Genomic DNA, 41,091 nt, shown 5'->3' on the forward strand with positions numbered 1-41,091 from the left:
ATTAGATTCTATTTTAGCCGAATCTAATTCTATTTCAAAAGAAATAGGCATGTTGTTTAAAACTGGAGAGGTTGAAAAAGCAAATGCTTTAAAAGAAAAAACTACCAATTTAAAAAACAGCTCTAAAGAATTAAGTGATAAACTTAATGATACGGCCAATACATTAAATCAGTTGTTATACACAATACCAAATGTTCCCAATGAATTAGTTCCTAATGGAAATTCTGAAGATGATAATGAAACGGTTTTTCAAGAAGGGACTATCCCGCAATTACATAATGACGCACTTCCTCATTGGGAATTGGCTAAAAAGTACGACATTATAGATTTTGAATTAGGCAACAAAATTACGGGAGCTGGATTTCCAGTTTACAAGGGCAAAGGTGCCAGATTACAGCGGGCTTTAATTGCTTATTTTCTAGATAAGAATACAGCAGCTGGTTACACAGAATATCAATTACCACATTTGGTAAATGAAGCTTCTGGTTTTGGAACAGGTCAGTTACCAGATAAGGAAGGGCAAATGTATCACGTTTCTGAAGACAATCTATATCTTATCCCGACTGCTGAAGTTCCTGGAACCAACATATTTAGAGATGTTATTTTAAACGAAAACGAGTTGCCAATTGGCATTACAGGTTACACACCATGTTTCCGTCGTGAAGCAGGTAGTTATGGCGCACATGTTCGTGGCTTAAATCGCTTACACCAATTTGATAAAGTTGAGATTTTACGTGTTGAGCATCCCGAAAAATCTTATGAGGCTCTAGACAATATGGTGGAACATGTTAAAACCATTCTACAAGAATTACAATTACCTTATAGAATTCTTAGATTGTGTGGAGGCGATTTAGGATTTACATCGGCTTTAACTTACGATTTTGAGGTGTTCTCTACTGCTCAAGACCGTTGGCTAGAGATCTCTTCTGTTTCAAATTTTGAAACCTATCAGGCTAACCGATTAAAATTACGCTTTAAAAATTCTGAAGGAAAAAAAGAATTGGCACACACTTTAAATGGTAGTTCTTTGGCGTTACCAAGAGTATTGGCAGGTATTATTGAAAATTACCAAACTCCTGATGGTATTAAAATTCCAGAAGTTTTAATCCCTTACACAGGCTTTTCAATAATCAATTAGCTGTTAGGTTTTTTCTTACTTTTCGATTCAATTTTATTTGCTTTTATCGATTAAATACAAATAACGCATGCCGTTTAACGAAAAAACAGTGATTTTTTTTGTTTTTTTAAAAAATAGTTTGAAGTTAGTAGTCCCAAAAACCAAAACCTACTAACCATGAAAAATTTATTACGAGTTTTTCTTTTAATAGCATTGGCTTTTTTAGCCAACAAAGTACTACTAACAGACTTTGAATTCACACCAGAACAAACAACAAAACATACTGCTGCTTTAACTTCGGCAGAATAAACTTAAATGCCCCAATCGAGTAATTGAATCATGTTAAAGTAACAATGGTTAATAGCACTATTATTTTGGTTGGTAAATGCCTGATGTTAAATCAGGCATTTTTTTTATAAAAACATTCACAAATACTACAAGTTACATTTGCTATATTTACACAAATGTCTGTTATGCGCCTTTTAGTTTTAGCCTTTTTTCTAATCCCCTTTTTGAGTCTATCTCAAGATGACATTCTTGCTAAAGAATATTTTAAAAATGGAGAGTTCGAAAAAGCATTGACATACTATCAATCTATTTATAATAAAACCCCAAACAACAACACTTATTTAGTAGGGTTGGTTAAAACACATCAACAACTGGAACAGTTTAATGAAGCCGAAACATTATTATTGAATCAAATAGACCGTATAGTATATCCCGCTTTATATGTAGAACTAGGCTACAATTATTATTTAAAAGGTGAAGTAGACCAAGCCAATTCTAATTACAACAAAGCTATATCGTATATTGATGATAACGTTAATTACGCTTTTACTATTGGTAAATATTTTGAAGACCGTTCACTTTTAGACCAAGCAGTTATCACGTACGAAAAAGCTATGCTGTTAAAGCCTAGCCTAAATTTCAATTCACACCTTGCCCGAATTTATGGAGAACAGGGCAATGTTGAAAAAATGTTTGAAAGCTATTTAAACTTTGTTGGACACAACGAAACGTACATTAATACCATAAAGAGAGCTTTTAATGAGTTTATATCTGAAGATAGTGATAGCGAATACAACCAAATGCTCAAAAAAATTCTATTGAAAAAAATTCAACAGAATCCTGACATCATGTGGAATGAGCTATTAAGTTGGTTGTTTGTTCAGCAAAAAGAATATAAAAAAGCTTTCTTACAGGAAAAAGCAATTTTTAAACGACAACCTGAAAGTTTAGACCGCATCTACGAATTGGCGTTTATTGCAACTAACGACGAAGATTATGAAATTGCTACAGAAATTTTCACCTATTTATCAGAAACTGCTCAAGATATTGACACAAAAATTGATGCTTACTATAACTTATTGCAAATAGATCTTAAAACACAATCGGATATTAAAGTAATTGAAGACAAATACACCAATCTGTTCAATTTATATGGCAAGCAAACCCAAACCATAAACCTCCAAATATCCTATGCCCACTTTTTAGCATTTTACAAAAATGATTCTGACAGAGGTATCAAAATTTTAAAAGAAAGCTTGGACTTACCACTATCAACCCTCCAAATGGGAGAGGTTAAATTAGAACTTGGAGATATATTGGTTTCGCAAGAAAAGTTTAATGAAGCATTAATTAATTACACTCAAATTCAACGTAATTTGAAGAACAGTACTATATCGCAGGAAGCTAGATATAAAGTTGCCAGAACAAGTTTTTTTAAAGGTGATTTTGATTGGGCCGAGTCTCAACTCAAGGTGTTAAAATCATCTACTTCACAGCTTATAGCCAATGATGCTTTGGATCTTATGTTACTTATTCGCGACAACAAATATGAAGACTCAACCCAAACTGCTCTAAAATTATATGCCAAAGCAGATTTGTTGGCTTTTCAGAATAAAACAGATGAGGCCATTGTGATTTTAAATGATATTTTGGCAAACCACAAAGGTGAGTCAATTGAAGATCAGGCCTTATTTAAACAGGGTAAATTATATGAAACCAAACAGCTTTATGAAAAAGCTGAAGAAAATTACAATCTTATTATTACAAATTTTAAAGATGATATTTTAGCTGACGATGCCTATTTTGCTTTAGCTGAAATTTATCAATACAAATTAGATCAACCTCAACAAGCTAAAACCTACTACGAAAAAATACTGTTTAATCATGAAGATAGTATTTACTTTGTTGAAGCTAGAAAGCGTTATCGATTACTACGCGGTGATGCTATAAATTAAACCCTTATGATTATTGCCGAAACCAAAAGGCTTATAATATCTGAATTCTCGCCAGAAGATGCAGCATTCTATTTAGAACTTTTAAATACTCCAAAATGGATAACCTATATTGGCGATAGGCATTTAAAAACCATTAGCGATGCCCAAAATTACCTGCAAGAAAAAACCATCCCAATGTATGCAAAGCAAGGTTTTGGTTTCTATAAGTTAACCGAGAAAGAAAACAATAAGCCAATTGGAACTTCTGGATTAATTAAAAGGGATACATTAGATTATCCAGATATTGGATTTGCGCTTCTTCCAGAATATGAAGGAAAAGGATACGGCTACGAAGCTTCACTTAAAATACTGGAGTTGGCCAAAACAACATTTAAAATAAGTAAAGTTTTAGGAATAACCTTGGAACACAATACTAATTCCATTAAATTACTTGAAAAACTAGGGTTGTCTTTTGAAAAAAAGACAAAACCCTTTGAAGACGACGAAGAACTCCTGTTATTTGCAAAAAACTTAAATTAATTGGTTATTCCTGTAACTTTTCTACCAAACTAAACTTTAAGTAAAACAGGAATCCATTATCTTTAATATTATGATAATATATAACGTAACAGTAAACATTGACGATAGTGTTCATGACCAATGGTTAGAATGGATGAAAACCGAGCATATTCCCCAAGTACTGGCTACTGGTAAATTTAAGGAAGCACGCTTAACAAAAGTTTTGGTTGAAGAAGAACAAGGCGGAACCACCTATTCTACACAATTTAGAGCGTTTTCTCGTGAAGCACTAGACGACTACTATAATAATTATGCAGACGCTTTACGAAATGAAAGCTTGAAAAAGTTTGCCGATAAAATGCTAGCTTTTAGAACAGAACTGGAAATTATTGATGAATTTACTGTAAATTTTAAGTAATCAACTATGTCTGTAAAAGCAAAAAAGCACCTAGGACAACACTTTTTAAAAGACGAAAATATTGCTCAAAAAATAGCAGATACGTTGTCTTACAAAGGTTACAGCCATGTTTTGGAGATTGGACCAGGAATGGGTGTGCTTACTAAATATTTGCTTGAAAAAGACATTACAACTCATGTTATTGAAATCGATACAGAATCGGTTGACTATTTAAAGGCTAACTATCTTAATCTAGCCAACAGAATTATTGAACAAGATTTTTTAAAGTACGATTTAAAAATTGTTTTTAACGATGAACCTTTTGCCATCATTGGAAATTTTCCCTATAATATTTCTTCACAAATAGTTTTTAAGCTACTGGAAATACGAAACCAAGTCCCTGAATTTTCAGGCATGTTCCAAAAAGAGGTTGCTATGCGCATTTGCTCAAAAGAAGGGAGTAAAGTTTATGGAATTCTTTCGGTACTTACACAAGCTTTTTATAATGCCGAATATCTATTTACCGTACCTCCTTCGGTTTTCAACCCACCACCAAAAGTAGATTCTGGTGTGTTGTTATTAAAACGAAAGGATAATTTTACATTACCTTGTAGTGAAACCTTATTTTTTAAAGTCGTAAAAACCAGTTTTCAACAACGTCGCAAAACCCTTCGTAACAGTTTAAAAACATTCAATTTGTCAGATAATTTAAAAGCAAATGTTATATTTGACAAAAGACCAGAACAATTAAGTGTTGCAGAATTCATAGAGCTGACTTCACGAATTGAAAACGACTAAATCCTTTGGTAGAAGAAAACGAAAACATACAATTTCAATTAACCGAAGAACTCATTGAAAAGGTTGAAACCCTTATTGAACAACAAGATGATAAGGAATTAAAAAGCCTCTTTAAAGAGTTTCACTATGCCGATATTGCCGAAATTCTTGATGAACTTAATCAAGATGAATCGGTCTATGTCATTAAGTTACTAGATTCCGAAACCACTTCGGATGTTTTGATGGAGTTGGATGAAGACATTCGGGAAAAAGTTCTAAAAAACCTTTCAGCAAAAGAAATTGCCGAAGAAATTGAAGAACTCGATACCGATGATGCTGCCGACATGATTTCGGAACTTCCCGAAGAGCGTCAGGAAGAAGTTATTTCCAACATTGAAGACGAAGAGCATAAAGCCGAAATTGAAGAACTTTTAGCTTATGATGAAGATACAGCTGGTGGTCTCATGGCCAAGGAATTGGTAAAAGTTTACGAAACCTGGACCGTTGCAGGTTGTATGCGTCGTATTCGTGGCCAAGCCAAAGATGTCACACGTGTGCATTCCATTTACGTGGTCGATAAAGAAGATAAACTTATTGGAAGACTCTCTTTAAAAGACCTCATCACTGCAAAAAGCGACCAAAAAATTGCTGAAATATCCAACTCCAATGTGGATTATGTTTACGTTGATGAAGATGTTGAAGATGTTGCCAAAATCATGCAAAAATATGATTTGGAAGCCATTCCTGTTTTAGACAAAAACAACACGCTTGTTGGCCGCATTACTATTGATGATATTGTAGATGTTATTCGAGAGGAAGCCGATAAAGATTATCAGTTAGCAGCAGGTATCTCACAAGATGTTGAGGCCGATGATAGTATACTTGAACTTACTAAAGCACGATTGCCTTGGTTAGTTTTAGGTTTATTTGGTGGTCTTGGTAGTGTGTTTATTATGAAAGACTATGAGCATATCATGTCTACAGTACCTTCATTATTTTTTTACACACCATTAATTGCTGCTATGGCAGGAAATGTAGGTGTGCAATCTAGTGCCATTATTGTCCAAGGTTTGGCAAATGACAATGTAAAAGGTAGTTTACTGAACAGGCTTTTAAAAGAAATTGGCTTGAGCTTGATTAATGGTTTAGCATTGGCCGTATTGGTTATGCTGTTCGGGTTTATTATTGATCAAGATACCACGGAAAGTTTCGCCATTGCCGTGTCTATGATGTCCGTAATTGTAGTCGCAGCTCTCGTAGGAACATTTGTTCCTATTGTTTTAGACAAACGAGGTATAGATCCAGCTATAGCAACAGGCCCTTTTATTACAACTAGTAATGATATACTGGGTATCTACCTATTCTTTGTTTTAGCAGGCTTAATTATTGGATTTTAAATATACAAGGCTTTCGTACCTTTACATTATGAAAGCAATTAATATTCAAGATAAATTTTCAAAATTTTCGAAAAACTGGCATCCACACCAAATTGCAGTTGTAGATAATATGCAAGTTATTTTAGCTAAACTAAAAGGTGAATTTGTTTGGCATAAACACGAAGATGAAGACGAACTCTTTCAAGTAGTAAAAGGCACCTTATTCATGCAATTTCGTGACCGAACTGAAGTTGTTTGCGAAGGTGAAATTATAGTCGTCCCAAAAGGAGTTGAACATAATCCCATGACCAAAAATGGTGAAGAAGTCCATGTGCTTCTTTTTGAAAAATTATCAACTGCCCATACGGGTAATGTACAACACGAAAAAACCCAAACACATTATCCTAAAATTTAACCATGAAAATCCTTCATCTAGATAGCAATCATCCATTACTCTTAAACCAACTTAATGAACTAGGCTTCATTAATCATGAAGATTACACCTCTTCCAAAGAAACTATTGAAGCGAAAATTCATGAGTACTATGGTATTGTTATTAGAAGCCGTTTTACTGTTGATAAACAGTTTTTAGATGCTGCAACAAATTTAAAATTTATAGCTCGTGTTGGTGCTGGTCTAGAGAACATTGATTGTGAGTACGCTGAAAAAAATGGTATTTATTTAATTTCAGCTCCAGAAGGCAATCGTAATGCAGTTGGCGAACACACATTGGGCATGCTGCTGTCACTTTTCAATAAACTCAACAAGGCCGATAAAGAAGTGCGTCAAGGCAAATGGTTACGTGAGGAAAATCGCGGTGTCGAATTAGATGGAAAAACCGTTGGATTAATTGGTTATGGCAATATGGGAAAAGCCTTTGCTAAAAAATTATTAGGCTTTAATGTGGAGGTTATTTGTTATGACATTCAAGATGATGTTGGTGACGAAAATGCCAAACAAGTCTCCTTAAAAGAATTTCAGGAGCGTGTTGATGTGCTTAGTTTGCATACACCTCAAACACCATTAACTTTAAACATGATTAATGAAACATTTATCAATTCCTTTGCAAAACCGTTTTGGTTCATTAATACCGCTAGAGGTAAAAGTGTGGTGACAAGTGATCTTGTTTCGGCTTTAAAATCTGGTAAAGTTCTAGGTGCTGGATTGGATGTTTTAGAATATGAAAAAGCATCATTTGAGAATTTATTCAAAATTTCTAATGTCTCCTCGAGCGAAGTCGAGAGGTCTCAATTAGGTCTCGACTCCACTCGACCTGACGAACAGCATAATTTACCAGAAGCGTTTAAGTATTTAATCAAAGCAGAAAACGTTTTACTTACACCTCATGTTGCAGGCTGGACTATAGAAAGCAAAGAAAAATTAGCACAAACTATAGTAGATAAAATTAAAGCAAAATTTTGCTAACTTTCAGTAATGAAAAAAACAGTTCTTGTTTTTGGTTTGCTTATAATAGCGTTACTTATCTTATTTCAATTAAGTAAATTTTCTGTGCTTTCTGGCGATTTAAAAATTGAAACAATTATTACCATAATAGCATTGGTATTCTTTTTTATTGGTGTATTTATTCACAAAAAAAGTATATATAATAAACCTTCACCCATACATTCAATAGATAAACACAAGATTGAAGAATTAGAGATTACCACTCGAGAATATGAAGTTTTAAAGCATATTTCAGAAGGCTTATCCAATAAAGAAATCGGCGAAAAATTATTTGTTTCCGAAAGTACCATAAAAACACATGTATCTAGTCTTTTAGTAAAGTTGAACGCCAAACGACGGACAGAAGCCGTAAAAATTGCCAAACAGCTTCAAATTATTTAAATTCTTTACTTTTAGACTAAAGTATGAGGTGTTTGGTACTTTAGTATGAACCCTTTTTCCTATCACTACCCTACTTTTGAATCGTAATTAAAACCAATTGAACTATGATATTAGGTGCTTTTTCAATAAGCTTAAGTGTAAAAAACTTAACAACTTCAAAACTATTTTATGAAAAATTAGGCTTTCAGGTATTTGCTGGAGATATGGACAAAAACTATCTCATTATGAAAAATGGCAATGCTTTAATAGGCTTGTTTCAAGGGATGTTTGAAAACAACATCTTAACCTTTAACCCAGGTTGGGATGAAAATGCAAACACGCTTGAAAATTTTACAGATGTTAGAGATATTCAAAAACATCTAAAAAATAATGCTGTAAGTTTTCATTCCGAAGCAGATGAAAACACCAAGGGACCGGCTAGCTTTGTAATAAGCGATCCTGATGGAAACACCATTTTAGTTGACCAGCATGTTTAATAACTAACTATTTAAATATTATGAAAAAAACAGTTTTAAAGTATGGAAGCTATGGCTTTCTAGCAGGTATTATATTTTTTGGGCTAGCCTTTTTACTTGGCGACAACCTATCCTACTCCGTTCAAGAAATTATTGGGTACACCTCTATGGTTGTATCGCTTTCATTTATCTTTTTTGGCATAAAACATTATCGTGACAAAGTAAATCAGGGGACCGTTACTTTGGGAAAAGCCCTTGTAATTGGATTGTTAATTTCAATATTTGTTGGAATTGGTGTGGCTATTATTGATTACATATACACTACCGTAATCAATCCAGATTTTGCTACCGAATATTTAGATAAAACTCTAGCAACCATGAAAGAAACATTACCTGCTGAAGAATACGAAATTGAAAAAGTTAAACTATCTGAACAGATGCAAGCTTATGGTGGTTCTGGATTTATGGCCTTTATCATGTTTGCAACTGTTGTAATGATAGGATTTGTTATATCTTTAATTTCCGGATTAATTTTACAACGTAAAAACTAATACTATGCAATACGAAGCTACATCACCAGAGGACTACATAAGTCAAGTGCCTGAAGACCGACAGGAAGCCTTAAAAAAATTACGAAAAACCATTAAAGACAATTTGCCAAAAGGGTTTGAAGAAGGCATTCAATACAAAATGATTGGGTATTATGTGCCTCATTCAGTATATCCTGATGGTTATCATTGTGACCCTAAAACTCCATTACCTTTTATGAGTTTTGCCTCGCAGAAAAATTCGGTGAACCTTTACCATAGTGGTATCTATGCCAAAAAAGAATTGTATGATTGGTTTGTAAACGAATATCCGAAGCATTGTAAACGGAAATTGGATATGGGTAAAAGTTGCATAAGATTTAAAAAAATGGATGAAATTCCTTTTGAACTCATTGGCCAACTTACACAAAAAATGACTTGTGACGAATGGATTGATATTTACGAAACAGCTTTAAAAAAGAAATGATGAAAAAACGTGTAACGGGAATTGGTGGTTTATTTTTTAAAACCAAAGACCCAAAAACAACTAAAGATTGGTATAAAAAGCATTTAGGTTTCAATACCGATGATTATGGCTGTACATTTTGGTGGCAAGATAAAGATGGAAACGATTGCTCCACGCAATGGAGTCCGTTTGCAGAAGACACCAAATACTATGAGCCGTCAAAAAAAGATTTTATGTTCAATTACCGTGTTGAAAATTTAGCAGAATTGCTAGAAACTCTCAAACAAGAAGACGTAACAGTTGTTGGTGAAATGGAGGAGTATAGCTACGGAAAATTTGGCTGGATTTTAGATAATGATGGCAATAAAATTGAGCTTTGGGAACCTGTTGATAGTGCTTTTCAATAAGTTTAAAGCTCTATATCTGCTCCATTGGATCATAATCCAATGGTAAATTATCTCCAACACGTTGCATACCTATTTCGCCAGTAAAAGTTACAGCTTCTATTGGTGAGTAATTACCTTTTAAATTAAGATAAAAATACTCATTGTTTGGTATTATGGTAGACTGTCGTGAAACCGTTAAATCGTAGACTATTGTCAATGGTTTAAACACCTTTACTTTATAAATTGTTGGGTCATTAGTTACGTATTTACTAATGAAATTTTCGGCAGGCACAACTTTTTCTTCATAAAGTAACGTGAACTTGTTGTCCTCTAATTTATCGTACAATAACGAGCGCATAAAGTGCAACATGGAACCGTAATAAGCTTTTTGTCTTCTCTTTATTGTTTTACGATTTGCCTTGTTAGACTTATAGAATGTTGTTCCTGAATAAAAAACCGAAGAAACCGTATTAATTTTTAAAGACCCAGAAGATATTTCATATTGAATTTCAAAGTCTTGTAAATCATATTCAATATCATATCCAAGGTTTGAATTGCGTATTCTAATAGGCCTTTTTGCGTTGGCCACCAACAAATTATCATCTTCTAAATATCGCAATGTTATATCATCTTCATTTAGAATTTTACAGGATAAACTATTACTTGAAAACCCTAAAAATTGTAGCTTGAATTGCTCTAATTTTTTCTCTCTCGACCAAGAATCTTTAGAGCCAATAACAACTTCATTTAAGGTATTTAAATTTTCCTTTAGTTCTATCTTAAGAGCAACATCTTTATTATAATTTGAGATAACCTGTTTTTTATATCCTAAAAAGGAGATAACCAATGGTGTATTAATAGATTCGTCAAACGGAATTGTAAACGCTCCATCAGAATTAGAAATTACGCCTATAGTAGTATTGTCAAAATAGACTGATGCGCCTTCAATTGGTTGCTTTGAGTTATTATCAATAATAACACCCGATATTTCTTGGGCAAACAGATTTGCAACACAGAAAAGAAAAATAAACAGACCTAACTTAATCTTCATTTTGTTCAGATATTTTTCGCTCCAACTCGGCTTGAAACTCTTCCATAACTGGTTTTACAGTACTTTCAGGAAGGTCAGCAATTTTAATATACATCAAACCATCAACCGAATTGTTAAACAATGGGTCTACATTAAAGGCTACCAATTTGGCATTTTGTTTTATATATTTCTTCAAAAGAACAGGTAGTCTTAAAGCTCCTGGCTCAACCTCATCAATAATCTTGTCAAACTTATTAAGGTCTGCTTCGGCTTCATCAAAAACGAAATCTTTATCGGCATCTTTAAGCTTGACCTTAAAAGCTTTTTTAGGATGCACATATTGCGCCACATAAGGATCGTAATAATGTGACATCATAAACTCAATCATCAACGACTTTGAAAAGTTTGAAAACTGGTTGCTTATACTTACGCCACCTATTAAATATTTATGTTCGGGGAAACGTAGTGTTGTATGAACAATGCCTTTCCATAGCAAAAATAAAGGCATAGGCTTTTGTTGATAATCTTTTATAATAAACGCACGACCCATCTCGATAGATTGACTCATCATTTTATACAACTCGGGTTCAAATCGAAATAAATCTTGCAGATAAAATCCATCTATTCCATATCGTTGGAATATTTCGGAACCCAATCCCATTCTATAAGCCCCAGCTATAAGTTTTTCATCACCATCCCATAAAAACATGTGATGGTAATACGTATCAAAGGCATCTAAATCTATGGCTTCATTAGTCCCTTCGCCAACTTCTCTAAAAGTAATTTCACGTAATCGACCTATTTCTTGAAGTATATTAGGTATTTTTTTTGCTGGAGCAAGAAAAACCTCATAGTTCTTACTCTGTAGTAGCCTAAAGTTTTCTTCTCGCAACATTTCAACCTCTTCAACCATTAAGGCTTTATCTACTTGGCCAACTATTCGCTTTGGAGGCTTTGGAACTTTTAAGGTTGTAGAAATGTTACTCAACAATTTATCCTTATCGTCAAAAGAATTAGACAGCATATAGGTCTTTCTCCTCAAAAATTCAGAAAACGACTCTAGCGATTCGTGCTCCTTTTGATCGTTAACAGAAATCGGTTTCCCAATTCTAACCTTTATAGTTCTACGCTTTTGGGTTAAAAGTTCAGAAGGTAGTTTTGCTGTCCTAAACGTATCATTAATTTTAGAAAGCTTATAGAATAGCTTACTATTCTTCGCATGAAAATATATAGGCACTACAGGTACTTCTGCTTTTTTTACCAATTTCATGGCGGCTTCTTCCCAAGGTCTGTCAACTACTAGCCTTCCATCTCTATACGTTGAAACCTCTCCTGCAGGAAAAACACCAAGAGGGTGCCCTTCACGCAGGTGCATAATGGCATTTTTGAATCCTGCAATACTGGATTTTACATCTTTTCTATCTTCAAAAGGGTTTACAGGTAAAATGTAGGGTTTTAAGGGTTCTATCCTATGCAATAAAAAATTGGCAATTATCTTAAAATCCTTTCGTTGCTCCAACATAAGTTTAAGCAGTAATATCCCATCAATACCTCCTAATGGGTGATTAGAAACTGTTATATAACTTCCATCTTTTGGCAGCCTTTTTAAGTCTTCTTCTGGAATTTCAAATTTTATTTGAAATTCATCTAAAATGGCATCCAAAAATTCTAAATCAGACAAATGCTTATTACGATTGTAAATTGCGTTTAAAGTAGATATTTTCAAGACCTTCATGAGCATCCAGCCTATAAAAGTGCCTACAAAACCATACTTATCTAATTGTATGGCCGAAGCTACTTCTTTAGCCGAAACCAATCCTTTGTCTTGAGCTTTTGTCATATATACAAATGTAATTAAATAGTTGGTTTTGTAACCATTTGCATGGTTTCTTGTGTTAACTGCTTTAATAACACCGTTTTATTTTTTTCAATCTGTTCAATCGCTTGTTTATCATAATGCCTAATAGTGTATAAAGCTACATTTTCATGACAAGTTACTTTAAATTTCGCTTTTAAATGCTGTAATAATTTTTCTAGATTATTATAAATATTATCTACACAAACTGAAAAACTAATAGCTGAATTCTGAATAACATCTACCTTCATTTTATAAAGATGAAGCAAATTAAAAATTTCACTAATATTCTCTTCAACTATATACGAAAAGTCTAAAGATGATAAGGATATTAATACTTGGTTTCTTTTAAGGATAAAGCACGGAATATTGGGTTCAATTCCAATACCTTTTGAAACCTTTGTACCATCGCCATCTGGGTTTAAAAACGATTTTACAAATAATGGTATTTCTTTACGCTGTAAAGGCTGCAGTGTTTTAGGGTGAATAACCGATGCGCCGTAGAAGGCCAACTCAATTGCCTCGCGGTACGAAATATTATGAAGTAATTGTGCGTTTTCAAAATAACGAGGATCCGCATTAAGAACACCCAAAACGTCTTTCCAAATCGTTACGCTTTCTGCATTCAAACAATAGGCAAAAATAGCCGCTGTATAATCACTCCCTTCACGCCCTAGAGTAGTGGTGAAATTATTAGAGTCACTACCCAAAAATCCTTGTGTAATATTGAGTGTATTACGCTGAAAGTTTTCAGTGATATTTTTTTGTGTTAACTCCCAATCAACATTTGCTCTACGATAATAATTATCTGTTTTTATATAATTTCTAACATCAACCCAATTGTTCTTGATGTTTACTTCGTTTAAATACTCACTAACAATTGTTGTAGAAACCAATTCGCCATAACCAATTACTTGATCGTAAATAAAATTGTAATCCGGTGACTTGTTGATTTTAAAAAACCCATCCAGTTCATCAAACAAATCAGATACTTTTTTAAAAACGGGATGCCTCTCGTTTTCAAATAAATCTAATAAAATAGCATTGTGATATTTTTTCACATCCTGAAAAGAACTCAACAATTCAGATTTTTTATTTAGGTAATTATCAATTACACCTTCTAATGCATTGGTGGTTTTACCCATGGCAGACACAACAATTAATGTATTGTCATAGCCTACTGCATTTAAAACTTCAATTAAATTTTTAACTCCTTCGGCATCTTTAACGGATGCTCCTCCAAATTTAAATACTCGCATTACATTTTTAATAAATAGTTTTGTATTCCTTGTTCGTCTAATTGAACAACATCCCAATCCCGTAATATGGTTGCTCCTTTTTGTTCATAAAATGTTATGGCTGGTTCGTTCCAATCTAAAACTTCCCAACTTATTCGTTTTACACCTAAACTGTGGCCATATTTTACAACCTCATCTAGCAATAAGGTTCCAATTCCTCTTCCTCTCATGGCTTCATCTACAATCAAATCTTCTAAATGTAAAACTTTACCTTTCCAAGTTGAATAGCGCTGATACACCAATGCAATTCCAACCACATCCTCTCCTACTTCAGCAACAAAACATTTAAAAGCTGGATTTTCACCAAAACCATCCTGTTTTAAATTTTCTAATGTAACTTCTACGGCTTCTGGTTCTTTCTCAAAAACAGCAAGTTGTTTTATCAGTTTTAAAACCGAAGACATATCTTCTATAGTAGCTTGTCTTATTTTAATATCCATAAACTGAATTTGCCTTCAAATATAGTTTATTCTAACCGATTAATATTTCGCGAAAACGTTGTAGTTTATTAAAAAATCCGATATTTGTACAAACAACAACATCCAGCATATTTATGTCTCAAAAAAATCAAACTTTAGGTGAATTTATTATTGAAAACCAATCTTCTTTTAAATACACTTCAGGTGAATTATCCAGGCTCATAAACTCTATTCGTTTAGCTGCAAAAGTAGTTAATCATGAAGTGAACAAAGCTGGATTAGTTGATATAATTGGCGCTGCTGGAGACACCAATATTCAAGGGGAAGATCAACAAAAGCTTGACGTTTATGCCAATGAGAAGTTCATTCAAACACTTACCAACAGAAATATTGTTTGCGGTATAGCAAGTGAGGAAGAAGACGATTTTATTTCCATAAATAGTCAAGATGAAAACAACAATAATAAATATGTTGTTTTAATAGATCCTTTAGATGGTTCTTCAAATATTGATGTTAACGTTTCAGTAGGCACGATATTTTCGGTTTATCGTCGTGTAACTCCAGTTGGAACGCCTGTTACCCTTGAGGATTTTCTTCAAAAGGGCAGTCAACAAGTGGCAGCAGGTTATGTAGTATATGGTACATCAACTATGTTGGTTTATACAACAGGTGCTGGTGTAAATGGGTTTACGCTCAATCCTGCAATTGGCACGTTTTACTTATCGCATCCGGATATGGAATTCCCTGAAAATGGTAAGATTTATTCTGTAAACGAAGGGAATTACATCCACTTCCCTCAAGGTATAAAGAACTATATAAAATATTGCCAAATGGAGGAAGGTGACAGACCTTATACTTCAAGGTACATTGGTTCATTGGTGTCTGACTTCCATAGGAACATGATAAAAGGTGGTATTTATTTATATCCTAAAAGCTCAAAAAATTCTAATGGAAAACTACGATTACTTTACGAATGTAACCCCATGGCATTTCTTGCAGAACAAGCCAATGGAAAAGCTAGTGATGGTTTTACCCGTATTTTAGATATTGAGCCTACAGAATTGCACCAACGTGTTCCTTTTATTTGCGGCAGTAAAAATATGGTAGTAAAAGCTGAAGAATTTATGCGATTAGCAGAATAAAAAAAAGCGAACTTAAAAAGTTCGCTTTTTTTATTACCTAACAGAACTATTATCTGTTCATATTTTTTATCTCTTCCATAAAAGTGTCTAAATCTACACCGTTACTAACAAGAGTTAATGCCTTATCTACAACATATTTTACATTATCATGCGAGAATCCTAAACCAACAGCAATTTTTCTCAATACCAACTCTTCGTGGTCTCCTTTAATATGGTCAACATAAACCATTCTAGCTAAATCATACAAACGTTCTAAACGTCTATCGTATGAAGTTGGCGGATTTATAGGATGTGATTTATAATCTTTTAATATAGCTTTATACTCACTTTCACTAACATCTAATTTATGAGCCAATCGATCTAAAAATGCTTTCTCCTCATCAGTAATTATACCATCATCCATGGCTACTCTCACTATGGCTGCAAAATGATCTTCGTTGCGTTTTTTAAATCCGCTATCAAATAAATCTAAAAATGACATATGTTTTTCTTTTTTTGGTGCTGCAAAGATAATTTTAATAATAGTTTTAATCAATAAACTGTTAAACAAAATTTTATATTTGCACAAAATAAATTGTCTTGAGTAAATCTTATCTCTCGCAAATCTATGCACAGGCTTTGCAAACGCAAAATCTGCAAACTGCTATTGCCCAAAATCATTCTAAAACACATATAAAAGGACTCGTTGGATCGTCGTTTTCTTTGGTGGTAAGCGAAGCCTTCAAACAGACTGATAAGCCCTTCTTGTTAATTTTTAACGACAAAGAAGAAGCCGCCTTTTATTTAAATGATTTAGAGTTGTTGTTAAATGACAAGGATGTATTGTTTTATCCAGGAAGCTACCGCAGGCCTTATCAAATTGAAGAAACTGACAATGCCAATGTTTTATTGCGAGCTGAAGTTTTAAACCGCATTAACTCTCGGAAAAAACCAGCCGTAATTGTCACCTATCCAGATGCCCTATTTGAAAAAGTGGTTACCAGAAGGGAATTGGAGAAAAACACCTTGAAAATTTCGGTTAATGATAATCTCTCCATCGATTTTGTGAATGAGGTACTATTTGAATATAAATTTAAACGTGTTGATTTTGTAACCGAACCTGGTGAGTTTTCCGTTCGCGGTGGTATTGTAGATGTGTTTTCATTTTCACATGATGAACCCTATCGCATTGAGTTTTTTGGCGATGAAGTTGATAGTATCAGAACATTTGATGTTGAAACTCAACTTTCAACCGATCAAATTAAAAAAATAAGTGTCATCCCAAATGTGGCCAACAAATTTTTGGAAGAAAGCAGACAGAGTTTTTTAAAATATATTGCACAAAAAACGGTTGTTTTTACAAAAAATGCAGATGTCCTGTTTTCAAGAATTGACGATTTTTTTGGTAAAGCAGAAGAAGCTTTCAAAAACCTATCAACCGAAATAAAACATGCCGAACCTAACGAACTTTTTTGTGATTCTAAACTCTTAAAAAAACAGCTTTTAGATTTTAATCTGGTTGAGTTTGGTTCACAAAGTTTATTTTGTCATTCAGAGTATTCCGATTCAATAGGAGTCGAAGAATCTGTTTTAGAAGAGATTGCCACGTCGCAAGCTCCTCGCAATGACAATGTAATCATATTCAATACAACACCACAACCTGCATTTAATAAGCAATTTAATTTGCTGATTGAAAACCTAAATTCCCAACACGCAAAAGGATACACCAATTACATTGCTTGCGTTAGCGAACAACAAGCCAAACGATTTCATGATATTTTTGAAGATGTAGAAGAAGAGGTGCATTATAAAACCATTGTACTATCATTATACCAAGGATTTATTGATCATGACAATAAAATAACCTGCTATACCGATCATCAAATATTTGAACGCTATCATAAATTTCATCTCAAAAATGGTTATGCCAAAAAACAAGCCATAACGCTTAAAGAGTTAACCAATTTAGAGATTGGAGATTATGTAACACACATTGATCATGGAATAGGTAAATTTGGAGGACTTCAAAAAATTGATGTCGAAGGTAAAAAGCAAGAAGCTATTAAACTTATATACGGTGAACGCGATGTCTTGTATTTAAGTATTCATTCGCTCCATAAAATTACCAAGTTCAACGGAAAGGATGGCAAACCGCCTAAAATTTATAAGCTAGGTAGTAAAGCGTGGAAAACGCTAAAACAAAAAACCAAATCACGCGTTAAAGAAATTGCTTTTAATCTTATTAAAGTATATGCCAAACGTAAACTTGAAAAAGGTTATCAGTACAAACCAGACAGTTACATGCAGCATGAGTTGGAAGCGTCTTTTTTATATGAAGACACTCCTGACCAAATAACATCTACTGCCGACATTAAGGCTGACATGGAAAGTGACAGACCAATGGACCGTTTAGTTTGTGGTGACGTTGGATTTGGAAAAACCGAAGTCGCCATTAGAGCTGCATTTAAGGCTGTAGATAACGGGAAACAAGTTGCCGTTTTGGTACCAACAACAATTTTGGCTTATCAACATTCCAGAACGTTTAAAGAACGGCTAAAAGATTTCCCAGTAACTGTAGACTACCTCAATCGCTTCAGAACGGCGAAAGAAAAACGTGAAACTCTTGAAAGTTTAGAAAAAGGTGGTGTTGATATAATAATTGGCACGCACCAATTAGTAAACAAAAATGTGAAATTTAAGGATTTAGGATTACTAATTGTTGATGAAGAACAAAAATTCGGTGTTGCCGTAAAGGAGAAATTAAAAACCTTAAAAGAAAATGTGGATGTTCTTACATTAACAGCCACACCTATTCCTAGAACCTTGCAGTTTAGTTTAATGGCTGCGCGAGATTTATCAGTAATTACAACGCCTCCACCAAACCGTTACCCAATTGAAAGCCATGTTATTCGATTTAATGAGGAAACCATTCGAGATGCCATTAGTTATGAAATTGAACGCGGTGGTCAAATTTTCTTTATCCATAACCGTATTGAAAACATAAAAGAAGTTGCTGGTATGATTCAGCGGTTGGTACCTGATGCCAAAATAGGTATTGGCCACGGACAAATGGAAGGTAAAAAGTTAGAACAGCTTATGCTCTCATTTATCAATGGTGGGTTTGACGTTTTAGTAAGCACAACCATTGTGGAAAGCGGTTTAGATGTCCCAAATGCCAATACCATTTTTATCAATAACGCCAATAATTTTGGATTAAGTGACTTACATCAAATGCGTGGTCGCGTAGGTAGAAGTAACAAAAAGGCCTTTTGTTATTTTATAACACCAGAATATTCAGCTATGACCAACGATGCCAGAAAACGCATTACTGCTTTAGAACAGTTTACCGAACTGGGCAGTGGCTTCAACATTGCCATGAAAGATTTGGAAATTCGTGGTGCTGGTGATTTATTAGGTGGTGAACAAAGTGGCTTTATTAATGAAATAGGTTTCGATACGTATCAAAAAATTCTTAATGAAGCTATTGAAGAACTTAAAGAAAATGAGTTTAAAGATTTATATCAAGATGATGGCAAACCTAAAGAGTATGTAAAGGATATTACAATAGATTCTGATTTTGAATTGTTGTTCCCGGATGATTATATAAATAACATTACAGAACGTTTAAATCTGTACACTCAACTTAACAATGTAAAAACTGAAGAAGATCTTGAGCAGTTTGAAACCGAACTTATAGATCGTTTTGGGGAATTGCCTGTTCAGGTTGTAGACCTACTAAATAGTGTGCGTTTAAAATGGACTGCTACTAAACTTGGTCTAGAAAAAGTAGTTATGAAACACGGTAAACTGGTGGGCTATTTTATAAAGGACCAACAGAGTGCCTTTTATCAGAGTATTGGTTTTACTAAAGTTTTACAGTTTATTCAGAGTAATCCAAAAGCCTGTAAGATGAAAGAAAAACAAACCCGTCAAGGCTTACGTTTGTTGCTGACTTTTGAAAATATTAAAAATGTAGAACAAGCCTTATCGGCTTTAAATCAAATTTTGGCATAGCTATTGAAAACAGTAATAAAACAATATGTCTCGATATGAAAAAATGGCTTTACATTTTCTGTATAATACCTTCGTTGATAATTGCACAACATAAATTAAGCGGCACTTTTTCGCCAGCAAGTGAGTTTACCTATGCATTTTTATATGAAGCTACACCTACAAGTGTTAATTACAATAATCAAGTACAAGTAAAACCAGATGGCACGTTTGAAATTAAGCTTGATGAATCTATAAAAAAGGGCATTTACAAAATTGTATATGCAGTTCCACCTGAAGACAACAATTTTGAAATTTTTTATGAAGGAAATGAAGATGTTGAACTGCAATTCGATTTAGAAAAAGGATTGAGTTTTACATCATCTAAAAGCAACTTACTTTGGACGTCTTATTCTGAAGCTATCTCAAAAATAAATGCTAAAATTAGTGCTTACTACACCAATAATCAGCAAAACGAAGCTCAACTTTTAGAGTTGTTTCAGCAATTAAAAAGCACACAAGATTCTTACGAAAAACAATCAGTAGGCACTATTGCGCATGCTTTTATTACATCAAACCGATTATACATACCTGAAACTGCTGAAGACGTTCAAACCTACTCCCAAAATATTATTAAGCATTATTTTGATAACATAGATTTTAGTAACCGTTGGATTCAAAGTTCAGATTATATTACAGACCGTATTGTTGCTTATGTTTTTGCTATGCCTTCAGATGATGACTATTACAAAAGTGCGATTGATGAAACCGTTGCAGCAATTGGTAATAACCAAATAATAAAACTTACCATTTTACAAGAGCTGTGGCAAAACATGATACAAAACGATTTTTCTGAAGTTGCCCATTATATTAGTGACACCTATTTATTGGAACTTGCCAAACAACAAAACAATGAGCTACTTGTAGAAACCTTAATGAGCTTTAAAAAAACGGCTGTTGGCATTCAAGCGCCTAATTTTAATATTACTACAAAACAATCCTTATACGATTTAAATTCGCATAACAATTATGTGCTTATTTTTTGGAGCAGTAGTTGTGGTCATTGTCTTGATGAATTACCAATTTTAAAATCTATTATTGTAGAATATCCTAATTATAAAGTTATTGCTTTTGGTATTGAAGACGAGACTGAAAATTGGAAAAACGTAATTATAAATTACCCAGAATTTATTCACGTAATTGGTTTAAAAAAGTGGGATAATCCTGTAGTTGAAGATTATGGCATTCAAGGAACACCAAGCTATTTTATTTTGGATATGGATAAAACCATAATGGCTAAACCTGATGATGTTGAAGAGTTAAAGGCGTTTTTGAAAAAAAACTAAAAATGGAAAAAGGCGTTTTCTAGATGCTCAATATTGTAGTTTTTTCCTTCTTTAACTATAGCAATAATATCAAAGCGTACTTCAACGTCTAAATCATTTACGGTAACATATTCATCAACTGCTTTTACCAAATTCTTAATTTGTTTAGGCTTTACAAAATCTTGAGGATCTCCAAAATCTGCTGTTGATCTGGCTTTAACCTCAACAATGGCCAATACATCATTCAGCTGTGCAATAATATCAACTTCTGCCTTATCAAATCGGTAATTGCGTTCTACTATATCATACCCGTTTTCTAAAAGATAATCTACAGCTAATTGCTCTCCTTTTTTGCCAAGTTCATTGTGTTGTGCCATAATCACTTCCCACGAAAGTGGGAATCTTATTTACTCCTCGAAAACCACAGTAGATTGCTCTTTACCAACTTTCATTTCAATAGTTCTTCCCAAAATCATAGCGCGATTATCCTTTTCATGACCAGCAGGCATATTAAACGCAATAGGAAAATCGTATTCCGATAAGGCATCTAAAATCAATTGTTCTATAGAGCTTCCCCAAAGCGTGGTATTTTTACGAAGCTTACTCATATCGCCAACCAAAACACCTGCACATTCATCAAAATAGCCTGCGCGTTTCATGCTTTGCAACATGCGGTCAATATGATACTTATACTCGCCTATCTCTTCAATAAATAGAATTTTTCCAGATGTATCTATACTGGTTTTTGAGCCCAACATGGTATGCAACATCGTTAAATTTCCTCCTACCAATTCACCCGATGCTGTCCCAACTCTATTATATTTTGAACCCTCTAAAGTATATGTCAACGGTTCTCCAAAAATCGCTTTTCTAAAGGTTTCAATAGATTCTGAAATATCGTTCAAATCATCTGTTAAACTGGTACACATTAAGGCGTGTATGCTTTCAAAGCCTTCATTATGAAATTGATTATGTAAAGCTGTAATATCACTATAGCCAATTAACCATTTCGCATTTTCTCTAAAGTTGGTGAAATCTAACTTATCTAAAATTCTAACCGTTCCATAACCGCCTCTAGCGCACCAAATAGCACTGACTGTTGGATTATCCATTGCTTTTTGAAAATCTTCACAGCGTTGGGCATCTGTGCCTGCAAAGTGATTATCCTGACTAAACACATGTTCACCAACAATAGCATGCAAACCCCAATTCTTTAATAAATCAACAGCTTGTTGAACCTCTTTTTGCCTGTTTTTTAAAATGCCCGAAGGTGCAACAATAGCTACTGTATCGCCAGCTTTTAAATATGGTGGTTGTATCAAAGTTTTAGGTTTTATTTTTTTTGATTCATGAACTTGCGGTTGTTCCTTTTCTCCAAAAAAAAGGAGGCAGCACAAGCTAAATAATATGGTGATTTTTGACATATTGTAAATGTACATTTTTTTTCAGAAACGCTCTTAAATTACGTACTTTTGTGGCTTCATAAAATTAATACCATGTCAAAACGATATACCATTACAGCTGCATTACCTTACACCAATGGACCAATTCATATTGGGCATTTAGCTGGTGTTTACGTACCTGCTGATATTTATGCGCGCTATTTACGCTTAACAGGAAACGATGTCGCATTTATGTGTGGTAGTGACGAGCATGGTGTGCCTATTACAATAAAAGCAAAAAAGGAAGGTGTTACGCCTCAAGATATTGTAGATAAATATCATGCTATAATTAAAAAATCGTTTGAAGATTTTGGAATTACCTTTGATAATTACTCAAGAACATCCGCTAAAATTCATCACGATACAGCTCAAGAGTTTTTTAAAACACTTTATAATAAAGGTGAATTTATTGAAGAAGTAACCGAGCAATTATACGACGAAGAAGCCAATCAGTTTTTAGCCGATAGATTTGTCACAGGAACCTGTCCGAAATGTGGAAATGAAGAAGCCTATGGCGATCAATGCGAGAATTGTGGAACCAGCTTAAATGCAACCGATTTAATCATTCCTAAATCGGCCATAACGGGAAACACACCTACTTTAAAGCAAACCAAACATTGGTTTTTACCATTGGACAAACACGAAGATTTTTTAAAAGAATGGATTTTAAAAGGCCATAAAAAAGATTGGAAACCCAACGTTTACGGACAAGTAAAATCTTGGATTGATGACGGTTTGCGTCCAAGAGCTGTAACACGCGATTTAGATTGGGGAATTCCAGTGCCAGTTGAAGGCGCTGATGGCAAAGTACTTTACGTTTGGTTTGATGCGCCAATTGGTTACATTTCTGCAACCAAAGAATGGGCAGAACGCGAAGGAAAAGATTGGGAACCATACTGGAAAGACGAAAATACAAAATTGGTTCACTTCATAGGAAAAGATAATATTGTGTTTCACTGTATCATTTTCCCAAGTATGCTAAAAGCAGAAGGTTCATATATTTTACCAGATAATGTGCCAGCAAACGAATTTTTAAATTTAGAAGGCAATAAACTATCGACTTCAAAAAACTGGGCAGTATGGTTACCTGATTATCTTGAAGATTTTCCTGGTCAACAAGATGTCTTGCGTTATGCCTTAACAGCCAATGCACCAGAAACCAAAGACAACGATTTTACTTGGAAAGATTTTCAAGCTAGAAACAATAACGAGTTAGTGGCCATTTTTGGAAACTTTATAAACCGAGTTGTTGTTTTAACAAGAAAATATTATGAAGGTGTTGTTCCTGAACCTAGTAAATTGAGAGATATTGATGAGAAAACATTAGCAGCATTAAGAGCTTATCCTGAAGTGATAAGTAGTTCTATAGAACGTTATCGTTTTCGTGAAGCAAGTCAGGAATTGATGAATCTAGCGCGATTGGGAAACAAGTATTTAGCTGACGAAGAACCTTGGAAAGTAATCAAAGAAGACGAAGCACGCACCAAAACCATTATGTATATTGCTTTACAAATTGCAGGTGCTTTGGCTATTTTGAGCGAGCCGTTTTTACCGTTTACTTCTAAAAAATTAAAAGAAATACTTGCAATGGAAACACCCGAAATGGCAGGAGGATATATAAGTGATAGGTTTATAAAAGGTGTTAGTTGGAAGAATCTTAAGGATAGAATTTCGCTTGATAATTTTATTAAACCCGGACATTGTATTGAAGAACCTCAATTACTTTTTACAAAAATTGAAGATAAAGACATTCAAGCACAATTAGACAAACTAGAGACAAGTAAAAAGGCCAATGAAGCTGCCAATAAAGTGGCTGAACCACAAAAAGAAGAAATCACTTTTGATGATTTTACAAAGTTAGATTTACGTGTAGGAACGATTATTGAAGCCGAAAAAATGCCGAAAGCCAAAAAACTTTTAGTTTTAAAAGTTGATACAGGTATTGACACAAGAACCATAGTTTCTGGTATTGCTGAAAGCTTTACTGCCGAAGAAGTAATTGGAAAACGCGTTACCGTTTTAGTGAATTTAGCACCAAGAAAATTACGTGGTGTTGAAAGCGAAGGTATGATTTTAATGACCGAAAGCCCTGAAGGTAAGTTGGTGTTTGTAAATCCTGATGCAAACCAAGACGTTGCTAATGGTCTACAAATAAGTTAACAATGAATTTTGAATCGCATTGGAATAAGGCTTTTGAAAAAGAAGATTCTCAATTAGGTTGGTTTGAAGAAAACCCTGCTCAAACTATGCAACTTGTTACATCCTGTAACCTTGAACAGGATTCTAGAATCTTGACGGTAGGTGCTGGTACCACCACATTAATTGACAATTTGTTGGATGCGGGTTTTCAAAATATTTTTGCAAACGATTTAAGCACTGTTGCATTAAATAAACTAAAACTTCGTATTCAAGGTACATATCAGTATGATTTAACATGTATAGCTGACGATTTAACCAACCCAACAAAATTGAAAGAATTAAAACCTGTTGACCTATGGATTGATCGAGCTGTATTGCATTTCTTTTTAAAACCTGAAGAGCAAGAAAGCTATTTTAATTTACTCACGACAAAGGTATCGCAAAATGGTTATGCACTTATAGCCGTTTTTGCCACTAATGGTGCCGAAAAATGTTGCGGGTTACCATTACAGCGTTACAGCCTAGAGATGTTACAAGAAAAATTAGGGAAAGATTTTAAACTTGTAGACAGCTTCAACTATACGTTTATAAATCCTTTTGGTGGTGAACGCCCATATATTTATACATTGTTCAAGAAAGCATAATGCAACTTATTAACTATATAGTATCATCTACCAACTTACCTGAAGTTGGTGTAAAAAACACCATTAACTTGCTTAACGATGCATGTACTGTTCCGTTTATTTCACGTTACAGAAAAGAAGCTACAGGAAATCTGGATGAAGTTCAAATAGGTGATATTGTAAAATACAAAGAACTCTTTGAGGCGCTTGAAAAACGTAAAGCAGCTATTTTAAAGGCACTTGAAGAACAAGATGTTTTAACGTCAGAATTAGAACAAAAAGTAAACGAAACTCAAGATATTACAACACTTGAAGACATTTACTTGCCATACAAAAAAAGCCGAAAAACAAAAGCTGATATTGCTAAAGCTAACGGATTAGAACCTTTAGCTAAAATCATAATGAGTCAAAACGCTCACGATATTGAAAGCATAGCATATAAATATGTAAAAGATGCTGTTGGTTCGGTTGATGATGCTCTAGAAGGTGCACGACATATTATTGCCGAATGGATTAATGAACGTACTGATATCAGAAATAATATTCGTTATCAATTAGAACGTTTTGCAACCATTGCAACTAAAGTTGTTAAAAAGAAAGCCGATGAAGAAGGCGCTCAAAAATTCCGTGATTATTTTGATTGGAGCGAGTCGTTGAGTCGTATTCCTTCACATCGTTTGTTAGCCATTTTACGTACCGAAAACGAAGGATTTATTCGTGTGAAAATTGAAATTGATGATGAACGTGCTTTAGATAAAATTGCGCAACGTATTATAAAATCTGACAATGCGTGTTCTGATCAAATTGAGATCGCTATAAAAGATGCATACAAACGATTGTTGTTGCCATCATTGAGCAATGAAGCATTACAAAATGCAAAAGAAAAAGCCGATGAAGCTGCGATAACTGTTTTTGCCAAAAACCTAAAACAATTGTTGTTGGGCTCACCATTAGGAGAAAAACGTGTTTTGGCTATCGATCCTGGTTTTAGAACCGGTTGTAAAGTAGTGTGTTTAGATGCGCAAGGGCAACTTAAACATAATGAAACCATTTATCCGCATGCGCCTAAAAATGATAGCGCAGGCGCAATAAAAAAAATAAGCACACTTGCTGAAGCTTATAAAATTGAAGCTATTGCTATTGGAAACGGAACCGCTTCGCGTGAAACAGAATCGCTGATTAGACGTATTCGTTTTAAAAATGATATTCAAGTATTTGTGGTAAGTGAAGCAGGAGCTAGTATTTATTCGGCTTCAAAAATTGCTAGAGAAGAATTTCCTAATTATGACGTTACGGTTAGAGGCGCTGTTTCTATTGGTCGTCGTTTGCAAGATCCATTGGCAGAGTTGGTGAAAATTGATGCAAAATCTATTGGTGTTGGGCAATATCAGCATGATGTTGATCAAACCAAGCTAAAAACCGAACTAGATACTGTTGTAGAAAGTTGCGTGAATGCTGTTGGTGTTAATCTAAATACAGCTAGTAAAAGTTTGTTGAGTTATGTATCAGGAATTGGTCCTAAATTAGCCGAAAACATTGTGAATTATCGCGATGAACATGGTGCATTTTCTTCAAGAACCGATTTAAAAAAAGTACCACGTTTAGGTGACAAAGCTTTTGAGCAAGGATCCGCATTCTTAAGAATTAAAGAGGCTAAAAACCCGTTAGATGATTCTGCTGTGCATCCTGAAAGCTATGGTATTGTAAAAGCTATTGCAAAAAATGAAGGAAAACGTGTTTCTGAACTTATAGGAAACTCTGCTGTTTTAAATGGTATTGATTTAAAACCCTATTGTACAGATACAGTTGGTTTGCCAACACTTAAAGACATCATAAAAGAACTTGAAAAACCAGGATTAGATATTAGAGAACAAGCCAAAGTGTTTACTTTTAATCAAAATATAAAAACCATCAATGATTTGCAAGAAGGGCAATTGCTTCCGGGAATTGTCAATAATGTAACCAATTTTGGGGCTTTTGTTGATATTGGAATTAAAGAAAGCGGCTTGATTCATATTTCAAACTTATCAGATGGTTTTGTAAGTGATGTTAGTGCCTATATTAGTTTGCACGAGCAGGTCATTGTAAAAGTATTGGAGGTTGATGTTCCGCGCAAGCGCATTCAATTAAAACTGCACAAATAAATTAGTTAATATTTAGTATTTTTAAAGAAAAAATGAAAACACTTCTCTATTTATTAACTATTGCCTTTTTATCAATTTCTTCTTTTTCTCAAAATTACGATATTATTCTAAAAACAAATGGCGAAGAAATGGTAGGTCATGTAAACAGTATTGATGACAGAACTATAGATTTTAACTATAAAAATGAAACTCTTCATTATAAAGTTGACAAGATCGATATCGCAAAAATAACTTTTGCTTCAGGGCGTGTGCAATTTTTTAATTCAACGCAAGCTAATGGCAGTAATGCAATCGTTGAAAACCATCACAATAAAGTAGCCGTTTTGCCTTTTGCTTATATTAAAGACGAACGTGATGGCTCAAAATCTGTTTCTAATAGAATTCAAGAAGAAACCTATACATTATTTAAAAATCACAATACAAATCTTGAATATCAAGATCCTCGAACTACAAATGCTCTTTTAATTAAAGCAGGAGTAACAAACAATAACATCGCAGGTTATACCATGGGAGAGATTTGCCATATCTTAGGTGTTGAGTATGTTATTCAAGGAACCGTCTCTGTACAAAAGACAAGTAAAAGCACTTATGGCGGTACAGCTTCTACTTCAAAACAATCAGGAAATGCACGTGTAGATAAAAATGGTAATTTGATAGGCAACGTATTTGGCGATGGTAAAAGTAAAACTTACAGCGCCAATACATCCTCTACAATTCAAAATTATGGAACTTCTATGGTTATGAATATTTATAATGATAGAGGTGATAATTTATTTAGTCAAGAGCATGAATCTTTTTGGAATACAGAAGATGCCTATAAAATTACCTTAAAGTATCTTGCAAAAAGAACACCATTTTACAAAAAATGATTATTAAAACCTTACCTAATCTGTATACAATTTCATCTAAAAGAAAAATATTATGTTATCAAAAAAAATAGAAAAAGCGTTAAATGATCAAATTAGAGTTGAAGCCGAATCCTCTCAAATCTATTTAGCAATGGCTTGTTGGGCTGAAGTAAAAGGGCTTGAAGGTGTTGCTGGTTTTATGTACTCACAATCTGATGAAGAACGTGCGCATATGCTTAAATTGGTTAGGTATGTAAACGAACGTGGTGGACATGCTCATGTTTCAGCATTAAAAGCACCAAATGTGACTTTTAAATCGTTTAAGGAAATGTTCGAAAAACTGTTTGAACATGAAGTGTTTGTATCCGAAAGCATTAATGAATTGGTTCATATCGCTTTACAGGAAAAAGACTATTCCACGCATAACTTCTTACAATGGTATGTTGCTGAACAAATTGAGGAAGAAGCTATGGCTCGCACCATTCTTGATAAAATAAATATGATAGGAAACGATAAAGGTGGTTTGTATTTATTCGATAGAGACATTCAGCAAATGACTGTTAGTACAGCGGCTTCTGAAAGCCCTGAATAATTTTAACAATTAAGTTTATTTAGAATTAATAAAAATAATTATTTTTGCCTCACATTCTACAAGTTAGCATACATTGGGCAAGAATAAAAAAGAAAAAAAGCAACAAAAAAAAGCTTTAAAAACCTTACATAAGGCAGGCGTTATTAATGCTGATAAGGTAAAAAGTAAGTGTTGCAAAAAGTATAAAAAAGGTGAAAACAAACGTTGTGGCAAATGCCCATGCTTTGATTTACTTAAAAAGGTAGCCTAGTTATAACTTCTCATATAATTATTGATTACATCTTAGTATGACTAAAATCATGTTTTAAAAACTTTATAGGTCGTAATTTTACTGTATAAATGTAAGATTATGAAAAATTTAGTTATTCTTGGAGCAGGTACTTCTGGAACCATGATGTCTAATCATTTAGTTTCAAAACTTCCAAAAAAGGATTGGAAAATCACCATAATTGATCAATACAAAACACATTATTATCAACCTGGTTTTTTGTTCTTACCCTTCGATATATATACAACCAAACAGGTTAAAAAAAATGGTAAAAAATTTATTCCAAAAGATGTTAATTATATTCAGGAAAAAATTGAATTAATTGAACCTGAAGAGAATAAAGTAAACCTAGCCAATGGGTCTACATTAGAATATGACATACTAATTATCGCTACCGGTGCTAAAATAGCTCCAGATGAAATTGAAGGAATGAATGGTCCAGAATGGTATAAGAGCATTTTCGATTTCTATACCTATGAAGGAGCAAAAGCTTTAAGAAACAAATTGAGAACTTGGGAAGGTGGTAAATTAGTCGTTCATATTACAGAAATGCCTATTAAATGTCCTGTTGCACCTCTTGAATTTGCATTTTTAGCAGACTCTTATTTCAAGAATAAAGGTATGCGTGATAAGGTAGATATTACCTATGTAACGCCTTTAGGTGGCGCATTTACCAAGCCTAAAGCGACCAAGGCTTTACATTACTTATTAGAAGAAAAAAACATTAAAGAAGTTACAGACTTTAATATCGAACGTGTTGATTATGAAAACAACAAAATTATAGATTACGCCGATGTTGAAATAGAATATGATCTTTTGGTTACTGTGCCAACAAATATGGGAGATGCATTAATTGAACGTTCAGGAATGGGAGACGATTTAAATTTTGTTCCTACTCATAAAGCCACACTACAAACAAAGGCCTACGAAAATATTTTTGCTATTGGAGATGCTACAAATTTGCCAGCATCTAAAGCAGGTTCTGTCGCCCATTTTGAAGCCGAAATTCTTACTGAAAACATACTGCGCTTCATTAAAGGTGAACCATTGAAAGAAGAGTTTGATGGCCATGCCAACTGTTTTGTAGAAACTGGGAATGGTAAAGCATTGCTAATTGATTTCAACTATACGCACGAACCTGTTGAAGGCACTTTCCCAATTCCTGGTGTTGGACCTTTAAAACTATTAAAGGAAAGTAGAACAAATCATATGGGTAAAATGGCATTTAGATGGATATATTGGAACATGCTCATTAAAGGAATTCATATTCCATTTGTATCTGCCACAATGAATGAAAAGGGAAAGAAATTTGATAAAATAACAAACTAAATATTAGAAATCATGAAAAAATTTATAGCAAATACAGAAATTGATGTAAACGACGAGGGCTATTTAACCGATTTCACACAATGGAACAAAGACATTGGAAACGAACTGGCCAAAGAGCAAGAAATAGAAATGACTGACAAGCATTGGGAAGTAATAGACTATATACACGATAAATACAAAAAGGAAGAACCGTTGTCTATTAGAGGAATCAAAAAAAGTGGTGTTATCAACATTAAAGAATTCTATGCGCTTTTCCCAGCAGGACCACTAAAAAAAGCAACATTAATTGCTGGAATTCCAAAACCTAAAAGTTGTATTTAAAAATTTGAAATTATGAGTACAAAAGTTAAAAAAATGCTTTTCATTTTATCTAAAGCCACAATTGAAAATGCTTATGCCGCATTTGTAATGGCAAATGGAGCTAGAATGGAAGGTATAGAATCCGAAATATTTTTTACTTTTTTTGGTCTTGAAGCCATTCAAAAGAAAAAACTTGAACACTTAAAGGTAGCAACCGTTGGTAATCCTGGAATGCACATACCAACCATGATTGGTGGACTGCCTGGTATGGAGGCGTTAGCTACAAAAATGATGAAAAAGGAAATGGAGAAATTGGATATGCCTCCTGTTGATGAGTTTTTAGAAATTCTATCAGATTCTGGTTGTAAACTTTGGGCTTGCAAATTAGCCGTCGACATGTTCCACCTTGAACGTGAAGATTTAATTGACGATTTGGATGGCATACTTACCATCGGTGATTTTTATAGTCGCGCAGACCAAGAAGGTTGTCAGCTACTGTTTATATAAAACAAAAATGCGTTAGAAATTTCTAACGCATTTTTTTACACCACCTATTTTCCAGAGAAAATCTCTTTTAATTGTGTTACGATGTTGCCATTACCAGCTACGGTAATTTCACCGATTTTATCGGCAATTTTTTCAACATACTCCATCTCTTTAAGCTTGTACAACATGTCGTTTTCCTCCATTAGTTTTGCTGTGTTAAGCAAACTACGTGTAGAAGCTGTTTCTTCACGACGTGTAATAATGTTGGCTTGAGCTCGTTTTTGCGCAACTAAAACCTGATTCATGATTTCTTTCATTTCACCTGTTAAAATCACATCTCTAATACCGCAGTTCAAAACGTTTACACCCAACTTGGTCGCACTTGCTTTTACGTCTTCAAACACTGCTTCTGCAATATTATCTTTACGCTCTAACAATTCATCCAAAGTGTAAGCTCCAACATAAGCACGCAACGCTAATTGCATGGTAATGTACAATTGCTTTTCGTAGTCTTTGTTTTCCAAAAGTGCTTTTTCAATATCGGTGACTTTATACTGTGTATAAAAGTTGATACGAACTGCAGCTTTATCTTTTGTCAACAATTCCTGACCAGAAATTTCCAATTGCAATTGACGCAAATCGGCTTTAGCGATTTTAATGGTTGTATCGTTTCGCCAGAATCTGTATGTACCTCCATCTAAAGTTTTGGTATATACATCATCAACCAAAAGCACTGCTTTTTCATAAGTTGCAACTTCAAATGCGCGAATGTATTTGCTCAATTCATAATTGCTGAATAGTGACTTGTCAATTTTTTCAGTGATATAAATCTTACTCAAATCGGCACGTACAAACTCACGTTCAATCAAACCCTTCCAGTACACGTAGCGTCCAGCAGTTAAAACCGTTTTGAAGTTACCTTTTTCGTAAACTAAAACTAGTTCACCATCTTTAACCTCAACAATCTCTAACATCGCTTTTAGCGTTTCGTCTGTTAGTAAGAGTTCTAACGCTATTGGAGCCACAAAGGTGTTTGCGAGGTCGTACATCAATACACGTTGATTAAAACCAAGCCAGTGTTTTCCTTGTGTAATTACTCTCAAGTAATCACCATTTTTGAAAACCAAACCTACTTTTCCTGCATTAATTCTTACTCGTTTCATTGTTTCTAATTATTTAAATTAAACATTCTAATTTGCCCACTATGGACGTGGCAAAACCTGTAACGGAAGGGTTGCCTACTTCGTCACCAAATAACGAGTTCATCTGGTTTTGAAGTTTATTTTTAAATTTTCATTTTTTATAGATAAAATAGCAGATTGTAAATCATCTTTTCGGTACGGAAATACTCATAGTAATAACTGAGACTAAACGTGTTGAGCAATGGGATTAAAAATGCGAAATCAAATGCATGACTCTAGTTGATAATCTAACTACAAAACTTAATTTAGCTTTGGTATATTACAAATCAGTATTTCAAGGTACTTTCAAGATTGCCAGTCAAAAACCTTTTGGTTTATTACTTGCCGATTCACAACCTGACTATTTTGTCAATTTTTGATGAGCAGTTTTGACCAACTGCATGGCTATCAGTTTTACAAGATGATAAGCTTCATCCTACATTAAAAGTGTAGTACTCTACCAATTGAGTTACAAGATTCTGAACATCTTGACCGGACTCGAACCGGCAACAAAACAATCTATTGTTCTAGCCAACTGAACTATCTCAAAAAAATTGAGAGTGGGAGTCGAACCCACGACCTATAGAGTCGCGACTATTTTTTGGATAACAGTCCATCCTTCAAGTCTAGTTGAATATGAAACAGTGATACGAAACCGCAACCTTTCATACAATAGTGTTATACCGAAACACCCAACAAGACTAGCTTGATATTTTAATTTAGTACCTCTTACCAGATTCGAACTGGCACTTTCGCTTTCGCGAACAGATTGGCTCTAAATGCGCTTCCCTACTTTCAATCCTGTTAATTTCGGTGCTTCTGCAAATTCTATTCATTAGTGAGCACGTCACTAACAACTTCTTCCAATCACTTCATGGTTACGATCAAAGGTCTTTTACCACAGCTCTTCCCTTTAAGCTAAAGAGGTATTTGTGGAACAGACAGGAATTGAACCTGTATCCTCGCATTTTCAGTGCGCCGCATTGACCAACTTTGCTACTGTTCCTATTTAGATAATCCGAAAGGACTTGAACCTTTACCTCAAGAGTCAAATTCTTGAATGCTACCATTACACCACGGATTACTTTTGTAAACCCAACAGGACTCGAACCTGTACCACAAGGTTCGTAGCCTTGGATGCTTTCCAATTACACCATGAGTTTATTGTACTCTACCTTGGATTCGAACCAAGACTTAACAGGGCTTAAACCTGATGCCTCTTCCAGTTGGGCTAGTAGAGTATTTGTACAGGAAGAGAGATTCGAACTCCCAATTTCTTGATTCTAAATCAAGTGCGTTTGCCGTTTTCGCCATTCCTGCAAATAGTTGAGGTATTAGGACTTGAACCTAAATCACCCGAGTTAAAAGCCCGGTGCTTTAACAATTAAGCTACACCTCAATTATAGTTGAGATATTAGGAATCGAACCTAAACTTTTCGCCTTATGAGAGCGATGCTCTACCAATTAAGCTATATCTCATTTTGTACTCTATAAGGGAATCGAACCCTTGTCTTCTGGGAGAAAACCAGATGCACTAACCACTATGCTAATAGAGCATTATGCGGAGAGCAAAGGAATCGAACCTTCATCACCTTTTGGTAAACTTACTTAGCAGGTAAGCACAACAAACCAATATTTACCTACTCTCCAATATTTTGCAGTACCGACGAGATTCGAACTCGCAACTTCTCGAGAGACAGTCGAGCACTCAACCATTGAGTTACGGTACTATTAGCACGTTTGTAAGGATTTGAACCTCAACCATAAGTTTTGGAGACTTATATGCTACCCATTACACCACAAACGCATTTTGCGATATTGGAAAGATTCGAACTTTCAACCTAGTAGTTAACAGCTACTTGCTCTACCATTGAGCTACATTATCGATTGTGAGACAAGAATGAGATTCGAACTCATATAAAACAGATTTGCAATCTGCTGCCTTAACCATTCAGCCACCTTGTCCATTTGTGGGAATTGTAGGATTCGAACCTACTCAGTTATTAAACAACAGTGTTACAGACTGCTTCAGCTCTCCCACGCTGACGAATTCCCTTAATAATCGGCAAACAAAAAAGTTTGCCGATCATTAAAACCTCCTTTTTTTATAATAAACTATTCAACCTATTCTGAAACCAGTTTGTTTTGGTTTCTTCTTCTACCTTCTTTTGTAAGTTTTCAAGTTTTCGTTCCTTATTTTTTTGGAACTTATGCTTTTTACTTACTCTAGATAATATCTCGTCAGCATAGCTAATGAAATCATTATTCATAGCTAATTGCTTTGCCTCTTTTAGAGTGTTTTCTGCCAAATCAAATTGTTCTTGCACTTCGTACAACAGACCTTGATTCAACATAATACCAGCTTTATCAATACCTTTGACAGTTACAGCAAATTCAATTAAGTTTTGAGCCTCTTCATAGTCTCCATAGTTAATCAACAACCTGATATATTCAGGATATATGAACGGAACTTCCAAACTCACAGACAAAGCTTTTTGGTAATAGCTTTTTGCCAACTCATAGTTTCCCAGCTGTTCTATTTGTATCGTAGCCATGAGAGTTAAAGCTTTAACATTTTCAGGATCATAAGCCAAAGCGTAGTTTAATGCCTCAATAGCTCTTTCAAGTTCCCAAGGGTAAGCTTCTATAGCCCGAAACAAATAGACGTTATGTAAATTATTTTCCATGATTTATTTCTAAAATTTTAATTGTTTAATGCTTCGCATAACATATGCGAATGCAAAAACTGTTTAGATTTAGTTTTCTTGATTTTTTGTGAAATAAAAAATCCGAAACAGTTTGATTTGCTTCGGATTGATTTCTGGAAAGAATTTTACAGAAACGACCGAAGCCCATTTTGCGATTTAAACTCGCAACTCTCATTTTGATACATGTTATGTATTAGCATGGCTTCTTGTTTTTAAAAATTGTTAGCAGATGGATTGTTCAATTCTGCGGTGCAAATATGAAATGGATTTTTATATTATGCAAATAAAATTTTAATTCAACTATTTGATTTTCAGTAATTTAAGTCATAGTTGTTCCTGTCCGAATTACTTCAGATACTCTAGATTCATGCAATAGACTGTCTCTCAATCGCTTAATCTTCAATGCCTTTTATTTTAGTTTTTTAAAATTTTGTTCAAAAAAATTGTTTTTTTTCATAAAAAAAGCGTCCAATTTCTTGGACGCTTACTGTTATTATATATTTAGTTGATTTAATTCACACTTAAATTCGGTTAAAAATAGCAATAAGCGTCCTTTTTGGAAATAGATTTTTCATCTCAATTCCACGATAATCGCACTGACTTAACAGTGACCAAGGTGCTTTATGTACTATTGTTTTTCTCATTTGTGGTACAAATATGGCCAAAAAAATAATTAAACCAAAAAAATGGTAAAATATCTAAACGTATTTACCCTTGAAAATATGGAATGTATATTTCAACTATTTTAGTTAAAATCCTTGAAGTAAAAGCTTAAGAAACAAAAGATAAAAGGACTCCTAATCAAACTATTGATTTTGGAGCCCTTTAGAAAAAAACTACTAAATATTAACCTACTTTACTATTATTTTTTTCGTTAAAACGCTATTATCTGCATATATCTTTACAAAATAGATACCACTTTGAAGTGTACTTACTCTTTTAGTAACCTCTCCGTTTTTAAAATCTGAATATGATATATTAAAAACGCGCTTACCCAAAGAATCGTAAACTTCAATTGGCTTATCTAATTGAATATTTGATGCTATTTTAATAGTTATATCATTCTCTGCTGGAACTGGATAAATTTGAATATCAGATTCTACAAAACTAAAATCTGTTGTGCTTAGCAAGCTACCCATAATTTCATTTGAAAACGTTACTTCAGACTCACCATTTGCATATACTGTTTCTACAGCATATCTGTATAATACATTAGGATCAATATTAGTTCCATCTGCATCTACTAAATCTAATTCTGAAATAGGTGATGAATTTAATTGTGTCCAATTTGACGTATCTGGAAATTCACTAGCTAAACCACGATAAACATTATAAGTAACAGCTTCGTTATTTGTAATTGGTGTTCCGTCGTCTAAAGTATTAACACGCAATAAAAATGAACTTGGCACTCCAATTAAATCTGATAATAATCCTGGTAACTCTCCAGGATAACGAATAACTGCTCCATTAAAAATATTAGCATCAGAGAAATCAACAGATAAGAAGTTTGTTGTTTCCGCATTGTTTTGCCAGTGCACAGCAGCCATAAAAGGTTCATCAACTACAATATTTGGAACATCTATAACTTGAGTTGCATTTTGTAGGATTAAAAATGGCTCACTTGAAGCTATAACTTCATTAGAGTTTAAATCTATTATATCAATCGTTACAAAATCTTCAACACCTTGATAAATTGATGTTTGTATTTCAACACTGGTAATTGTTGTTAATTCTGAAATTAAATAATAATTACCTAACCATACATCTTCGTTTGGTTCGTTTGCATAACCGTTTGACTCCTCATTTAAATCGTATTGTAATTTAACTTTTGAGCTTAACTTTGGACTTTTCCAAGAAACGGTTGGTCCTGAATTTTCATCTACTTGAACATCAAATGGACTAATGAATTCTTCACTTAAAATAATGTTGCCGAAATTGATATCGGTGTCAACAGCTGCAAAAGGTATTATCATTTCATCGTAACCATACATGAATAATTTAATCTCGTAATCTGAACCTCCAAATACTAATGGAAAAGTAAAGCTACCATCACTATTAGAGCTTATAGTTTCTACTACAGCTTCATCTTTCGATAGGGTTACAGTTACAGACTCTAAAGGTGTTGATGGTGCGTTGTCTCCGTAAACAAAACCAGAAACTACAATTTCAGGAAGCTGACTTAAAAAGAAATCTTGTGTTTGAGTTGCCGAATTAAAATCTATTGTTTCAATGTTATCAAGATAACCATCTGCTCCTGCTATTATATTATATAAACCAAATGGTAATGCTGGCAATGTGTAATTACCATTTATATCAGTTTGCGCAGTTATAGAAGATCCTTCGAAAACTATTGTTGCTCCAGGAATAGGGTTGTTTGTTGCTAAGTCATATACTGTTCCAGACACTGTTGCGCTAGATGTAACTGGATCTACTACAAATCTTGTTTGATTATAATTTGTAGTTTCAAAAAATCCTGTTGGTGGATTATCTGGGTCTAAATTAAAAACATCTAAAGCTCCAATAGTTCTTGTTTCACCTCTAGTTTCTACATCTCCAATAAAGCGTAATATTGAAGGTGGCCATTCAGGATCATATTGGTATACTCTAACCACAACATTTTCAATGCCATTTAATAATATTGGCTCATTAAACGGAATGTATAAATCTTTATTAAATCCAGGTAATATTTCAGCTACACCATCATAAACTAAAACTAGCTCTTCGGTTTGACTAAAGCCTCCAGATAAATTTGTATCACTTGTTTGTTTAACCCAAACCTTTAATGGGTATTGAGTTACTTTATCTGCTGGTAAAATATTATCATATTTATAAGCTACACCATAGGCATAACCTGGTGAATTGAACTCTGTATTATAAAACATAGCTTCTGTTAAATCGTCTTCCCCCAATGTTTGAGTACTTCCACCTGGTGAAAATGGTACAAAAAAATATTCTTCCAACTCACCAATTGTATTTATTTCAACAGTATTAGGCACAATACTTACTGTTGCTTCTCTAAATGTATTATTAGACAGGTTTTGGTCGCTGGCATATTCTATTTCAAAATAAAGTCTTTTATTAGAAATCGAAGTAAATGAATAATCAATATTAATAATTGCTTCTTGTAATGAATTAATATTTACACCACTAACAGATGTCAACTCTGTATTAGGAGCTTCCATTAGTTTAATTGTATAATCTGACCCCAAAACATTATTTTGACCTAGGTTCTTTATTCTGCATGGAAAACTTTCAGAAACATTTTGTCGTGCTATAAAATTCATATCTCCATTTACCACTTTTAAATCGTTGCTATATTGATACAATTTAGCATCAGAAGTAAACAAGTCGAATTTTGATAGTCCACTATTATTGGAAGTACTTACAATACCAATATAATTAATACCTGCTGCTGCCGAAATATCAACATCACGTTGTTCCCAAGTATTAAACCCTTGTGAATTATCTATATCTGCAATATAGTTTACTTCCCCTGTAGTTCCATTTTTCCAAACTAATGTATGAACGGCCGATTGTGCAGGACTTGTTTTAATATAGAATCTAAACCGGTCTCCGTTTTCTATATCCAACAACGGTGTATATAAGGTATCTGTTACAACTCCAAAGAAATTTTCGGCTGGTTGTGAAGCATAGTAATAATTACCCTCTACAGGTGTGTCAAAATTAATATCATCTCTAACGCCAAAATTAATACTCCACCCTTCTGGCGGAAAACTTGCTCCTTCAAAACTTTCCCAGAAAACATCTACCGGAATTGTTTGCTCATATTGATCATTACTAGAATCAATATCTCCTAGTGCATTTAAAGTAATTACAACATCATTTAGTCCTGAAGTAAATGCATATTGTCCAAGGTTAACCGTTACAGCTTGTCCTGATGCTAGATTTAGATTATTAGTTGTAAATGGTGTTTGGTCAATACCATTGACTGACCAATTAATTTCTGCTATATCAATAGTATTGACACCAAAATTCTGAACAGAAACCAAAACATCCAAAGTTGTTGGATTGGCAATCATACCGTCTGGTGAAATAGATACGATTCCGCCATCTTTAAATGATGACACTTCATAGGTTGAATTTATTTGGTCATTAGAGGTATCAAAATCTCCCGATAAGTTTACTTGAGCTTCAATATCATAAAATCCTTCTGTTGCGAAATCAAAATTTCCTAAATCAATAGTTGTGCTTTCTCCAGGTTGTAAATTAAGAGCAGAACCGTTGTATGTTGGTTGCGCCGAACCATTTATTCCCCAAGTAATAGTAAAATCGTCAATAACAGTTGTTCCCAAATTTTGCATTACGACTAAAACAGTCTGGGTGCCAGTTGATTCTGAAACACCTACTGGATTATTGACTTGTACTAATGCGGCATCAGAAAAGCTAGTTGGACCAACTGTAACATCATCAACAAACCACTGATGAAATGTTCCCTCATGTCTAAAGGCAACATAAATTGTTTCGCCTTCAAATGCACTTAAATCAATAGTTCGTTGTTCCCAATCTACTGTATTAAGCGTATTAGCTTCATAAATTTCAACATAATCACCATCTGCTGGGTCTGGACTTCCGGTAGAGATTTGGACAGAAGATTTATCGTAAAATGCTATATCCTGATCATCACTAATCTCCCAATACTTTAATTCGTAATTTGCGTTTACAACAGTAATAGCAGAACTTACCAACCAATTATCCATTTGGTTATTTGCAATATTTGAATCTGCAGAATGGTTACCTGTATGAGAAATATTTTCAAAATCTTGTCGCCAACCTCTTGTGCTTTCGCCTTCTAGATATATTTCCCATTCTGTTGGCGGCCATGATTCGAAGCCTTCGTTTAGTGTTGTTTGTGCAAATGCCAGATACGTAATGAATACTGACATGAATAAAAGAATAGTTTTTTTCATAATATATTTATTTAGGATTGCACCATTTAAAATGATGCAATCCATTAAATGTTTACTTCTTAATTACAATAGATGATTTAATATTTCCATCTGCATTAATCTTTAATATGTAATTGCCTGATGGTAAGTTCGCCATATCTAAATTACAGTCAACACTATTCGTTTTATTAATAGAATTAATTAATTGTCCGGTAATTGAGTACACTTTAATGTTAACGTCTTCATAAGTTCTTCCTAATGATATATTAACACTATTAACTACTGGGTTAGGATATACTTTAATACTTAATGGAGTCTCAATTGACGTAACACTTAATGTATTAACTTCAAAACAAGCAGATGTGTCAGATACGCCACAATTGGTATTTGTTATAATAACTGCATAACTACCATTTGTTGTTGCCGTGAACATTTGATTTGTTTCACCATTAATTGGTGCATTTCCATTATTACAGTCTACCCATTGGTATTCAATTCCAACTCCAGATACATTTGCAGTTAACATTTCAGCGTTTTGAGTAACCGAAGAATCTATAGACGCATCTTCAGAGAAAATTGGTAAAAATACATTGCCTGATTGTGCCTCTATTGTGCTACAGTCTACAGTTACTGTTCCAGTTACATCACATGCGCCTGGTCGTGTAAAGGTATAGTTGTATGTTCCAAAGGCTACATTGGCTACTATATTGTCAAACTCTGTTACAGAATAGTTGTATGTGTTGTTGCCATCTGTTAATTCAATATCACCATCTACCCATGCACCTATTATTGGATTACTTGATGTTGATACAAATACATTTGCTGATGTCTGGTCTTCAGAGAAAATTGGTAAAAATACATTGCCTGATTGTGCCTCTATTGTGCTACAGTCTACAGTTACTGTTCCAGTTACATCACATGCGCCTGGTCGTGTAAAGGTATAGTTGTATGTTCCAAAGGCTACATTGGCTACTATATTGTCAAACTCTGTTACAGAAT

At 34.0% G+C, this 41,091-nt stretch carries 36 protein-coding genes and 13 tRNA genes (1 of these 49 running past the window's edge); 25 read left to right on the forward strand and 24 right to left on the reverse strand.

Annotation, left to right across the window (positions count from 1 at the left end):
- The 14 genes from serS to MTX13_RS11925 form a co-directional block, all read left to right on the forward strand.
- A protein-coding gene (serS, locus tag MTX13_RS11865) for a serine--tRNA ligase (protein ID WP_250435581.1) crosses the window boundary here: on the forward strand, positions 1-1,138 show its 3' portion. The gene continues 134 nt to the left of window position 1, outside the view; the window shows 1,138 of its 1,272 coding nt (coding positions 135-1,272); its start codon lies off the left edge, out of view; it ends in the stop codon at positions 1,136-1,138.
- A 156-nt stretch (positions 1,139-1,294) separates the two neighbouring features.
- Positions 1,295-1,426, forward strand: a complete 132-nt coding sequence (locus MTX13_RS14410; RefSeq protein WP_262920484.1) for a hypothetical protein — start codon at positions 1,295-1,297, stop codon at positions 1,424-1,426.
- 164 nt (positions 1,427-1,590) lie between these two features.
- Positions 1,591-3,360 carry a tetratricopeptide repeat protein gene (locus MTX13_RS11870; protein WP_250435583.1) on the forward strand — a complete coding sequence of 590 codons (1,770 nt, stop codon included), beginning with the start codon at positions 1,591-1,593 and terminating at the stop codon, positions 3,358-3,360.
- A gap of 6 nt (positions 3,361-3,366) precedes the next feature.
- A complete protein-coding gene (locus MTX13_RS11875) occupies positions 3,367-3,879 on the forward strand; it encodes a GNAT family N-acetyltransferase (protein ID WP_250435585.1) in 513 nt (170 codons plus the stop codon).
- A gap of 70 nt (positions 3,880-3,949) precedes the next feature.
- Entirely contained in the window at positions 3,950-4,276 is a 327-nt protein-coding gene (locus MTX13_RS11880; RefSeq protein WP_250435587.1) for a DUF4286 family protein, read from the forward strand.
- A gap of 6 nt (positions 4,277-4,282) precedes the next feature.
- Positions 4,283-5,053, forward strand: a complete 771-nt coding sequence (rsmA, locus tag MTX13_RS11885; protein ID WP_250435589.1) for a 16S rRNA (adenine(1518)-N(6)/adenine(1519)-N(6))-dimethyltransferase RsmA — start codon at positions 4,283-4,285, stop codon at positions 5,051-5,053.
- 26 nt (positions 5,054-5,079) lie between these two features.
- On the forward strand, positions 5,080-6,429 hold the full coding sequence (gene mgtE / locus MTX13_RS11890) for a magnesium transporter (RefSeq protein WP_250435747.1): 1,350 nt from the start codon (positions 5,080-5,082) through the stop codon (positions 6,427-6,429).
- Positions 6,430-6,457: 28 nt separating this feature from the next.
- Positions 6,458-6,823 (forward strand): cupin domain-containing protein, encoded by a 366-nt coding sequence (locus MTX13_RS11895; RefSeq protein ID WP_250435591.1) that lies wholly within the window; start codon positions 6,458-6,460, stop codon positions 6,821-6,823.
- Positions 6,824-6,825: 2 nt separating this feature from the next.
- Positions 6,826-7,833 (forward strand): 2-hydroxyacid dehydrogenase, encoded by a 1,008-nt coding sequence (locus MTX13_RS11900; protein WP_250435593.1) that lies wholly within the window; start codon positions 6,826-6,828, stop codon positions 7,831-7,833.
- Positions 7,834-7,842: 9 nt separating this feature from the next.
- Complete coding sequence (locus tag MTX13_RS14440) at positions 7,843-8,253, forward strand: response regulator transcription factor (protein ID WP_317238879.1); 411 nt, start codon at positions 7,843-7,845, stop codon at positions 8,251-8,253.
- A 104-nt stretch (positions 8,254-8,357) separates the two neighbouring features.
- Complete coding sequence (locus MTX13_RS11910; protein ID WP_250435595.1) at positions 8,358-8,729, forward strand: VOC family protein; 372 nt, start codon at positions 8,358-8,360, stop codon at positions 8,727-8,729.
- A gap of 20 nt (positions 8,730-8,749) precedes the next feature.
- Entirely contained in the window at positions 8,750-9,259 is a 510-nt protein-coding gene (locus tag MTX13_RS11915) for a DUF4199 domain-containing protein (protein ID WP_250435596.1), read from the forward strand.
- Positions 9,260-9,263: 4 nt separating this feature from the next.
- Positions 9,264-9,722: a DUF1801 domain-containing protein gene (locus MTX13_RS11920; RefSeq protein WP_250435598.1), complete on the forward strand. Its 459-nt coding sequence runs from the start codon at positions 9,264-9,266 to the stop codon at positions 9,720-9,722.
- A complete protein-coding gene (locus tag MTX13_RS11925; protein WP_250435599.1) occupies positions 9,722-10,108 on the forward strand; it encodes a VOC family protein in 387 nt (128 codons plus the stop codon). Before MTX13_RS11920 ends, MTX13_RS11925 begins: the two co-directional genes overlap by 1 nt.
- 10 nt (positions 10,109-10,118) lie before the next feature.
- On the opposite strand, the gene MTX13_RS11930 is transcribed toward MTX13_RS11925, so the two are convergent.
- From MTX13_RS11930 to MTX13_RS11945, 4 genes are read right to left on the reverse strand one after another with little or no spacing between them, the layout of a single operon-like run.
- On the reverse strand, positions 10,119-11,138 hold the full coding sequence (locus tag MTX13_RS11930; protein ID WP_250435601.1) for a carboxypeptidase-like regulatory domain-containing protein: 1,020 nt from the start codon (positions 11,136-11,138) through the stop codon (positions 10,119-10,121).
- The gene (locus tag MTX13_RS11935) at positions 11,128-12,957 is read right to left on the reverse strand and encodes a GNAT family N-acyltransferase (protein WP_250435607.1); all 1,830 of its coding nucleotides are present in this window, start codon (positions 12,955-12,957) and stop codon (positions 11,128-11,130) included. Before MTX13_RS11935 ends, MTX13_RS11930 begins: the two co-directional genes overlap by 11 nt.
- Positions 12,958-12,971: 14 nt before the next feature.
- Complete coding sequence (locus MTX13_RS11940) at positions 12,972-14,231, reverse strand: aspartate kinase (RefSeq protein WP_250435609.1); 1,260 nt, start codon at positions 14,229-14,231, stop codon at positions 12,972-12,974.
- Positions 14,231-14,710: a GNAT family N-acetyltransferase gene (locus MTX13_RS11945; protein ID WP_250435611.1), complete on the reverse strand. Its 480-nt coding sequence runs from the start codon at positions 14,708-14,710 to the stop codon at positions 14,231-14,233. Before MTX13_RS11945 ends, MTX13_RS11940 begins: the two co-directional genes overlap by 1 nt.
- A gap of 113 nt (positions 14,711-14,823) precedes the next feature.
- Here MTX13_RS11945 and fbp point away from each other — a divergent pair, with 113 nt between their 5' ends.
- Complete coding sequence (gene fbp / locus MTX13_RS11950) at positions 14,824-15,831, forward strand: class 1 fructose-bisphosphatase (protein ID WP_250435613.1); 1,008 nt, start codon at positions 14,824-14,826, stop codon at positions 15,829-15,831.
- A gap of 49 nt (positions 15,832-15,880) precedes the next feature.
- On the opposite strand, the gene MTX13_RS11955 is transcribed toward fbp, so the two are convergent.
- A complete protein-coding gene (locus MTX13_RS11955; RefSeq protein ID WP_250435615.1) occupies positions 15,881-16,312 on the reverse strand; it encodes a TerB family tellurite resistance protein in 432 nt (143 codons plus the stop codon).
- A 98-nt stretch (positions 16,313-16,410) separates the two neighbouring features.
- Here MTX13_RS11955 and mfd point away from each other — a divergent pair, with 98 nt between their 5' ends.
- Together mfd and MTX13_RS11965 are read left to right on the forward strand one after the other, a co-directional pair.
- Positions 16,411-19,824 (forward strand): transcription-repair coupling factor, encoded by a 3,414-nt coding sequence (gene mfd, locus MTX13_RS11960; RefSeq protein ID WP_250435626.1) that lies wholly within the window; start codon positions 16,411-16,413, stop codon positions 19,822-19,824.
- A gap of 35 nt (positions 19,825-19,859) precedes the next feature.
- Positions 19,860-21,146 (forward strand): TlpA family protein disulfide reductase, encoded by a 1,287-nt coding sequence (locus MTX13_RS11965; RefSeq protein WP_250435628.1) that lies wholly within the window; start codon positions 19,860-19,862, stop codon positions 21,144-21,146.
- Here the strand turns inward: MTX13_RS11965 and MTX13_RS11970 are convergent.
- Together MTX13_RS11970 and MTX13_RS11975 are read right to left on the reverse strand one after the other, a co-directional pair.
- Positions 21,143-21,502 carry a YraN family protein gene (locus MTX13_RS11970; protein ID WP_250435638.1) on the reverse strand — a complete coding sequence of 120 codons (360 nt, stop codon included), beginning with the start codon at positions 21,500-21,502 and terminating at the stop codon, positions 21,143-21,145. The two genes, MTX13_RS11965 and MTX13_RS11970, sit on opposite strands and share 4 nt — an antisense overlap.
- A gap of 30 nt (positions 21,503-21,532) precedes the next feature.
- Positions 21,533-22,549, reverse strand: coding sequence for a S66 peptidase family protein (locus MTX13_RS11975; protein WP_250435645.1), 1,017 nt, complete (start codon positions 22,547-22,549; stop codon positions 21,533-21,535).
- A 72-nt stretch (positions 22,550-22,621) separates the two neighbouring features.
- Here MTX13_RS11975 and metG point away from each other — a divergent pair, with 72 nt between their 5' ends.
- From metG to MTX13_RS12015, 8 genes are all read left to right on the forward strand, one after another.
- Positions 22,622-24,727: a methionine--tRNA ligase gene (gene metG, locus MTX13_RS11980; protein ID WP_250435660.1), complete on the forward strand. Its 2,106-nt coding sequence runs from the start codon at positions 22,622-22,624 to the stop codon at positions 24,725-24,727.
- Between the two features lie 2 nt (positions 24,728-24,729).
- Positions 24,730-25,350, forward strand: coding sequence for a class I SAM-dependent methyltransferase (locus MTX13_RS11985; protein WP_250435663.1), 621 nt, complete (start codon positions 24,730-24,732; stop codon positions 25,348-25,350).
- Complete coding sequence (locus MTX13_RS11990; protein ID WP_250435664.1) at positions 25,350-27,473, forward strand: Tex family protein; 2,124 nt, start codon at positions 25,350-25,352, stop codon at positions 27,471-27,473. The genes MTX13_RS11985 and MTX13_RS11990 overlap by 1 nt, the downstream gene beginning before the upstream one ends.
- Before the next feature lie 32 nt (positions 27,474-27,505).
- Positions 27,506-28,342 (forward strand): hypothetical protein, encoded by an 837-nt coding sequence (locus MTX13_RS11995; protein ID WP_250435666.1) that lies wholly within the window; start codon positions 27,506-27,508, stop codon positions 28,340-28,342.
- Between the two features lie 52 nt (positions 28,343-28,394).
- Positions 28,395-28,913, forward strand: a complete 519-nt coding sequence (locus MTX13_RS12000; RefSeq protein ID WP_250435677.1) for a ferritin — start codon at positions 28,395-28,397, stop codon at positions 28,911-28,913.
- 349 nt (positions 28,914-29,262) lie between these two features.
- Complete coding sequence (sqr, locus tag MTX13_RS12005) at positions 29,263-30,510, forward strand: type III sulfide quinone reductase, selenoprotein subtype (protein WP_250435679.1); 1,248 nt, start codon at positions 29,263-29,265, stop codon at positions 30,508-30,510.
- Positions 30,511-30,522: 12 nt separating this feature from the next.
- Positions 30,523-30,831, forward strand: coding sequence for a TusE/DsrC/DsvC family sulfur relay protein (locus tag MTX13_RS12010; RefSeq protein WP_250435681.1), 309 nt, complete (start codon positions 30,523-30,525; stop codon positions 30,829-30,831).
- A gap of 12 nt (positions 30,832-30,843) precedes the next feature.
- Positions 30,844-31,317, forward strand: coding sequence for a DsrE/DsrF/DrsH-like family protein (locus tag MTX13_RS12015; RefSeq protein ID WP_250435689.1), 474 nt, complete (start codon positions 30,844-30,846; stop codon positions 31,315-31,317).
- 44 nt (positions 31,318-31,361) lie between these two features.
- Here the strand turns inward: MTX13_RS12015 and MTX13_RS12020 are convergent, their stop codons facing one another.
- From MTX13_RS12020 to MTX13_RS12100, 17 genes are all read right to left on the reverse strand, one after another.
- Positions 31,362-32,459: a slipin family protein gene (locus MTX13_RS12020; RefSeq protein ID WP_250435690.1), complete on the reverse strand. Its 1,098-nt coding sequence runs from the start codon at positions 32,457-32,459 to the stop codon at positions 31,362-31,364.
- A gap of 951 nt (positions 32,460-33,410) precedes the next feature.
- Positions 33,411-33,483: transfer RNA gene (locus tag MTX13_RS12025), tRNA-Phe, on the reverse strand.
- A 7-nt stretch (positions 33,484-33,490) separates the two neighbouring features.
- Positions 33,491-33,561: transfer RNA gene (locus MTX13_RS12030), tRNA-Gln, on the reverse strand.
- A gap of 6 nt (positions 33,562-33,567) precedes the next feature.
- Positions 33,568-33,640: transfer RNA gene (locus MTX13_RS12035), tRNA-Arg, on the reverse strand.
- Between the two features lie 83 nt (positions 33,641-33,723).
- Positions 33,724-33,797: transfer RNA gene (locus tag MTX13_RS12040), tRNA-Leu, on the reverse strand.
- A 6-nt stretch (positions 33,798-33,803) separates the two neighbouring features.
- Positions 33,804-33,876 (reverse strand) — tRNA-Lys (locus tag MTX13_RS12045).
- A 7-nt stretch (positions 33,877-33,883) separates the two neighbouring features.
- A tRNA-Met gene (locus MTX13_RS12050) sits at positions 33,884-33,956 on the reverse strand.
- A 5-nt stretch (positions 33,957-33,961) separates the two neighbouring features.
- Positions 33,962-34,033: transfer RNA gene (locus MTX13_RS12055), tRNA-Glu, on the reverse strand.
- Between the two features lie 6 nt (positions 34,034-34,039).
- Positions 34,040-34,126 (reverse strand) — tRNA-Ser (locus MTX13_RS12060).
- A 9-nt stretch (positions 34,127-34,135) separates the two neighbouring features.
- Positions 34,136-34,207 (reverse strand) — tRNA-Asp (locus MTX13_RS12065).
- Positions 34,208-34,212: 5 nt separating this feature from the next.
- A tRNA-Trp gene (locus MTX13_RS12070) sits at positions 34,213-34,284 on the reverse strand.
- A 6-nt stretch (positions 34,285-34,290) separates the two neighbouring features.
- Positions 34,291-34,362: transfer RNA gene (locus tag MTX13_RS12075), tRNA-Asn, on the reverse strand.
- A 7-nt stretch (positions 34,363-34,369) separates the two neighbouring features.
- Positions 34,370-34,442 (reverse strand) — tRNA-Cys (locus tag MTX13_RS12080).
- Positions 34,443-34,448: 6 nt separating this feature from the next.
- Positions 34,449-34,532 (reverse strand) — tRNA-Tyr (locus MTX13_RS12085).
- A gap of 50 nt (positions 34,533-34,582) precedes the next feature.
- Complete coding sequence (locus MTX13_RS12090) at positions 34,583-35,164, reverse strand: tetratricopeptide repeat protein (protein ID WP_250435692.1); 582 nt, start codon at positions 35,162-35,164, stop codon at positions 34,583-34,585.
- 872 nt (positions 35,165-36,036) lie between these two features.
- Positions 36,037-40,113, reverse strand: coding sequence for a T9SS-dependent choice-of-anchor J family protein (locus MTX13_RS12095; RefSeq protein WP_250435694.1), 4,077 nt, complete (start codon positions 40,111-40,113; stop codon positions 36,037-36,039).
- Between the two features lie 52 nt (positions 40,114-40,165).
- A partial coding sequence (locus MTX13_RS12100; protein WP_250435696.1) for a T9SS type A sorting domain-containing protein occupies positions 40,166-41,091 on the reverse strand: 926 nt, incomplete at its 5' end.

Origin of the sequence: Hanstruepera flava, assembly GCF_023634025.1 — a bacterium.
GTDB lineage: Bacteria > Bacteroidota > Bacteroidia > Flavobacteriales > Flavobacteriaceae > Hanstruepera > Hanstruepera flava.

Coding starts and splice junctions, on each gene's coding strand:
- MTX13_RS14410 (WP_262920484.1), top strand. CDS start 1,295: ATGAAAAATTTATTACGAGTTTTTCTTTTAATAGCATTGGCTTTTTTA.
- MTX13_RS11870 (WP_250435583.1), top strand. CDS start 1,591: ATGCGCCTTTTAGTTTTAGCCTTTTTTCTAATCCCCTTTTTGAGTCTA.
- MTX13_RS11875 (WP_250435585.1), top strand. CDS start 3,367: ATGATTATTGCCGAAACCAAAAGGCTTATAATATCTGAATTCTCGCCA.
- MTX13_RS11880 (WP_250435587.1), top strand. CDS start 3,950: ATGATAATATATAACGTAACAGTAAACATTGACGATAGTGTTCATGAC.
- rsmA (WP_250435589.1), top strand. CDS start 4,283: ATGTCTGTAAAAGCAAAAAAGCACCTAGGACAACACTTTTTAAAAGAC.
- MTX13_RS11895 (WP_250435591.1), top strand. CDS start 6,458: ATGAAAGCAATTAATATTCAAGATAAATTTTCAAAATTTTCGAAAAAC.
- MTX13_RS11900 (WP_250435593.1), top strand. CDS start 6,826: ATGAAAATCCTTCATCTAGATAGCAATCATCCATTACTCTTAAACCAA.
- MTX13_RS14440 (WP_317238879.1), top strand. CDS start 7,843: ATGAAAAAAACAGTTCTTGTTTTTGGTTTGCTTATAATAGCGTTACTT.
- MTX13_RS11910 (WP_250435595.1), top strand. CDS start 8,358: ATGATATTAGGTGCTTTTTCAATAAGCTTAAGTGTAAAAAACTTAACA.
- MTX13_RS11915 (WP_250435596.1), top strand. CDS start 8,750: ATGAAAAAAACAGTTTTAAAGTATGGAAGCTATGGCTTTCTAGCAGGT.
- MTX13_RS11920 (WP_250435598.1), top strand. CDS start 9,264: ATGCAATACGAAGCTACATCACCAGAGGACTACATAAGTCAAGTGCCT.
- MTX13_RS11925 (WP_250435599.1), top strand. CDS start 9,722: ATGAAAAAACGTGTAACGGGAATTGGTGGTTTATTTTTTAAAACCAAA.
- MTX13_RS11930 (WP_250435601.1), bottom strand. CDS start 11,138: ATGAAGATTAAGTTAGGTCTGTTTATTTTTCTTTTCTGTGTTGCAAAT.
- MTX13_RS11935 (WP_250435607.1), bottom strand. CDS start 12,957: ATGACAAAAGCTCAAGACAAAGGATTGGTTTCGGCTAAAGAAGTAGCT.
- MTX13_RS11940 (WP_250435609.1), bottom strand. CDS start 14,231: ATGCGAGTATTTAAATTTGGAGGAGCATCCGTTAAAGATGCCGAAGGA.
- MTX13_RS11945 (WP_250435611.1), bottom strand. CDS start 14,710: ATGGATATTAAAATAAGACAAGCTACTATAGAAGATATGTCTTCGGTT.
- fbp (WP_250435613.1), top strand. CDS start 14,824: ATGTCTCAAAAAAATCAAACTTTAGGTGAATTTATTATTGAAAACCAA.
- MTX13_RS11955 (WP_250435615.1), bottom strand. CDS start 16,312: ATGTCATTTTTAGATTTATTTGATAGCGGATTTAAAAAACGCAACGAA.
- MTX13_RS11965 (WP_250435628.1), top strand. CDS start 19,860: ATGAAAAAATGGCTTTACATTTTCTGTATAATACCTTCGTTGATAATT.
- MTX13_RS11970 (WP_250435638.1), bottom strand. CDS start 21,502: ATGGCACAACACAATGAACTTGGCAAAAAAGGAGAGCAATTAGCTGTA.
- MTX13_RS11975 (WP_250435645.1), bottom strand. CDS start 22,549: ATGTCAAAAATCACCATATTATTTAGCTTGTGCTGCCTCCTTTTTTTT.
- metG (WP_250435660.1), top strand. CDS start 22,622: ATGTCAAAACGATATACCATTACAGCTGCATTACCTTACACCAATGGA.
- MTX13_RS11985 (WP_250435663.1), top strand. CDS start 24,730: ATGAATTTTGAATCGCATTGGAATAAGGCTTTTGAAAAAGAAGATTCT.
- MTX13_RS11990 (WP_250435664.1), top strand. CDS start 25,350: ATGCAACTTATTAACTATATAGTATCATCTACCAACTTACCTGAAGTT.
- MTX13_RS11995 (WP_250435666.1), top strand. CDS start 27,506: ATGAAAACACTTCTCTATTTATTAACTATTGCCTTTTTATCAATTTCT.
- MTX13_RS12000 (WP_250435677.1), top strand. CDS start 28,395: ATGTTATCAAAAAAAATAGAAAAAGCGTTAAATGATCAAATTAGAGTT.
- sqr (WP_250435679.1), top strand. CDS start 29,263: ATGAAAAATTTAGTTATTCTTGGAGCAGGTACTTCTGGAACCATGATG.
- MTX13_RS12010 (WP_250435681.1), top strand. CDS start 30,523: ATGAAAAAATTTATAGCAAATACAGAAATTGATGTAAACGACGAGGGC.
- MTX13_RS12015 (WP_250435689.1), top strand. CDS start 30,844: ATGAGTACAAAAGTTAAAAAAATGCTTTTCATTTTATCTAAAGCCACA.
- MTX13_RS12020 (WP_250435690.1), bottom strand. CDS start 32,459: ATGAAACGAGTAAGAATTAATGCAGGAAAAGTAGGTTTGGTTTTCAAA.
- MTX13_RS12090 (WP_250435692.1), bottom strand. CDS start 35,164: ATGGAAAATAATTTACATAACGTCTATTTGTTTCGGGCTATAGAAGCT.
- MTX13_RS12095 (WP_250435694.1), bottom strand. CDS start 40,113: ATGAAAAAAACTATTCTTTTATTCATGTCAGTATTCATTACGTATCTG.